Raw genomic sequence first — 57,671 nt, 5'->3', positions numbered from 1 at the left:
GTGGTGGCGCGCCGGTTGGACGCGGAGGCCACGGACAGCGAAGTGTGCCTCGGCTTGCCGCTACCGCCAGACACCGCCGGCGTCAAGGTGCGCATTGCGTTGCGCGTTCACGTCTCGCACATTGCCCGCGCGTCGGATGCGATCCCTCTGCGCTCGGCGCTGCCGGCTTCCGGTGTATGGTGCGATGCGCTGGCCGCCTTGTGCGATGAGGCGCCGGATCTGCGCGTGTTTGGTTCACTGGCGATGCAGACCTTGACTGAGCAGCGCTATGTGTCGCCGTCATCAGATATTGATTTGCTGTTCAAGCCTGCAAACCGCCAGCAGCTGGAAGATGGCATCGTCACGCTTGCCCGCCACGCACAGCATTTGCCGCTGGATGGCGAGATTGTCTTCCCTGGCGGCGCGGCGGTATCGTGGAAAGAGTGGAGGATCGCGATGGCGCATCCGGCAAAAGTGATGGTGAAAGAATTGAGGTCAGTGCACTTGGCCCATACCGCGTCGCTGCTGGCGACGCTGGAGGCTCATTGATGCGCGCGGCCGTCTTCAGCAGCAGCGCCACTGGCCACAGTAGGCCCAGCGTCGCCGCCCTGCCGCGTCCGGGTCACGCTGCGCGCAAGGCGTTTGCGCGTGAGGTTGCGCGGCTGGCGGTGCGCAGCCTGCATGCAGAGCTATGCCTGTATCCCAAACCAGGACTGGTGTCGCCAGTCGACAACGGCAGCCATGACGATATGGATGCCGGCACGTTCATGCGCAGCATGTTCGCGCTGCGCCACTATTTCAGGAAAATCTGTGTGGCAGGATGGAATGACGCGCCGTTTGCGCAGCTCAAAAAACTGGGTATCGCAGCGGAAGCGGCCATGCTGAACGCCACCCAAGGTATCAACACGCATCGCGGCGCGATCTTCAGCCTCGGCATGCTATGCGCCTCCGCCGGCCGCGCCCGCGCGCAAGGCACGCCGCTAGCGCCATCCGGCCTGCGCGCCATCATGCTGATACGCTGGGGCGAGGAACTCGCACAACACGCCGCAAGCGCGGGTGCTACGGGCCCAAGCAATGGCCTCCGTGTGGCGGCGCAATATGCGGTGAGTGGCGCGCGAGAGGAAGGCGCGCTGGGGCTACCGTCTGTATTTGAGATCGGCATTCCCGCGCTGCTGCGCGCGCGGACACGCGGCGCCACCGTCACTGAGGAGCGCGTCGATACGCTGTATGCGCTGATGGCCCACATCAGCGACAGCAACGTCTATCACCGCGCCGGACCGCAAGGTGCGCAGATCGTGCGCGAGCATGCTGAGGGCTTCCTGGCACAAGGCGGCACCGCCAACGCCGGCTGGCGCGAGGCCGCGCTGCATAGCCACCGCGTCTTTATGCTGCACCGCCTTTCACCCGGCGGCGCGGCAGATTTACTGGCGGCTTGCTGCCTGGTGCAATCCCTGTCGGCGCTGGACGGCAAATGAGCCGTGCACACCTGTTGCTGCTATGCCCCGGCCAGGGCGACCAGCATCCCGATATGTTCAACCTGGCCCGCACACACGCCGGCGCCAGCGCCCTCGCCGACCGGCTACTGGCCAGCCAGCCGCACGATGGCGACCTATACGCCAACCGCATCGCCCAGCCGTTGATCGTCACCGCAACGCTCTGCATGTGGGAAGCCATCCGCGATATCGCCCCGCTACCGGCACTGGTGGCCGGCTACAGCATCGGCGAACTGTCAGCCTACGGCGTCGCAGGCGCGATCGCGCCGGAACAGGCGATAACGCTGGCAACACATCGCGCGCAACTGATGGACGACTGCCGGCGCGCAGCACCGGGCCAGGCGCTGCTGACCATCACCGGCCTGATGCTCTCTAGCGCCAGCAAGCTCGCTCAACAGCACGGCTACCACATCAGCATAGAAACCGGCGAAGACACCTGCATCGTTGGCGGAAGCGCCGCGCAAGCCGATTCATTGCAACAGGCGATAGAGGCCGCCGGCGCGCGCAGCCGCCGCCTGCCGGTCGAAGTGGCGTCGCACACGCCCTTCATGCAAGCCGCCGTCGCACCATTTTCCCAGGCGCTCGATGCGACGCCATTCCAGCCGCTGCAAGCGCCAGTCCTGGCCGGCATCGACGCAACAGCTGTACGCGACCAGCCACGCGCTGTCGCAACGCTATCGCGCCAACTGGCGGAGAAAATCCGCTGGCTCGCCTGCATGGACGCCTCAGCCGAAGCCGGCATCACCGTCGCGCTGGAACTGGGTCCGGGCAGCGCCCTATCGCGCATGCTGCAACAGCGCCACCCGCACATCAACACCCGCTCAGTGAGCGACTTCCGCACACTGGAAGGCATCGGCAAATGGCTGGAGCGCGCCGCCGAAGACGATTAACGGTTGTTCTGCGTCGCCCAGGCGATGATATTCTGCGCATCCATCGCGCCCGGCTGGCGCGCCACTTCACGCCCGCCCTTGAACAAGACCAGGGTCGGAATGCTGCGGATCGCATAGCGCGCCGCCAGATCCTGCGCCTGTTCGGTATCCACCTTCACTACGCGGAACTGCGGCTCCAGCCGCTGCGTGGCCTGCGCATAAAATGGCGCCATGGTCCGGCAGGGTCCGCACCACGGCGCCCAGAAGTCCACCAGCACCGGAATATCGCTACGCTCGATATGCTTGAGGAAGCGCGCGCTGCTCAGGTCCACCGGCGCACCGGTAAACAGCGCCTTCTGGCATTTCCCGCACACCGGCTGCGCCGCCAGCCTGGCGGACGGCACGCGATTCACCGCATCGCAATGCGGACAAACAATATGCAGCGACTCAGGCTGCGCGTTGGTTGGATGGTTCATGATTCATCTCCTGCGACAAGCTGAGCATGATAATCCAAGGACAAAAAAAATGCCGCACCATGCGCATTTCGCGCAGGGTGCGGCATCGCTGAATAGCAGTGCTTAGAACTTGTACTCGACCGACAGGCGGTAAGTACGGCCCATCATGTCAGCCATACTGGTGATATAGCCGTTGTAGATGGTGTTGGCGGTAATCGGCGGCCATTCCTGCGTGATATTGTTCACACCCAGCGAAATGGTGGTGTTCTTGATGCCGAGGTAGCGCATGTTCAGGTTGTACTGGCTGTACGAATCAACCTTGGTCATGGTCGAACCGGCGCGTGGCGTCAGATCGGTCAGGCCGGTGTTATAGCGTTGCGACAGGGTCGCGCGCCAGTCGCCGAAACTGTAGTTGACCGACGCCGTGTGCTTCCAGCGCGGGTTAATCTGCGGCATGCCTGCCAGACCGGCGTTAGGACCGGCGCTGCCATAACGGCCATCGTTGGTGATCACGCCGACGTTTTGCAGCCATACGCCATCCTTCTCGCCCTGGAACTCGTTCTTCTGATACCAGGTGCCGTCCAGTTTCACGTCGAAGTTACCGAAGCTGGCGCGTGGGAAGCGGTAAGCAGCCGACACGTCGGCGCCACGGATGCGCGCCTTGCCGCGATTGGACTGGCTGGCGATGATGTGGTCAATGGTGCCATCCGCTTTACGCAGAATGAACGACTCGTACTTGGCCGGATTCTGCTGGATCTCGGCGATCGAGGTCGCGCCCAGCACGTCGTTCAGGCGCAGGCCCCAGTAGTCGACGGTCAGGGTCAGATCCTTGAACGGTTCCAGCGCGAAGCCATACGAGAAGCCGCGCGATTTTTCCGGTTTCAGGAAGCTGTTGTTCGGCGACTTGGTCCAGTAGGCGGTGTTCACATTACACACCTGGTCAAAGGTGTAGCCTGCCCTTGGCGTACCGGTAGCTGGAACGGTCGGCTGCGAGCTCGGGCACAGAACCGGATCGTCCATCATCTGGGTACGTACTTCCGGCGTCGGATTCTGGATGTCCATGATCGACGGTGCGCGGAAACCGGTCGACACCGAGGCGCGCAGTACCAGCGGCTGAGCAGGCTGCCAGCGGGCTGCCAGTTTCGGATTGACGGTGGTGGTTTTCAGATCGTCGTAGCGGTCAGCACGCACTGCGCCGTTCAGCAGGAACTTGTCGGTCAGCGGCGCTTCGACTTCCATCGTCAGCGAAGCGATCTTGCGTTCCAGTTTCTTGGCCACGCCGGAAGGGGTTTCGCCTACCAGGTCGGTCTGCACCACGTTGCCCGAAGCGTCGATGTTGTAGCTGCCGTCAGCTTTCTTCAGCACGTAGTCGAGCGGTACGCCGCCGACCTTGGCTGAGTCCTTGCGCACTTCTGCCGACAGCGCCACCGTCAGGTCGCCGCCGCCCAGTGGCCACAGGCCTTTGGAGACGGTCAGATCGGCGCTCTGGTTGTAGGCTTTGTTCAGGCGGTAGGTATAGTCCAGCGCCTGTGCTTTGCTGAGGTATTCCGCGCCGGCCGCGTCCTGCAGGCCGAACGGATTCAGGATGCCCTGGTCGAAGCCCGCCTGGATTTTCGAGTACAGCACATAGCCGGCGCCGGCGGCGGTGTCACGCTCGGAACGGCCATAGTTGAAGCCCGCGCGATAATCCCAGCCCAGCACCGAGCCTTCAGCCGACAGCACCAGGCGGTCGTTGGTCTGACGGTCGTTACGATACGCAGGGCCCAGCTCCGCAGGTCCCCACTGGAAGTAGATGGTGCGGTTGTTCATGTTCAGATTCGATACGGCGCCCGGAGTCTTGGACGGATCGATGAACATGGTCGGCGTGTTGGCGCCGGTATTGCTGCCCACCACCTGCACTGCCGGTGTGATGCCTTTACCCGGATAGAAGCGGCTGGTCGAAGCCAGCGAATAGGTGGTGAACGGGTTGTTCGCGCCCGGCACCTGCATGCCGCGATACTTCTGCACGGTGAATTCCGAGTGCAGCAGATCCAGGTCGATGCGGTGGCCACCGTCCAGATTCAGGCTGGCGCGGCTCGACATGGTGGTGATGCGGCTACCGTCGGTAATCGCGTTCCAGAACAGCGGATTGCGCGCGCAGCCTGGCGAGTAGACCGGCGTGGCAGCGGTGCTGTTATTGCCCAGCGTCGGCGTGGCGTAAGGTGCGCCGCAACCGGTAGCAAAGGCCGGGTTGTAGTTGGTGTTGGCCGCGCGGGTGAAGCCGAAGTTGGCGAACGGCGAAGCATTGCGCGCGTCAGGCGTGATGCCCAGGCCCAGCTGGCGCAGGGTTTCAGGATCGTGCTGGTCGGGGCGGTCGTTCTGGAACAGCGCGCCCTTTTCCTGGTGGTCGGCGGCGACATAAATATTCCAGCCGTCGGAATTCAGGTTGCCCCAGCCGGCGATCAGGCCAAAGCTCTTGGTGCGGCCGCCGCCGCTCATTTCCGGCGTCGCATATTCGGCCTTGACCGCCGCGCCGCTGTAGTTACGCTTGGTCAGGTAGTTCTGCACACCGCCGATGGCGTCCGCGCCGTAGATCGACGCAGCGCCGCCGCTCAGCGTCTCCACGCGGTCCAGCGCCATGCGCGGAATCACGTTGACGGACACGTATTGATCCTGCAGCGGCTCGTTGGCCAGGCGGCGGCCGTTCAGCAGCGTCAGGGTACGCATCGGGCCAAGGCCGCGCAGGTTGGTCACCGGACCGGCGGCGCCGGAGTTGGTGCCCAGCGACAGCGACTGAGGCTGTTCCAGCACGAAGTCCTTGAGTTCGGTATTGCCGCGCGATTCCAGGTCGGTGGACTTGGTGATGCTCAGCGGGGTAGCGCCCTCGTCGGCGACGCGGCGGATCAGCGAGCCGGTCACCACGATCGATGTGACCGGTTCCGCTGCTGGGGTGGTTTGTGCCTGGGCCTGGGCTTCGGCAGCGATTTGCAACATAGCGCTTGCTACTGCACTGGCCAAGGCGAGCCGCCGCACACGTGTTTGACGTGCTGTATTCATTTCTGTCTCCTGTCGTTTTATGCGACCGATGCTACGATCATCTTTTAAGTGGTAGTACCAAATACAAAGTGGCACAACCAGTACAGTAATTTGGTCAGGCCACTTTTCCTACAAAAATTTTGTAGGCTGTTGCTAAAAAACCATATGGCATTATCGACGGGGAGCTGCGGCGGGAGGAATTACAGAGGGAAAAGCCGCACCACGAGCGTAGTGCGGCTTGCAAAACGATAGTTTTATTTGAACAGGACTGCGGCTTTCTGAACCGTGATAGCGATGCCTAACGCCAACGGAATTCCGACTGCCAGCCAGCCAAAGGCCACTGCGACCGGGCTGGTGACGCTATCCGGCGCATTGCCAGCACCCACCGTGCCACTGGAGGCGGCAACGTCACGCTCGTGCGCCAGCTTCTTCTCGGCAGCCAGTTCGGCGTCGCTCATGAAGTGCTTGTCGGCCACCGGACGCACCAGCAGGTTGCAGATCAGGCCCACCACCAGCAGGCCGGCCAGCACGTACATGGTGATGTCGTAGGCCTGCGCCTTCGGCACGCCGTTGGCGATCTGGTACTCGCGTACATAGTTGACCAGCATCGGGCCAAACACGCCAGCGGCCGCCCAGGCGGTCAGCAGACGGCCGTGGATCGCGCCCACCATCTGCGTGCCGAACAGGTCGGCCAGATAGGCCGGCACAGTGGCAAAGCCGCCGCCGTACATCGACAGGATGATGCAGAAGAAGCCCACGAACAGCGCCAGGTGGCCGCCATGCGCCATGCCTGGAATCGACGCGTACAGCGCCAGGCCCAGCAGGAAGAAAATACCGTAGGTGACCTTGCGGCCCAGGAAGTCCGAGCACGAGGCCCAGACGAAGCGGCCGCCGATGTTGAACAGCGACAGCAGGCCGGTGAAGCCGGCGGCAATCGCGGCGATCTGCGCTTTCTGCGCGGTGTCCAGCTCGTTGAAGGTGGCGGTCACACCCAGCAGCTGGCCGCCGAAGATTTCCTGCAGCAGCGGCGAGGCCATGCCCAGGATGCCGATGCCGGCTGTCACGTTCAGGCACAGCACCCACCATACCAGCCAGAATTGCGGAATGCCCCAGACTTTGCTGGCGTGCACGTGGCGGGTGGTGATCATCGCGTTGGCGTTGGTCGCAGGCGGCGTCCAGCCGGCCGGTTTCCAGCCGCTCGGCGGCACGCGGTAGGACAGCGCGCCGGCCATCATGAACACGAAGTAGATGGCGGCCATGACCAGGAAGGTCTGCCACACGCCCACTGCGTCCGGGGTGGCGAAGTATTTCATCAGCTTGTCGGCCAGTGGCGCGCCGATCATGGCACCACCACCGAAGCCCATGATGGCCATGCCGGTCGCCATGCCGCGGCGGTCCGGGAACCATTTGATCAGCGTGGACACGGGCGAAATATAGCCCAGCCCCAGGCCGATGCCGCCGATCACGCCGGAGCCCAGCCACATCAGCCAGATCTGGTGGTGATACACGCCCAGCGCGGAAATCACCAGGCCACCACACCAGCAGACAGCCGATACCACACCCGCCTTGCGCGGACCGGCGTGTTCCAGCCAGCCGCCGAACAGCCATGCGGCCAGGCCGAGGAAAACGAAGAACATGGTGTACATCCAGCCCAGCATGGAAATCTGCCAGTCGCAGCTGGACGACAGAATGCGCTCCAGGATGCCGATATCAGCCGGGCAAGCCAGCGCTTCCTTGATCCCCAGCGCTTTCGACAGCGGCAGCCAGAACACGGAGAAGCCATAGGCCATACCGATACACAGGTGGATTGCCAGCGCTGCAGGCGGCACCAGCCAACGATTGAAGCCAGCACCAGCGATGGTGCGCTCCTTCTCCAGAAAATCAAACAAAGCCATTCACTTTTTCCCCGGTTAGTGTTTCTTATGAACAATGTGGGGCGCAAGAATAACACATACATAATCCATACAAGCCACTACAACAACGCGCGCGGGGAAATTCGCCTATTTTTTAATCAGTTCGTGCATTCCGCTGCGTGAGGGTGTAAACTGCGGTTAATTGCCCGAGGGAAACCATTATTATGGCCATCGCCGTTCTCAGCTCTGGAGTCACTGGTCTCAACGCCGCCGAGCGCGCGCTGGGCAACAGCGCGCACGCGATCGCCAACATCGGCACCCAGGGTTTCCAGCCGGCGCAGGCCAACTTCGCCGAAAACGCACCTGCCGGTACCGGCGTATCGATTTCCATGCGCGGCCAGCAGCTGTTGCAAGTGGAAGGTCCGAGTGCCACCAACCTCGCCGTCGAAACCACCAACTCGCTGGTCTACAAGGCCCAGTTCGACCTGTCGGCGAAAGTCATCCAGACCGCTGACCAGAATCTCGGCACGCTGATCGACATCAAAGCTTGATCGCCGGTGGCCGTATCGGCCACAATGCGCGTTCATGAATACCGCACACCTACTCGCATCGCTCCCCTCGCGCATTTCCGCCATTCCCCGCCGCTGGGCTGAACAAACGCCAAACGCGCCGGCGCTGCACGACGGCCAGCGGCATTGGAGCTATGCCGAACTGGCGGCCGCCATCGACCAGGCCTGCACACAATTGCGCGCCTTGCAGCTGCGGCCGGGCGACCGGCTGGCCGTCATCGGCGAGAACTGTGTCGGGCAAGTGGTGCTGAGCTTTGCCGCCGCCGAATTGGATGCGTGGATTGTGCACATCAACGGCAGGCTGTCGCCGCGCGAGGTGGCGGTGGTGCTGCAACACAGTGATGCGCGCCTGGCGATCTATCTGGCGCATGCCGCTTCGCCGGAAACCGCCGCCCATGCCGAGCGCGCCGGGGCAAACCTGCGCGAGGGATGGCTGGCCGGTCCACTGAATCAGCACTGTGCGCCGGAGCCGGTGCACGCGGCAGCGCATCAGCAGGTCGCCGCGCTGCTATACACCACCGGGACCACCGGTGCGCCCAAAGGTGTGATGCTCACCCACCGCAATCTGCTGTTCATCGCCGCCGTCTCCAGCACCCTGCGCGGCCTGACACCGGATGACCGCGCCTATGGCGTGCTGCCGATCACCCACGTCTATGGCCTGACCTCGGTCATGCTGGGCACACTGTATGCCGGCGCCTGCCTGTATCTGTGCGCTCGCTTCACGCCGGATGGCCTGCTGACGGCGCTGGAACAGCACCGGCTGACCATCGTGCAGGGCGTGCCCGCCATGTATGCGAGGCTGCTGGAAAAACTTGGCGGCGCAGCCACGCCGCTGCGCACGCATCTGCGCTTTGCCTACGCGGGCGGCTCGCCGCTGGCGCCCTCGCTGAAGGCGCAGGTGGAACAGTTGCTAGGCATGCCGCTGCATAATGGCTACGGTCTGACCGAAAGCGCGCCCACCGTCAGCCAGACCCGCCTCGACCAGCCGCGCGCGGACACTTCGGTCGGCCATGCCATTCCCGGCGTAGAAATCCGCCTGCAAGGCGATCAGGCCGGCGAGCTGTGGGTGCGCGGCCCCAACGTCATGCTCGGCTACTACCGGCAGCCGGAACTGAGCGCCGCCGTGATCGACGCCGAAGGCTGGCTCAACACCGGCGACATGGTGCTCCAGGATGCGGATGGCGCGCTGTTCATCGTCGGCCGCACCAAGGAACTGATTATCCGCGCCGGTTTCAATGTCTATCCGCTGGAAGTGGAGACGCTGTTGAACGCGCATCCAGCGGTGACGCAATCAGCGGTGATTGGCCGTCCTGCCGCCGATGGCGACGAGGAAGTGGTGGCCTTTATCGAAATCGATGCCCGCCACGCCGTCGATACCGCCGAATTGCAGCATTACCTGGCGGCGCAGCTGGCGCCATACAAGCGACCTTCTCAGATCATCGTCATGGCCGCCCTGCCCGCCGCGCCCAGCGGCAAGATACTAAAGCACCAGTTGAAGCAGATGCTTAGCGACGTATAAGCTGCGAGAAGTCTTCCGACTGTCCCGCCGCACGCGCCTTGGCGGTGATGTGGGCCTGGCGCCGCAACGTATCGAAGTCGCCCGGCCCCGCCAGCGCGCCAATGTCATGCAGATAGCGATCCAGGTAACCGGATGCCAGCAAGCGCCAGTCCAGCGGCAGCCCAGGGCTGATGTGCCGCGCCATCGCGTAAACAATCGTGGTGCAGTTGGCGGTCAGCGTATTGTAGAAGCGCGGCGCGCGTTTCAGCTGCTCGCCCTCGTCCAGATACGCCAGGAACAAGGAACGCATCATTGGCGGCGGCATGCGCAGCCGGTACAGCCACATGTCTTCGTCGCGGACATTGGTGCGCACACGCAGGATGTCGCGTTCATCGGCCGCGATCAGCACCGTCTCATAGCGCTTGAAAAAGCCGGCCAGGCCGTCGAAGCTTTCGCCGCGTTCCTTGCGGATCTCAATCGAAAACGTCAGGTAGCGGCCGTCGCTGAAGCCGAACGACACCAGCGTATGCGCAATCGCGGGGCCCATCCAGTACGACAGCGCCACATCGACCGATTGCAGCTGGTTCAAATCATATCGGCGCGGCTCCCAGCGCACCGTGTAGTCGGTATCGCTGCGCCAGTCGAAATTGCGCACCTGATCCAGCGTGACGACGCTGCCATCCACTTTGCCGGCGACCATGCGCGCCACATCGTCGGCCCACAGGCGCTGGTGCGATGGCTGGATGGTGCTCCACCAGGCCATCAGGGCAAGCAGCAAGGCTAGCCAGACCGCCGGCAGCCGGTAGCGCCGCCGCCAGAAGGCGATCAGCGCGGCGACGCAAAATATCGGCCAGGCCGCCAGCGCCAGCTGGCGCGCAAGCACGCCGAAAGGCAGCTGGAACCACAGGGCGCCAGCGCCCCACGCGGAAAAAGCAATCCCTGCGAGTGTGCCGAGCGAGATAACAAGAAGACGTTTGATCATGCCGCGATTATGCGGCTAATCCTCGCGCTCGTCGATGCTGCTGGCGCATCCGATCTGGACGCAGATCAGTTTTACTGCAATACTCAGCACCACGCCGATTACACCAATCAATCCCAACATGGCAGGTTCCGTGAATGAAGAAGAGAGAACTTCACTTTAACGGCCGGCCCGGAATTGATCCAATATCAAAAACGGCGGCCATCTATCTCGAAACGGCATAACGGTGATTTCGCTTAAACAGTTTAAGTATTTTATAGAGATCGTGGACGCCGGCAGCTACTCGCGCGCTGCCGAAAAGCTGTACATCGCGCAGTCGGCGCTGAGCCGGCAAATCAAGGAGCTGGAAGACGAACTGCAAACGCCGCTGCTGACGCGCGACGCCCGCCAGTTCGAGCTGACGCCGGCCGGCCAGCTGTTCTACGAACGCGGCAAGCGCATCCTGGAGGACATCGATGACACGCTGCTGCAGGCGCGCCATGTGGGCAAAGGTGCGCAAGGCGTGATCCGCTTGCAGCATTCCAGCTCGGTGATACTGACGCCGCGCATCAGCAACGCCTTGTCGGCCGCGCTGGACCAGCACCCTGGCGTCACGCTGGAAGTGTCGATGCTGCCATCGGAAAATCAAACGCTGGAAATCGAGGAAGGCCGGATGGATATCGGCTTGCTGCGGCTGCCGACCTTGCGCCGCCATCCGCACATCCAGGTACGCGAAATCGGCAGCGAGCAACTGATGGTGGCGGTGGCCGGCAATTCGCCGCTGGCGGCGCGGGATAATGTCGAACTGGCGGAGCTCAGCGAGCAAGCTTTCATTTCGATTCCGCACAAGGATCGCGGCGGCTTGAGCTATCTGGTCGCCAACCTGTGTCTGGAACAGGGATTTTTTCCCAAGCCGGCGCGCGCCTTGTCGCGCAAATCCTCGCAACTGAATCTGATCGAGGCGGGACTGGGCATCGCCATCGTCCCCGAGTGCATGCGCCTGACGGCGCCGGCCGGTGTGCATTTCATCCCGCTGGCGCGCGGCACCTTGCAAACCAGCGTGGGCCTGGCCACACGGCGTGAGGCAGATCCACTGGTGAGCGCTTTCGCCGATACGCTGGCCAGCCGGCTGGCTTAGTATTTTTTCTTCAAGACGGTGATGCTGCCGTCAGCTTCCAGAAAAATGCAGCGGGCGCAGTCCAACTCCACATCGGCTTCGCGCAGCGCCTGGTACACATCGCTTTCGGCGATGCGGTTACGTTTCAGGATATCGAGGTAACCATGGCAAACTCATATCGAACATGGAGACTCCTGGGTTAAGCCTCCACCGTAGCGCGGCAACACAAAAACGTATGTACGTTTGCTAACAATAGTGATAGCGATAACGGCGGCCTGAGCCGCCGCATCCAGCGCCTACTAGCGGTCTTTTTTATGGCTTTGACGGCCGGCTTCAGCGTGCTGCTCTGGCGTGCCGCCACGGGTGCCGCCGGAGGATCCGCCACCGCTGCTGCGCGAACCACCGCCGCTGCCGCCTTCCTGGCTGCCGCCCTGCTGGTCGCCACCGCTGCGCGAACCGCCCGAAGCGCTGCCGCTCTGCTGATTGCCGTCGTTCTTGTGGCTCATGCTGCCGGCCTGGCGTGCTTCCTCGGACGTGAACTCATGCGCATTGCCCGATGCATGCGCGGCACGGCCGCCTTCCGCAGCAATCTCGCGCTGGCGCTCAGGGTCCATCGAAGCGAAGCCGCGGTTGCTGGTGTCGCTCTGCTGGTTTTTACCGCCCTGGTTGTCTTTGTTAGAGTTGGCCATGATGTTATCTCCTTGATGTAAATGAACTGACACTGGTGCGTCAGGGATAGCCATCGTAAGGCCGGCGGCAATTGCAGCATGAGAGTAGTCAGCTTGTGCTCGCGTAGGACATTCCTTGCTTTAGGAGAGTCATGGTCACCTACTGCCCAGAGAGATAGTGGCTATCATGCGACTGAGGTCCCTCAGATATGGCACACTAGCGCTATCCGAGACACACAGGAACCAGTATGAGCGCCGGACCAGACGATCCAGATCCGCAACAGCCCAATAGCCAGCAACGCCGCGCCAGCGACCACGGCGAACGCCGCAAGCCGGACCAACGCATCCAGCAGGACACCGGCACGCCGCGCTACCTCGATCCGGGCGACACCATCTTCAGCCTGTGGGGCCGCGTCATCATGGCACGCTACCGGCGCATCGCCGCAGCCGCCACGCGCCATGTGATCCAGCGCCCGCTGCACATCGGCGTCTCCGCCCGCATCTTCCATCCCGAACCCGGCGCCACCGGCCTGCGCAGCAAGAACCTGCAATACCTCGAAGAGTCGATTGCACAATGGGTGATGTCACGCGACGTGCTGGTATTCATGATCCCGACGGTGAATACCGACGGCCTGCTGCACCCGTCGAACATCCGCCTGCGCGACTACGCCAAGCACCTGGACGGCCTGGTGCTGCAAGGCGGCGCCGACGTGTCGCCGCAAAGCTATTCGGCAGTGCCGACCCGGCCCGAATGGGGCGGCGACCGGGCGCGCGATATGTACGAGCTGGAGCTGCTGCACGAATTCGTTGAAGCGGGCAAGCCGGTGCTGGGCATCTGCCGCGGCTGCCAGCTGATCAACGTCGCCTTCGGCGGCACGCTGTACCAGGACATCGCCACCGACATGCCGGAATCGCTGGCCCACGTCAACGACGACTACGACCGCAACCGCCACGAAATCGCCTTCCCCGCCGGCTCCTCGCTGGCGCGCATGTTCAAGGGCCAGGCCACCGGCATGGTCAACTCGATCCACCACCAGGCAGTGCGGACGCTGGGACGCGATATGTCGGTCGAAGCGGTGTCGGTGCCGGACAATGTGATTGAAGCGATCCGCTACCGCAAGGCGCCGTTTGTCATGGGCCTGCAATGGCACCCGGAGTTCCACCGTGCCGGCGGCGTCGAGCTGCTCGATTGCACCGGCATCCTCGACAACTTCCTGCGGGTGGCACGCGAAACACGCTTCTGATGCAATTAGTAAATGTTTTTTGATTTTATGGCATCACCCGGTGTAGACTAGCCGCTCCTCAACCGGATGGAATGTCATGAGATGTCCGCGTAGCGCCGCCGTGATCGCCGCAAGCCTGCTGCTTGCCTCGCCTGCATGCCTGGCAGAAGACCTGATCCATGTCACCTACAGCGAGCGTCCGCCGTATATGACGGTGCAGCCGGATGGCGAACCTGGCGGCCTGACCGGCGCACCGGCAGCCGCCGCGTTCAAGCATGCCCGCATCCCCGTGCAATGGCACAAAGTGCCGACCAACCGCCAGCTATTCATGATCAAGGACCAAGCCAGCCTGAGTTGTGCGGTTGGCTGGTTCGCCACGCCAGAGCGCCAGCAATACGCCAAGTTCACCAAGGCCATCTACCGCGACCGCAGCTGGGTGGTGCTGACCAATGCAGCTTTTGCCGCGCGCGGTGTGAGCACCCTTGAAGAGCTGGCGCGGCTGCGTGATGTGCGCGTGCTGATCAAGGACAATTATTCGTACGGCGGACTGGACGCCTTCATGCAGCAATGGCAGCCGGTGGTAGCCCTGTCCGCCGCGCCCACGCTGAAAATGGTGCAATCGGTCAGCAAAGGCGCGGTTGACCTGATGTTCGTGTCGGAAGATGAAGGCCATTACATCATCAAGCATCAGAGCGAGCAGGCGCCCAATCTGCGCCTGCTGCAATTCAAGGACATGCCGCCCGGCCTGGAGCGCCACATCATGTGCAGCAAGGCCGTGCCGGACGAGGTGATCGCACGCCTCAACAAGGCGATCACCTTCAAGTAGATCAACGGCCGCGGAAGCGCCCGATCGCCGCATCCACAACACCTTCCACACTGCCGCTGGCGTCGAACTGCTGGCGCAGATAATGCGCATCACTGCCCTCGTGCGTGACCTGCACCAGATGCTGCAGGCCGGCGGTGGCACCCAGCGTTGCGCCATAAGGCTCCATCTTGCGCAGCGTGGTCAGGATGTCTTCGCGCAGCGACAGGCTCTCGTAGGTTTTCGGATGCACCACCGTGCCGTCCAGGCCAAAGCGGCAAGCCTGGAAGCGGTTGTAGTTGTAGACCAGGTAGTCGTCTTCCGCCGGCGCTTCCTCGCGGCGCTCCAGCAGATAGGCGCACAGCGATTGCAGGTACACCGCCAATGCCGCCGCCCGCTCCACCGTCAGCGGCGTGTCGCACACGCGCAGCTCGATGGTGCCGAATTCCGGCTTGGGACGGATGTCCCAGTAAAAGTCCTTCATGCTCTTGATCACGCCGGTGTGTTCCATCTTGGCGAAATACTCGTGCTCGAAAGTGTGCCAGCTTTGCGTGAACGGCGCGCGGCCGCTCATCGGAAACGCAAACACCGAGTTCAGGCGGGCCGAGTTGAACAGCGTGTCATTACCCTGCACGTAGGGCGACGACGAAGACAGCGCGATGAAGTGCGGCACATAGCGGCTCAGCGCGTGCAGCAGGAACAGCGCATCATCGCCCGAGGCGCAGCCGATATGGACGTGCTGGCCGAAGATGGTGAACTGCTTGGCCAGATAGCCATACAGCTCCGACACTTCCTTGAAGCGCGGCTTGGAGAAAATCCGCCGGTCCGACCATTTCTGGAACGGGTGCGTGCCGCCGCCGCAAATGCCGATGTTAAGCTGCTCGCCGGCCTGCACCAGCGTGTCGCGGATCACCTGTAACTGCGCCACCAGCTCGGTGTGGTTGGTGTGCACGTCGCTGTTAATCTCGATCATGCTTTCGGTGATTTCCGGCGTCACATTGCCGGAGAAAGGCTTGCGGTTCAGCAGGTGCAGCAAGTCCGGGCTGGATGCGGTCAGGTCGAAGTCCGACAGACTGACCAGTTGCAGCTCCAGTTCCACGCCCATGGTGAGCGGTTTTGAAGATTTGAATTCTTCCAATGCCATTTATTTTTCCTCCTGATGGGTTTCTTTGGCCCAGAACAGCGCCCGCTGCGTGATGACCGGACCGACCACTTCCAGCAGCAGCGTCATCGCCGCCAGTGCGGCCAGTTCATCCACCAGCACGATCCCCATGTATTTGGTTTGCTCCAGCAGCAGCGTGACGAACACCGACATCGGCGCCATCGCGATACCGGTCATCACGCCCTTGCGCCACGAGATGCCGCTGACGTGCGCAAGGCCCGCCACGGTGGCCGTCTTGACCAGGAAGCGCGCCAGCAGCAGCACCGCCGCCAGGCCGGCGCCATCCACCACCCGCTCCCATTCCAGCGTTGAGACAGCAAACACGAACAGCAGCACGGTCAGCAGTTCGCCAATGCCGCCAAAATTACGCTCGGTGCGGCTGAACGCCACCCGCTTGTGGCGCGCCACCAGGCCGAAGGTCAGCGTCGCCAGTACCGGCGACACATCGAACGCGCGCGACGCGGCCACCAGCAGGATCACGCCGAGTGCGAAAGCAATCGTGCCATCCTGCGCCAGCGCACCGAGCCGGCGCAGCACGGCCGGCACCAGGAAGCCCATCAGCGCGCCCATCGCCGCAGAACCCAGCAGCTCAATGCCGCTGTGCGACATCGCCTGCGTCAGGCTGCCGGAAGTCTGGAACACCCAGAAGCCCACCACCACCTTGAAGACGAACAGCGCGATCACGCTATTGATCGCCACCAGGTGCAGCACGCGCTCGGTCACCTGGCCGGAGCTGTCTTCCTCATTGATCACCCGCAGCACGCCGGCTGGCGAGGTGGACATGGCCAGCGAGGCCAGCAGCAGAGAGGTCAGCGGCGGCATGCCGGTCAGGTGCGAGATCAGATAGACCACGCCAAAGGTGGCGGCCGATTCGGCCAGGCCGGTGACGGCGATCCAGGGATTAATCCGCAGCCAGTGCAGATTGATGCGGTAGCCGAACTCAAACAGAATCAGCCCGAAGGCCAGGTTGGCCAGGATGGTCACATTGCTCGATGCACCACTGCTGAGCGCTTCAGGGAAGGCCTGGGCCAGCAAAAAACCAATCAAACCGTAAACACTGATACGCGGCAAACGCGTCCAGCGATGCACGAATTCCCCCGACAGCCACGCCACTGCAACCGCCAGTGGCCAGCCCAGATCGGCCAAAATGACCTGAATATCCGGCATGTACTTCTCCTTTTTAACAATACTTGTACAATTCTGCGATATATCTAGCGCCATCACTGTGCGCTAGGGAACTTAAGGAAACATTTAATGCTCGAAATTGTTAGCGAACATGCTTGCTTCGGCGGCGTACAACGCTTCTATCGCCACGAATCGCGCGAGATCGGCTTGCCGATGCGCTTCTCCGTCTTCATTCCACCGCAGGCGGAACACGGCCCGGTGCCTGCCCTGTTTTATCTCGCCGGCCTGACCTGCACCGAAGAGACCTTCATGATCAAGGCTGGTGCGCAGCGCGTCGCTGCGGAACTCGGCCTGATGCTGATCGCTCCCGACACCAGCCCGCGCGGCGCCAATGTGGACGGCGAAAGCGAGAGCTGGGACTTCGGCGTGGGTGCCGGTTTCTATCTTGATGCCACGCAGGCGAAGTGGGCTCAGCACTATCGCATGTACAGCTATATTCATGAGCTGCGTGAGCTGGTGGGGCAGGAACTGCCGGTCGATGCGCAACGCATCGGCGTATTTGGCCACTCGATGGGCGGCCATGGCGCATTAACGATGGCGCTGAAGCGTCCCGACGTCTTCAAGTCGGTGTCCGCGTTTGCGCCGATTGCCGCGCCATCGCAGTGCCCGTGGGGCAAGAAAGCCTTCACCGCTTATCTGGGCGAGGACACGGGCGCGTGGGCGCAGTATGACGCCAGTTCGCTGATGGCGCAAGTCAAGGGCCAGGCGCCCTTCCCGGCCGGCATCCTGATCGACCAGGGCCTGGGCGATAAGTTCCTCGCCGAACAGCTGCACCCGGAAGCCTTCGAAGCCGCCTGTGCAGCAGTGTCGCAGCCGCTGACGCTGCGCCGTCATGCCGGCTACGATCACGGCTACTACTTCATCCAGACTTTCGTCGAAGACCACCTGCGCTTCCACGCGGCGAACCTGGCTAAAGCTTGATCTCCGTGCCCAGCTTCTTCAGGAACTGGGCAATCCACGCGGGATGCGCCGGCCACGCCGGCGCGGTGACGAAGATGCCATCAGTGACCGCCTGATCGACCGGGATGTCGGCATACGTGGCGCCAGCCAGCTTCACTTCCGGCGCGCACGCCGGATAGGCGGAGATGGTCTGGCCGCGTATGACCTCCGCCGCCGCCAGCAACTGCGCGCCGTGGCAGATCGCCGCGATCGGCTTGTTGGCGGCGGCGAACTGCTGCACCAGTTCGATCACGCGCGGATTCAGGCGCAGGTATTCCGGTGCGCGGCCGCCGGCAATCGCCAGCGCATCGTAGTTGCCGACATCGGCATCGGCAAAGTCGGCATTCAGCGCGAAGCGGTGGCCGGGCTTTTCGGTGTAGGTCTGGTCGCCTTCGAAATCATGGATGGCGGTCTTGATGGTATCGCCCGCCTTCTTGTCCGGACACACGGCGTGCACGGTGTGACCAACCGCCAGCAGCGCCTGGAACGGCACCATGGTCTCGTAATCTTCCGCAAAGTCACCCGTCAAAAACAGAATTTTCTTAGCTGCCACGGTAGATCCTTTCGTGAAAGTAAAAAGGGCCACGACGTTGCCGTCGTGGCCCTTCATACTACCTGTTTCTTTACTTACGCGGCGGCAGCAGCCTTGCCCAGCACCGTGCGGATGGTGCCTGCCAGGTCCTCAGCCGAGAACTTGGCCACATACGCATCCGCGCCGACGCCCTTGACGTGGTCTTCGTTGGTCTTGCCAGACAGCGAAGAGTGAATCACCACAGGGATCTTGGCAAAGCGCGGGTCCTGCTTGACCAGGCGGGTCAGCGTGAAGCCGTCCATCTCCGGCATTTCCAGGTCAGTCAGTATCATGGCGACGCGGTCGTTGACGCCCACACCTTCGGCTTTGGCGCCTTCGGCGATGGACTGCAAACGGTCCCATGCTTCCTTGCCCGACTTGGTCATGATGAAGTGCACACCCATCGCTTCCAAACCTTTTTCAATCAGGTTACGCGCAACCACCGAGTCGTCTGCTGCGAGGATGACGGCGCCTTGTTTGAGCGCCACTTTCGGTCCAATGGTTTCGGGATCGACATCCTTGCCTTCCGGCGGCACCAGCTCGCGCAAGATGGTTTCCACGTCCAGCACCTGCGCCAGGCGGGTGTTCTGCACGTCGCCATCCACGCGGGCGATACTGGTGACTTTGCCGCCTGCAGTGCCTTCGGCAGTCAGCACCTGGCTCCAGTCCAGGCGCACGATTTCATCCACTGATTCGACCGCGAACGCTTGCGTGGTGCGCGCGAATTCAGTGACCAGCATAATATTCAGACCAGTTTTTGGGGTCACACCGACGATGCCTGGCAAATCCAGCACCGTGATGATTTGCCCGCGAAGATTCACAACACCCAACATATGTGGCGGGGACCCGGCCACAGCAGTTACTTCAGGCATTGCAACGATTTCGCGGATTTTGAAGACGTTAATACCGAACAACTCAGAATGTTCGCCATTGGCGTCACCGCCGAGACGGAACAGGAGGAGTTCGAATTTGTTGGAGTTGGTTAAGTTACTGCGCTCATCAACTTCCTGTTGAACAGATTTCATGGATTTCGTCTCCTTCGATGGTCCTCACCTAGTATAACGTTTGCAACGGGGAAGATGTTGTATTGGAGAACGATAAACAACAAAAAAGGCAGCCCGCAGGCTGCCTTTTGATTTGCTACTATTTCTAGCACTGAATTCTGGAGCGGGAGAAGAGTCTCGAACTCTCGACCTCAACCTTGGCAAGGTTGCGCTCTACCAACTGAGCTACTCCCGCAGAAGGCATGCATTATGCCAGAAAGATTTTCATTTCGCTAGTGCCTTGCACCAACTTCTTACCGAACTTCCAATAGTGTAAGCTTAGCCTGTTAAGCAAGTTACGCAGGAAAAGGAAGGGAATGGATTCAATCGAAGTTGTACTAATCATGTTGATGGCGGTGGTGGCCAGCGCCTATCTCCGCAAAGTGCTGCCAGGCGCAATACCGCTGCCGCTGGTACAAATCGGACTGGGCGCGCTGATCGCCGCCAAATCCACGCACGGCGTGGACCTGGACCCGGAATTGTTCTTCCTGGTGTTCCTGCCGCCGCTGCTGTTTCTCGATGGCTGGCGCATCCCCAAGAGCGGCCTGCTGCGCGACAAGGGCACCATTCTTGAGCTGGCGTTTGGCCTGGTGGTGTTCACCGTGGTCGGCGCTGGTTTCCTGATTCACTGGATGATCCCCACCATGCCATTGCCGGTCGCGTTCGCGCTGGCGGCCATCGTCTCGCCAACCGATCCAATCGCGGTCAGTTCGATCGCCTCCAGCACGCCGATACCCAAGCGCCTGATGCACATCCTGGAAGGCGAGTCGCTGCTGAATGACGCTTCCGGCCTGGTGTGCTTCCGCTTCGCGGTGGCGGCGGCCATGACTGGCGCCTTCTCGCTGCAAACCGCCGCCCTCACCTTTGTGTGGCTGGTGATCGCCGGCATCGCGGCCGGCGTCGGCGTCACCATGGTGGTCACCTGGGTGCAGCGCTGGCTGACGCGCCATTTTGGCGAACCGCCAGGCTCGCCTATCCTGGTCAACCTGCTGATTCCATTCGGCGCCTACCTGGTGGCCGAACGTCTGCACGCGTCGGGCATCCTGGCGGCGGTGGCGGCCGGCGTCACCATGAGCTATGTCGAGTTGAGCGGCCACGCAATGGCCAACACCCGCATCCAGCGTTCGGCGGTGTGGGACACGGTGCAGTTCTCGCTGAACGGCGTGATGTTCGTGCTGCTGGGCGAACAGCTGCCGGAAATCTTCCGACTGGCCGGCGCCTCGCTGGAGGAAAGCGGTCACGTCAACCGCTGGTGGCTGCTGGCGTATGCGGTGGCGATCACCGCCGGCCTGCTGGCGCTGCGCTTTGTCTGGGTCTGGGCGTCGCTGCGGCTGACCATCTTCAAGCAGAAATACCGCCATCAGCCGCGCCACAAAATCAATCCGCGCCTGCTGCTGGCGACCACGCTGGCCGGCGCGCGCGGCACCATCACGCTGGCTGGCGTGCTGACGCTGCCGCTGGCGCTGCCGGATGGCGCGCCATTCCCGGCGCGCGCGCTGACCATTTTCCTGGCCTGCTCGGTGATCCTGCTGTCGCTGCTGGTGGCCAGCGTTGCGCTGCCTCGCCTGCTGGCCGGCATGACCTTCCCGGCCGAACCGGAAGAGCAGCAGGAAGAAGACCTGGCGCGCCGCGCGGCCGCCAACGCCGCCATCTCGGCCATCGAAAAAACCCAGGTGGAGCTGATGGCGTCCGACGCCTGCATCGATCCGGAAGTGTATCCGCAGGCCGCTGCGCGGGTCATCGCCTTCTATGAGCACAAGCTGAAGGAAGTCGATCCAGAAAGCGAGCAAGGGTGGCGCAAAACCGACTCCGCCGAGAAGGAGCTGCGTCTGGCGGCGCTGGAAGCCGAGCGGCGCACCGTGTTCGATCTGGCGCGGCACGAGCACATCTCCGACGAAATCTCCCGCAAGCTGGTGCGCGAGATCGATCTGATGGAAGCCCGCTACCGCTGATCCCATGCAAAGAACCCGCACCGTCATAGCGATTGCCTGGGTCCTGTTCTGGGTGCTGATGGTCAGCACCTCGGTGCAGGAATACCTGCGTGACCACGACCATGGCGTGTGGAAGCCTATCCTGTGGGAGTCCTCTTCCGCGCTGACCGGCACCTTGCTGCTGCTGGCGCAGCGCCGCCATACCCGCAAGTACGACCATCTGGTGCATGCGCCGCTGCGCTGGTTCGCGCGCCAGCTGGTCTGGCTGCCGGTGTACTGGATCACCTTTGTGCCGATCGCCTTCGGCATCCGGCACGCGGTGTACGCGCTGGCAGGCGAGCGCTACCCGCACGGCGGCTGGGGGGAAATCTATCTGTACGAAGACATCAAGATGACGGTGTTCTTCTTCATCTTCGCCACCATCACCTTCGGCGTGCTGTCCTTCCACGCCATGCTGGAAGAAAAGCTGCGTGTCGAGCGCGCCAACGCATCCCTGCGCGAAGCACAGCTGCTGCGGCTGACCCAGCAAATGCAGCCGCACTTTCTGTTCAACGCGCTGAACACGATATCGTCGCTGATGTACAGCGACGTACAGCGCGCCGACGCCATGCTGGTCCAGCTCTCCGACGTACTGCGCGCCACGCTGGATGTGGGCGAGCGCCATCTGGTGCCGCTGGAAACCGAGTTGCGTATCTTGCGCGGCTACGCGGCGCTGATGGGGGAGCGCTTCTCGGACCGCGTTACCGTGAATTGGACCATCGACGAATCGCTGCTGGATTGCAGCGTGCCGGTAATGAGCATGCAACCACTGCTGGAAAACATCTTCAAGCACACCGTCGAAAAGCAGCGCCGGCCTACCGCCATCAGCATCTCCGCACAGCGCGCCGGCGATGAGCTGGTGCTGCGGCTGGAGGACGACAGCGGCACCCTGCCAGCCAGCGGCACGGCCTGCAGCGGCATCGGCGTACACAACCTGCGCGAGCGATTGCACGCCCTGTACGGCGAGCGCGCCTCGTTCGAGCTGACTGTCCTGTCACCGGCCGGCGTGCGCGCCGAAGTGAGGCTGCCATGCGTATCCTGATCGTTGACGACGAGCGTCCTGCGCGCGACAAGCTGCGCCGCATGCTGTCGGCGGAACCTGGCGTCAGCGCCATCGAAGAAGCCCGCGATGGTGTCGAAGCGCTGGAAATGCTGCCATCCTTCGCACCCGACCTGCTGCTGCTCGACATCCAGATGCCCGAAATCTCCGGCCTCGACGTCGCCGCCTCGCTGCCGGCGCCCGCACCGCTGGTGGTCTTTGTCACCGCCTACGACGAATACGCGGTAAGCGCTTTCGACGCCAACGCCATCGATTACCTGCTCAAGCCTTACGACCAGCCACGCCTTCAACGCGCCCTGCAACGCGCGCGCGAAAGGCTTTCGCCCCTGCGCTCCGCTGAGGCGCCGGCCACGGAGGCCGCGCCGCTGCCGTCCGTCACACAGTTGCTGGTCCCGGAGCGCAACGGCACGCGCATCGTCAGGGTCGAACATATTCAATGGATCGAAACCGCCGACAACTACGTCATCCTGCACACCGCCGACGGCGCGCCGCTGATGCGGCAAACACTGGCCGGCCTGCTGGACAAGCTCGGTCCACGCTTCATCCGCTGCCACCGCCGCGCCGCCGTACAGACCGACTGGATCGCCAGCATCGTCAACCACGACAAGGGCGACGGCGAACTGCTGCTGCGCGGCGGGGCGCGGGTTCCGCTGAGCCGCCAATACCGCGCCGACGTCATAGCGGGAACAGCTGCTCCGCGATGAAGTCCACAAACACGCGGATCTTCGACGGCAGGTGCCGGCTCGACGGCCACAGCACGTAGAACACCAGTTCCTGGGTAACATGCTTGTCCAGCACCGTCACCAGCCGGCCGTCCCGCAATTGCTGGCGTACGGCGATCTCCGGCACGTAGGCCAGCCCCGCCCCCTGCTCAGCCAGGCATACCTGCGGTTCCAGCGTGTTGGCGATGGCGCTGGCCGGCAGCTCTTGCGGCACGCCGTCCCAGGGCCACATATCCAGCTTGCCGGTTTGCGGATAGCGGTACAGGATGCAATCGTGCTTCAGTAAGTCGGCCCGCTTGCGTGGCGTGCCGGCGCGCTTCAAGTAATCCGGCGAAGCGATCACGATCTTGCGGCAAGCGCCGATGCGGCGCGCTGTCAGGCGCGAATCGGCCAGCTGGCCGGTGCGAATGACCGCATCAAAGCCTTCTTCGATCACATCGACAAAACGGTCGGAGCAATCGACATCCATCGCAATCTCCGGATACAGGCGCTTGAAGTGAGCCAGCCGCGACATGAACATCGCTCCCACCGACGGCACGCTGATACGCAATCTGCCGCGCGGCGCACCCTGCGCTTGCAGCAATTCCGCTTCCGCCGACTCCACCTGCGACAAGATGTGACGGCAACGCTCCAGGAACAGCAGTCCTTCCGGCGTCAGGCTCACTGTCCGCGTCGAACGGTGGAACAAGCGCACACCCAGCCGCTCCTCCAGTCGCCCAATCGACTTGCTGACCGCCGACGCACTCACGCCCAGCTGCTTGCCCGCCGCTGTAAAACTGCTCGCTTCGCCTACACGCACGAACACGTTGAGGGAACTGAGGTTATCCACCCTTTAATGACTCCAATGACACAAGTGTTGTGAACTATAGCTTATTTTTCATTGATCGATCTTTCGCCACACTACGCACTTTGCCACTGGAAGATCATATGAACGCTTTACCGATAGGCGCCCTGCTCGCCCTTGCCACCACCGGCTTCCTTGCGCTGCTAACCGAAATTATCCCGGCTGGCACAATCTCCCTGATCAGCGCGGGGATGGGCGTGTCCGAATCGGTCGCCGGCCAATTCATCACGCTGTATGCCGCTGGCGCACTGGTGGCGGCAATTCCGATGACCGCCGCCACCATCACATGGCGCCGCAAGCCGCTGCTGCTTTGCACGCTGGCCATCCTGCTGCTCGCCAATGCACTCACCGCGATCACCGACAATCTATACCTGGTGCTGGCGGTGCGTTTCCTGGCAGGCGTGGCCGGCGCCATGATCTGGGGCATGCTGGCCGGCTATGCGCGCCGCATGGTGCCCGATCATCTCAAGGGCCGCGCGCTGGCCATCGCTGGCGTCGGCACACCATTGGCGCTATCGATCGGCGTTCCGCTGGGCAGCTGGCTGGGCGGCCTTTTCGGTTGGCGCTTCGCCTTCGTCGCGCTGGCGGTGCTGACACTGGTCGCCATCATCTGGATTGCGCTGATGGTGCCGGATTATCCTGGCCAGCAAAGCGGCAGCCGTTCATCCCTCACACGCGTGCTGCGCATCAGCGGCGTGCGCCAGGTGCTGACCGTGCTAGTTGGCTGGGTGCTGGCGCACAGCATCTTGTACACCTTTGTTGTGCCCTTTCTCGCCACGGCTGGCATGGCGGAGCAAAGCGAGACAGTGTTGCTGGCGTTCGGACTGGCATCGCTGGCAGGCATCTGGGTTGCCGGGGCGCTGATCGACGGCCATCTGCGCCGGCTGGTGCTGCTGTCGCTGCTGGGCTTTGCTGTGGCGGCGCTGGTGCTTGGCGTGGCCGCCAATTCCGCACCAGCCGTCTACTGCGCCGTGCTGCTGTGGGGTCTGACTTTCGGCGGCTCGCCAGCCCTGCTGCAAACCGCATCGGCCGATGCTGCGGGCGAACATGCGGACGTGGCGCAGGCGATGCTGGTCACCTGCTGGAATAGCGCCATCGCCATCGGTGGCATCATCGGCGGCGTGCTGCTCGATACGCTGGGCGCGCAATCCTTCCCGTGGGCGCTACTGGTGTTGCTAATCCCCGCCATCTTACTGGCCTGGAGGTCGCAACAGCATGGTTTCCCGCCATCCGGCGTGCTAATCTAGGACTCCACTTTCAGGAGACGAGCATGAAAAGAGTGACTGGCATCGGCGGCATATTCTTCCACGCGCAAGATCCGGTAGCCTTGCGCGCCTGGTATGAGCAACACCTGGGCGTGGACGTGCTGCCGTGGGGCGGCGCCGCGTTCACCGAACCGGGCACCACTATCTGGTCGGTCAGCGACGCCGGCGGCGACCACTTTGCGCCCAGCACCTCGTCCTTCATGATCAACTACCGCGTACACGACCTGGCCGCGCTGCTGCAGGCGCTGCGCGACGAGGGCTGCACGGTGCTGGAGAAAACCGAGGACGGCGAGTACGGAAAATTCGGCTGGGTCATCGATCCCGAGGGGAACAAGGTCGAACTCTGGCAGCCGCCGCCGGGCCAGTAATTTCCGGCTCGCCCCGCGTTGCGCCCATTTCGCCCCACGGCGATGGACGCTCGCGCGGTGCGCACTTAATCTGGCTTCATTCTCAAGGAGCCAGCAATGAATCACCAACGCCTGTATTTTTTCGACTGGATACGCATCTTCGCTTTTTGCCTGTTGATCCTCTATCACACCGGCATGTATTACGTGACCTGGGACTGGCACGTCAAAAGTCCCTACGCCAGCAACGCCATCGAGCCGCTGATGATTTTGTCCTCGCCATGGCGGTTGGCGCTGCTGTTCATGATTTCCGGCGTGGCGACGGCCTTCATGCTGAAGAAATTTCGCATCGGCGCGCTGCTGCGGCAGCGCAGCTGGCGGCTGCTGGTGCCGCTGGTGTTTGGCATGTTTGTCATCGTGCCGCCGCAGGCCTATTTCGAAATCGTCGAGAAGATCGCCTATCAGGGCAGCTATGCCGAATTCATGCAGCGCTACGTGGCCGCCTATCACGGCTTCTGCCGCGGCGATGATTGCCTGCGGCTGCCGACCTGGAATCATCTGTGGTTCGTGGCCTACCTGTGGGCTTACACCATGGTCGGCGGCCTGCTGGTCTGGCTGCTGGGCGCGCGCTTCGACGCCGCCGCCAACGCGCTGGGCCGCTTGCTCAGCGGCTGGCGCGTGATCGTGCTGCCGGTGCTGGTGCTGGCCGCCGTGCGCTATGCACTGGTCGAACGCTTCCCCACCACCCATGCGCTGGTCGATGACTGGTACAGCCATGCGCAGTACTTCTTTCTGTACGCCTTCGGTGCACTGCTGGCGATGCAGAGCACCTTCTGGGAACGCGTGGAAGCGCAGCGCTGGACCAGCCTTGGCCTGTGGCTGTGCAGCTGGGCGTTGGTAGTCAGCTACTGGTCGATTCCTGACGCGCTGGGCGACATGCCCGCCGTCCAGCAATGGAAGCCGGTAATGCGCGCCGTCTACTGCGTCTGCCAATGGACGGCGATATTGACGGTCTGCGGCTTCGGACGGCGCCACCTGAATTTCGACAGCGCCAAGCGCCGCTATTTGACGGAAGCCGTGTTCCCGGTCTACATCCTGCACCAGACGCTGATTGTCACCATGGCCCATTGGCTCAAACCGGTCAAGCTGGCGCCGACTATCGAAGGTGTGTTCCTGGTCGTGCTGACCTTCGGCATCAGCTTCGGCGTATTTGAAGCGGCGCGCCGCATCGCCGTGCTACGCCCACTGTTCGGACTCGGGCCGCTTACTTCACAAACGTCAGCGTATGCTGCGCAGGCCCCGGCAGCAGCGGCGACTCCCGCCCGGTAAGCCAGTCCATGCGGCCATCCAGGAAGTAAGGCGACAGCGGATGGCCGCTCTGCCCACCCGGCATATTGAAGATGCCCTGCTCTTCATGGCCGGGTGATACGGTCAGGCGCTCGGATTGGCCGAACGTCGGACCGGCGACACGCGGCATGTGCTGGTCGCCGGCCAGCATGTCCGGCGCGACCTTCAGGTATTTTCCCAGCAGCGGAACGGCGGAGGCCATCGGATGCGCGCTGGCGGCGGTATTGCGTTGGCCCCAGGTGGCGTTCTTCAACGGCTGGCCGTCCTTGGTCAAGTCCGCAATCACCCGGTCCAGCGCGGCGAGCTGCAAAGCCTGCCAGTCCTTGTATTGCGACGGCAGCCAGCCTTCCGGCTGCTGGTCCAGCACGCGTGCCAGCACCACCGGCCAACGCGCGCTCACCGACGCCATCGACGCCTTCGGATCGACCTTCGCCAGTTCTGCATTGGCGTTTTCATACACAATGTCATACATGGCGTACATGAAGCCACGGGCGATGCGATAAGCAACCGAATCGACACTGGCCCTGCCGCTCCAGCCGTCTTTCAGCAGTGCCAGCGCCTCGGCACGCTGCGCATTGCCGGCGATGGCCTTGGCGTCCAGCGCGGTAACGGCGCGCTCACGCCAGGCGCTCAGGAACAGGGCGCGGTCATCGAGGCCGATGGCGTAGACCTTTTTCACATCGGTCTTTTCGCCCAGCGCCGCCAGGTTGTCGCGCACCTGGTGCGTGCGCGCGCCAAGGTCAAAGCCGCCATCGCCGATCAGCGCAGCGCCGGCGCCGGATAGTTGGCGGCTGTTGGCGGTGGCGATGTGGCCCGTCGCCGGATTCACCACTTTAGGATACTCGGCCGGCGGCAGCCAGCCCTGCCACAGGCCGACCGCATCATAGGGCTTCAGCGGATAGGTCGAGGCGCTGCCAGTGGCGGCGCGGCGCGGCAGCGGACCGGCGATGGTCCAGCCGATATTGCCCTTGTCATCGCCACCGACGAAGTTCTGCGCTGGCATGCCGAAGGTCGGCGCAATCGCCAGCGCCTGTTTCAGTGTATCGGCCGTCTCCAGATGCGCAATATTCAGATTGACCGCGCCCGGCAGGTGCGCGGCCCAATGCACCGCATAGCTGCGGCCTTGCACTTCGCGGATCGGGCCTAGCGAAGTTTCATGCACTGCCAGCCTCACCGGCTGCGCGCCTTTGACCAGAATGGTTTCCTCATGCGTGACCAGCGTCTCCTTGCCGTCAAGCTCAATGAAGTCGAGATAATCGCCATAGCTGTTGGTAAAGCCCCATGCTACATGTCCGTTACTGCCTACCACTACAAACGGTGCGCCTGGCAGCGTGACGCCAACCATGCGGCGCTGGCCGCCCTTCCCGTCAGGGAACTGCAAGACCGCGCGGTACCAGATGGCCGGCAGCTGAATGCCGAGGTGCATATCGTCTGCGATGATCGCGGCGCCGGTGTCGCTGCGGCTGCCCGCCACCGCCCAGTTGTTGCTGCCGACGGTATTCAGGAATTCCGCCTGCGCCACCCTGGCCGGCGCGGGCGCGTCAGCGGCCTTCGGCTTGCCCCACCATGCCGGCGCTGCGGCAGGAATCACCACATCGGCGCTGGCGATGGTCTGCGCATCCAGCGGCGCATCCCAAGGCGTTGACTCCGGCGCCAGGAAGGCACGCTGTTCTTCACTGGCGTTATCGCGGAACCAGCCGCGCGCCAGTTCGCGCGACTCCAAATTTCCTTGCAAATCGAAATACATGGCCCACACCACCAGCAGCGTATCGGCTGGCGTCCATGCGCGCGGCGACTGGCCGATCAACGCATATTCAAAAGGCTTGGCGCGCAGCGCATTCAGGCCGTCGTTGACGCCGGCCACGTAGCGTTCCAGCAGCGCACGGTCGGCTGCCGCCAACGCTTTCACCGCCAGTTCGGCACGGGCGCGGAAGCGATGCATGCGGTGTGACTTGTCGACCTGTAGCGCGCGTTCGCCAAACAATTCGGACAGTTCGCCCGATGGCACGCGGCGCAGCAAATCCATCTGGAAGTAGCGTTCCTGCGCGTGCACGAAGCCGGTGGCGTATGCCACGTCGCCACGACTGCCGCCAGCGATGACCGGCACGCCATGCGCATCGCGCGCAATGCTGGCGGTGGTTTCAAGCCCGGCAGCTTTGCGCTCGCCCTCAAGCTGTGCAAGACTGCCGCGCAAATACAGCCAGGCGGCGGCAATCGCCAGCACCAACAGCACCACTGCGCCAATCAATATCCGCTTCGACCACACCAGCACCCCGCTCTTTTGCATAACATCCCCGCTGTTATTCATATCATGTCGGCCATAGTACCCGATCAGAGATCCAGCTCCCAGGTCTCATTGACCATGCTCTTGTCGAAGGCGTATACCGGCTGTTCCGCTACCAGCCGATAAGCCTTGCTGCGGTAGATGTGGCGCGCGTCCAGTTGCTGGTCGGTGGTCCACAAACGCATTTTGCGGTAGCCGGCGGCGCGCGCGAATTTGTGGCATTCGTCCACCAGCCGTGATCCGAGGCCCAGGCCGCGCGCCTGTTCTTCGACCAGCAGCAGGCGCAGCTTGGCCACACCCTCTTCGCCGCTGCGCGCCAGTGCAATGGAGCCGACCGGCTGGCCATGCATCTCGGCGATCCAGCAATGCTCCAGCGCTGGATCGAAGTCGCGTTCGAAGTCAGCGCAGATCTGGCCGACCAGCGTTTCGAAGCTGCGGTCCCAGCCCTGCTGCGCCGCATACAGGTCGCCGTGGCGGCGCGTGATCCAGTCCATATCGCCTGGACGGTGGGCGCGCAGCACAAACGGCTGGGCGTATTTCAAGCCCGCTTCGGCGTCCAGCAGTTCGCGGATGGTGCGCATCGCGTCCAGCATGCGCAACTGGTCCGCCTCATCAAAGCGAGACAGCATATCGCCCACTTCGTCGCGCGAGCGGCGGTCCAGCGGCTCGTAGACAGCGCGGCCATGCGCGGTCAGATGCAGCAGCTTGGCGCGGCCATCGGTGGCCGATGGCACTTTGCTGACCAGCCCAGCGCTTTCAAACTTGGCGACGATGCGGCTCAGGTAGCCGCGATCCAGGCCGAGGTCGCGGCACAGCGCGGCCGACGGCTGGTCGCCGTGGTGCGCCAGTTCGTACAGCACGCGCATTTCGGTCAGCGTAAATTCGCTGTGCAGCAGGCCTTCGCGCAGCACGCCGATCTGGCGGGTGAAGAATCGGTTGAACGAACGGACCGCCGCAACGCGGTCATCAAACATAGGAACAGCCATGGAGACTCCAACAATCAGCATACGGCGATTTTGCGGCAGATCGCTGACTCAGTCAACAATATGTCGCACCACGGCACGGAAACGCGCCAGCGCTCAAGGTTGATGTTAGAGTAAGCACAACACGACTACGCGGCCGCCGCGCCGCCCCACGCCATGTTAGCTGCGCCGATTCCTCCGTACGACAAAGAACGCCTTGCCGTCCTGCGCGAGATGCTGATCCTGGACACACCGCCCGAAGAACGCTTTGACAAGATCGTGGAATTTGCGGCGCAGGAGTTCGCTGTGCCGATCGCGCTGATCTCGCTGCTCGACGAAAACCGTCAATGGTTCAAGGCGCGGGTGGGCGTAGATGTGTGCGAAACCGCGCGCGATATCTCCTTCTGCGGCCACGTCATCCTGCAACCGGACCTGTTCGTCATCCCCGACGCGCGCGCGGATGAGCGCTTTGCCGACAACCCGCTGGTGACCAATCCGCCGCACGTCATCTTTTATGCCGGTGCGCCGCTACGCATGCCGTCGGGCTTTATCATCGGTACCTTGTGCATCATCGATCACGAGCCGCGCACGCTGGACGCCACCGAGTTGGCGATCCTGACGTCGTTGCGCGACCTGCTGCTGGAAGAATTAGCCAACCGCCCGGAGGCTCCCCATGCATGACGCACCAATGAGGAATCTGAACATGCTGCTGGTGGAAGAGCAGCCACTGCTGCGCAAGACCGTGTCGATGACGGCCCGCTCGCTCGGCCTCGGCACAGTGCACGAGGCGGCCACCGTGCAGGCGGCCGAGCGCATGCTGCGCGAACGCTCCTTCCAGGGCGCGGTGATTTCGATCGACTGCGGCGCGGAAGCCGGCTGCTACTACAATCTGGCCTTGCTCGACAAGGTCCGCAACGGCATGTCCGCCAGCGACGCCGCGATACCAATCGCCGTGATGGTGGACCAGGCCACCACAGACCTGATGCGCGAGCTGCGTGAACGCCACGTCAGCCGTGTCATCCTCAAACCCTTCCGCGCCAAGATCCTGCTGGAGGCGTTCGAGTCGTTCGGCGGCGTGGCACAAAGATAGTCAACGCACAGATCATGGACAAGGCGCCATGGCCGCGCAAGCGGCAGCTCAGTAGATTTCGCGGGCCACTTCGCGCACGGATTTCAGCAGCAGCTCGGCGCCCGGCGACAGGATGTGGCCATTGACAGTGATGATGCCAAAGGCGTCCATGCGGCATGGCAGCTCGATTGGCAGGATGCTCAGCACACCTTGCGATTCGTAATACTTGGCCACCGCAATCGGCATCACGTTGAGCGCATCGGTTTGCTGCAATAGCGGCTTAATCAGCAGCACCGCTGTGGTGTCGACCACGTTGACCGGCACTTCCAGTCCGGCGCGGCGGAACATCAGTTCGCAGCGCGCGCGCAGGATCGAGCCCTGTGGCGGCAAGATCCATGGCTGATTCGAAATATCACGCAGTTGCAGGTTTTTCGACTTCATCAGCGGATGGCCAACGCGCACCACCGCGCACGCCGGCTCGTCGCCCAGTTCCTCGTAGCTCAGCCCCTGCGCGCTTTCACGTTCCGGAATGCGGCCGATCATGAAGTCCAGCCGGCCGCGCTGCAGCTGTTCCAGCAGCACATTCGACAGTTCCATCTCAACGCCGATGCGCAGCTTGGGCGCCAGCTGCTTGGTGCGCGTGATCGCCTGCGGCAGCAGCGCGATCCCCGGCGTCATGATGGTGCCGATGTCCACCTGCCCGGTCAGCCCGGCCTTGATGGCGACGATGTCCTCGTGCGCCAGCGACAGGCTGGTCAAGGCCATGCGGGCGTGGCGTATCATCGTCTCGCCGTAAATGGTCGGCTCCATGCCGCGCGGCAGCCGGTCGAACAGCTGCACGCCCAGCATCTCCTCCAGGTCCTTCAACTGCTTGGACGCGGCTGGCTGCGTCATGTGCAGCTCCTCGGAGGCGCGGTGGATGTTGCGTTGTTCGTCCAGCGCAATCAGCAGCAGCAGCTGGCGCGTTTTCAGGCGCGCGCGCAGGAACCAGTTCGGGTTAGTATCCATACTTTAATGATATCACGATCGATATTGATTATTGGGCAATATCGTGGTTTTCGATATCACTTGCAAGCAGCACTAGGATTGGCCGCCGGGCCTTCCTTGGTCTGCTTGATGAACGGAATGGTGCCGTCGGCGTTGTAGCTGAACTCTTCCACCGCCACCGAACGGCGGTACTCGCCGCCACCCGGCAGTTTGGCGTTGTGGTAGAAGATGTAGTTCTTGCCGTTGAATTCGACGATGGCCTGATGGATGGTTTTCACCTTCTCGTTCTTCGACATGATCACACCCTGGAATTTCCATGGGCCGGTGGCGCTGGGACCGGTGTAGTACGCCGTCTCTTCCGGGAAGTCGCGCGAGTACGACAGGTAGTATGTGCCTTTGTGCTTGTGCAGGTAAGGCGCTTCGGTGAAGCGGTCCATGCCGACGGTATGGATAGGGCCATCGAATTCGATCATATTCGGTTTCAGCTTGGCGTACTTCATGACCGTGTTGCCCCAGTAGAGGTAAGCCTGGCCGTCGTCATCGATGAACACGCCCGGATCGATGTCGTCCCAGGCAATCGGCGCTTCCAGCGTCATGTCGTTGGTGACCAGCGCCGAGCCGCGCGCGTCGACAAACGGGCCTTCCGGCTTGTCCGATACGGCGACGCCGATGGCGCGGCCCGGAATTTTGGCGTGGTCCACAGTGGCGTAGAAGTAGTATTTGCCGTCACGCTTGGTGACGTCGGCCGCCCACGCATCCACTTTGCCGATTGCCCATTTGAAGGCCGATGGCTGGATCGGCGAACCGCGATCGGTCCAGTTCTTCATGTCGCAGCTGGAGTACATGCGCCACTCTTTCATGACGTAGTCCTTGTCTGCCGGCGACGCCTGATCATGGCCAACATACAGATAAACGGTGCCGTTATCCACCAACGCCGCAGGGTCGGCGGTGAACAGTTTAGGGAACAGCGGGTTGGCCGCATGGGCGGCGCAAGCCAGCAGACTCGCCGCAGCGAACATCAGACTTTTTTTCAAGGTACTCTCCAGTGTGTGTCGTTTATTTTTTATTACCGCGCATTGTCATCACGCGTTGTACTACGCAGAAGATGAACAGCAGACCGCCGATGACGATCTTGGTCCACCAGGAACTGAGTGTGCCGTCAAACGCGATCAGCGTCTGAATGGAACCCAGCACCAGCACGCCGGTCAGCGCGCCGGCTACATAGCCGTAGCCGCCGCTGAGCAGCGTGCCGCCGATCACCACGGCGGCGATGGCGTCCAGTTCGGTGCCTTGCGCGTGCAGGCCGTAACCGGACAACATGTAGAACGAGAACAGCACGCCGGCCAGCGCCGCGCAGAAGCCGGAGAAAGCATAGATCAGCACCTTGGTGCGGGCCACGCGCAAGCCCATCATCAGCGCCGATTGCTCGTTGCCACCGATGGCATAGATGGCGCGGCCAAACGGCGTGCAGTGCGCCACGTAGATGGCAACGCCCAGCATGGCGACGGCGATCAGTGCACCCGGCGAAATGAAGCAATCACCAACCGGCAGCTGTGTTTGCGACATAGCGACGAAGAACGGGTCTTCGATGGTGATCGAGTTAATGCTGATCAGGTAGCACAGGCCGCGCGCCAGGAACATGCCTGCCAGCGTGACGATGAACGGTTGCAGCTTGAAGTAGTGAATCAAGGCGCCCATGGCGGCGCCAAACAGCGTGCCAACAGCCAGCGCAATCACAATCACCAGCAGCGGATTCACATGCCATGTTTGCAGCATATAGGCGCAGATCATGGTGGTCAGCGCCAGCACTGAGCCGACCGACAGGTCGATGCCGCCGGACAGGATGACGAAGCTCATGCCGACCGCGATCACCAGCAGGAAGGCGTTATCGATCAGCAGATTGAACATCACCTGCAAGGACAGGAAGCCCGGATAGGCCGCACCGCCCATGCCCAGCAGGACCACCAGCAGGAACACCGTGATCAGCGAGGTAAAGTATGGCGACGAGGTGATCGACGGCGCCGGAAGTTTCAGGGTGCTCATGATGCGTTGCCTCCGCGGGCGGCCGGGAAAGCGCGGCGCCACATGGTTTTAAACTCTGCCGACTGCGATACGCAAATCACGAAGACCACGATCGACTTGACTACCATATTGACCTCCGGCGGCAGGCCGAGCGAGTAGATGGTGTAGGTCAGCGTCTGGATGATCAGCGCGCCGATCACGCTACCGGCCAGGCTGAATTTTCCGCCGGCCAGCGAGGTGCCACCCAGCGTGACGGCCAGGATGGCGTCCAGCTCCAGCAACAGGCCGGCGTTGTTGGCGTCTGCGCTCTTGATGTTGGAGGTGATCATCAGACCGGCAACCCCGGCGCAGGCGCTGCAGAACACATACACGAAGAAGATCAGCACGGCGGTCTTCAGGCCCGCCAGCCGCGCCGCCACCGGGTTGATGCCAACCGACTGGATGAACAGTCCCAGCGCGGTTTTGCGCAGCAGCAGCGCGGTGACAATGAATACGGCGGCCACGATGTACAGCGAGAACGGCAAGCCAAACAGATAGCCGCTGCCGAGGAAGAAGAACGGCTGGTAGTAGACGGTGATGATCTGCCCATCGGTGAACAGCTGCGCCAGGCCGCGCCCCGCCACCATCAGGATCAGTGTGGCGACAATCGGTTGCAGGCCAAGCCCGGCGACCAGCGCGCCGTTCCAGGCGCCGCACAGCAGCGCGGCGCCCATGGCGGCGGCCAAAGCAATCCACATCGGCGTGTTGGCGACATATTCTGGCGTGCCGTTATTCATGACCATGGTGCCGCCGATCAGCATCGCGGCGACCGTGCCGCTGATGGCAACGGTCGCGCCGACCGAGATGTCGATGCCGCGCGTGGCGATCACCAGCGTCATGCCGATGGCCGCCAGGATCAGCGGCGCGGCGCGGTTGGCGATGTCGATCAGGCTGCCGTACAGGTGGCCGTCCTTGATCTCCAGGTGGAAGAAGCCGGGAATCATGACCAAATCAATCAGCAGCAGGATCGCCAGCGCGGCCAGCGGCCGGAACAAAGGGTGGTGCAACAGCTTATGCATTAACATCTCCAGCGGCAATCACATGCAGCACGGTGGTTTCGTCCAGCGTACCGCGTGGATACTCGCCGCCTTGTTTGCGGTCGCGCATGACAACAATCCGATCGCTGACGCGCAGTACCTCCGGCAGTTCGGACGAGATAAACAGAATGGACATACCCTTCTTGCACAGTGCCGACACGTAGCCCATGATCTCCTGCTTGGCGCGCACGTCGATGCCGCGCGTCGGTTCGTCCAGGATCAACAGCTTGGGATCGGTGACCAGCCAGCGCGCCAGCAGCACTTTCTGCTGGTTGCCCCCGGAGAGCGAACCGATAGGCGTTTCGATGCTGGCGGTCTTGATGCCCAGCGCCTTGACGTATTCTTCCGCCAGCTGCTGCTGGCGTTTCAAGGGGATGGCGCGCATGATGCCCAGGCGGGCTTGCAACGCCAGGATCAGGTTTTCACGGACCGACAAGTCGAGGATCGCGCCCTCGTGCTTGCGGTCTTCAGAACAGAAACCAATGCCGGCGGCGATAGCGTCGCGCGGCGAGGTGAAATTGCGTTCCTTGCCTTCGATGCTGATCGTGCCGCCATCGGCCTTGTCCGCGCCAAACAGCAGGCGCGCAGCCTCGGTGCGGCCGGAGCCCAGCAGGCCGGCAAGGCCCAGCAATTCACCTTGGCGGATATCCAGGTCCATCGGCTGCAAGGCCCCCTTGCGGCTCAGGCCAACCGCACGCAGGAAAGACTGAAAGCGCGATGGCTCCGCACCTTTGCCCGCCGCTGTCGCGCTGGCGGGCGCGCTGCCAGCAGCCACCTCGGTGGCGACAGCCGCGCCCACCATCTTGTTGACCAGTTCAACGCGCGACAGGTCCGCAGCCAGGTACTCCCCTTCCCGCTCGCCATTGCGCATGACGGTAATGCGGTCTGAAATCGCATAAGTCTGATCCAGGAAGTGCGTCACAAACAGAATCGCCATGCCTTGCTCGCGCAAGCCACGCAAAACGCTGAACAGCAGATCGACTTCTTTTTCATCCAGCGAGGAAGTCGGCTCATCAAGGATGAGTACCTTGGCCGATACCAGCAGCGATCGGGAAATCGCCACCATCTGCTGAATCGCCAGCGGATAGTGCGCCAGCGGCAGCGTCACATCGATACCAATCTGCATCCGCTCCAGCAGCGCGCTCGCCTGCGCGGTCATGCCGGCCCAGTCGATGCGGCCAAACTTGCGCGGATACCGTCCGATAAAGATGTTCTCCGCCACCGACAGATTCGGGCACAGATTCACTTCCTGGTAGACGGTGCTGATGCCATGGTTCTGCGCATCCAGCGTGGACTGCGGCTGTATCGGCTGGCCCGCCAGCAGGATCTGGCCATGGTCCGGCGTATAGACACCGGTCAGCACCTTGATCAGCGTCGACTTGCCGGCGCCGTTCTGGCCCATCAGCGTATGCACCTCGCCCGGATACAGATTGAGCGACACGCCATTCAAAGCCTGCACACCGGTGAAGGCTTTGCTGATGCCGCGCAGCTCCAGCACCGGATTCGCGGGTGCGGAAGAATTCATCGTCATCGGTATCAGTATTTACGGTTCGGGAATTCCTTGGCCGCGACTTCGGCCGGGAATACGCCTTCCTGCGTTACAACGCGCTTAGGTACGGGCTTTTTGGCCACCACGTCCTTGGCGATCTGCATCAGCTGAGGGCCGAGCAGCGGATTGCACTCGACCGTCACGTTCAGCTTACCGGCGATCATGGCTTCAAATGCGCCTTTCACACCATCGATCGAAATCACCAGGATGTCCTTGCCCGGCTTCAGGCCGGCTTCCTCAATCGCCTGAATCGCGCCGATGGCCATGTCGTCATTGTGCGCGTACAGCACATTGATCTTCTTGCCCTCGGCTTTCAGGAAGGCTTCCATCACTTCCTTGCCCTTGGCGCGGGTAAAGTCGCCGGTCTGCGAGCGGATAACTTTCAGTTTTGCGTTGCCGGCGATGATTTCTTCAAAGCCCTTCTTGCGGTCCAGCGCCGGCGCGGAGCCCACTGTACCTTGCAGCTCAACGATATTCAAAGCGACATCAGGCGTCTTCTTTTGGCGCTCCACCAGCCAGCGGCCGGCGCGGCGTCCCTCTTCCACGAAGTCCGAGCCGAGGAAACTGACGTACAGCGAAGGATCGCTGACGTTCACCGCACGGTCGGTCAGGATCACAGGGATGTTGGCGCGCTTGGCTTCGCGCAGCACGGTATCCCAGCCCGACTCCACCACCGGCGAGAACGCAATCACGTCAACGCGCTGGGCGATGAAGGAACGGATCGCCTTGACCTGGTTTTCCTGTTTTTGCTGGGCGTCGGCGAATTTAAGGGTGATGCCCTCTTTTTTTGCTGCGTCCTTGATCGATACGGTATTGGCGGTGCGCCATTCGCTTTCAGCGCCAACCTGGGAGAAGCCGATCACCAGCGGCTTGGCGGCGAAAGCACTCGGCACGCTCAGGGTGATAACGGCGGCCAGTGCGGCGGACAGTACGGTTCTGCGATTACTTATCATGGCAAGTCTCCTGATGTAAGTTTTCTTATCGTGTTATTTGGATCAATACTATGAGAAACATAAATATCTATCCAATGATATTTTCACACTCTGCAATATCTTTTTTGGTATGTCAGCGTAGCAGACGCAGCCCATACAGCCCTCCAGCTACCGAGCCCTGCCGCGCCACAAACCTGACTACCAGCTTGCCAGCGGCTGCCACGCCGGCCGGTATGACGTAATCTTGGGTGTACAGCTCCAGCGGCGCGCTGGCATCCAGCCGCACTTCGGCCAGCAGCTTGTCATTGATTAGGATATCGAAGCGGCGGCCGGCGTCGAGTTTTGAATATGTCAAGCGCAGCACGCGTGCTTCGCCTTTCTTATCCGTCAGCTCGTAGCTGAACCAGCCGGTGGCATGGCGCCAGTGCTTGCCTTTATTGACCCCGGCGTCCGCGCCCTCCGCCTTGAAAAAGTGGTCGGACTCAGGCTGCTGCTCGCCTGGCGCCACCTGGTCGATGGTCTGGGCGTCCAGCGCCAGGCGTTCCTTCTCGTCCTGTGCCGCCTGCGCGCGGCGCCTGGCCAGGCCGTCCGCCGTGGAATACGGCCAATAGACGACGTAGCGGGCATCATGCACGCGGAAGAACGGCACAAAGGTAGTCGGGCCGGCGATGGTAGCCTGTACCAGTCCGGGCGCGGTGAACGTCAGCGGACGGCCGGGCACCGGGCGGAAGCGGCTGGCGAAAGCGGTGCTGTCGCTGACCAGCACCGGCGCCTGCTCCAGCGGCACGACCGGCCCGCTGGCAATGTGGCCCATGCGGCTGTCGTCGGCCAGATAGCTGAGCCGCTCACCGGGGAAGGGATTGGTTTTCGCCGCCAGCACCACGGGGCCATGCAGCACCGCGTAGTAGGCTGACTTGTCGGGCATCTGCTCCAGCCGCGTTGTCATCGGCAGGTGGATCTCGATTTTGTCGCCATCGCGCCATGCGCGGCGCACATTGACATAGCGGTCGGCGCCGATGGCGGCCGCGACCTGCTTGCCATTGACAGTGATGCGCAAGGCGCCCTGTTCGACCCATTCCGGGTAACGGACTTTCAACGTGAAGGTCTTGCTGCCCTTGACCGTGATGGTGCTGCGGTCCTCATCCGGGAAGCGGTTGGCCTGGCGGATTTGCACGCCTTGCTCGCGCCAGTCCAGCGTCGACGGGATGAACAGGTTGACATACAGCTGGTCGCCGCGATGCGCGTAGATGAATTCACCGTACTTTGCGTGGCTTTCGATGCCGGAGCCGACGCAGCACCACATCGCCTTCTGCGGTTGCGAATAAACGCGGTAATGGTTAGGCCGCATCGGCGTGAAATAGACAAAGCCACCGCTATTGGGGTGCTGCGACGACAGGATATGGTTGTACAGCGCGCGCTCGTAGTAATCCGCGTAGCTGCCCTGGGCATCACCCTGGAACAGCAATTCGGTGAGCTTTAGCATATTGTAGGTGTTGCAGGTTTCCGGGCCTTCCACCTCATCGATCATCGAGGAGAAATCGCGGTCGTCATGGAAGTGCTCCTTGACGCTGTTGCCGCCAATGGCGACCGTACGGTGATCGTGGACGGTCTGCCAGAAGAAGGCTGCTGCCTTTTGCCAGTCCTTGCGGCTGGTGATGTCGCCGATGCGCTTGAAGCCGATGACTTTCGGGATTTGCGTGTTGGCGTGCAGGCCGGTAAGCTGGTCCTTGCCCTGTTCCAGCGGCTTCAGGATCGCCTGGTGCGAGAAGCGGATTGCCAGGTCCATGTATTTCTGCTGGCCCGTCATCTGCGCCACATCGGCCAGCACTTCGTTCATGCCGCCATGTTCCGCCCGCAGCATGGACTGCATTTGTTCTTCACTGAGGTGATCCGCCAGACCGATGGTCCAGTCGCACAGCGCGATCAGCATGGCGCGTGCGTCTTCATTGCCCGTATAGGTATAGGTGTCACGCAGGCCGGCATAGGTTTTGTGGAGGTTGTACCACGGGACCCATTTGCCGTTGACCGAGAAATTGTCGGCCTGGAGTTTTCCGTTGGCGATGTCCCGCCATGCGGAAGCGCCACCGGGAATGCCGCCGAGGTAGCCATTGCCATTGGCTTGCTGGCAGCGCTTCAGTTCCGCCACGGCATAGTTCAGGCGCTTGTGGATTTCGCTGTCGCCAGTCGCGGCGTACATCAGGGCCAGCGCCGACAGGTAGTGGCCGCCCATGTGGCCATCAAGACCAGTGGACTCCCAGTTGCCATACGTGGGCTGCTTGAGCGGCAGACCAGCTTCGCGCAGGAACGGCGCAAGCAGGCGGTCCGCGTCCAGCGACAGAATGTAGCGCATATCGGTCTGCTGCGCTTCCAGGAACGGGCTTGGACCAAGTCGCACGGCGCTCAGCGGAAACAGCACCACTGCGCCGCTCGCGCCTTCTGCCGATACCGGCGCTGCGGCGGAAGGCGCTACGGCGTCCGCGCCAACAGCAAACGCGCGGTGCGACGCTACCGTTGCGGCAGCGCCGGCGGTAAGCTTCAGAGCGCGGCGGCGCGAAGACATGCGTGGCGCTGCCATTACTTCGCGGACAGCTGATTGCTGCGGTATTGGTTCAGGTCAGCCTGATTGACCAACGGCCAGCCAGCGGCGTCAAACTTCATCTCCATGATCTTCAGCTTCTGGAGATAATTGTCCGCCGTCTCATAGGCGTGCAGCACCAGGTAATCCTTGCCGTCAAAGGTGTAAGCGCTGTTGTGGCCCAAGCCCTTCCAGTCCTTGTCGCCAGCAATAACCAGCGAACCGCCGCCTTTCATCATATCGGCGCCGTTCTTGTCCAGATAAGGCCCGGTCACCGCCTTCGAGCGTCCGACCATCACATGGTAGGTGCTGTCCGCCTTCTTGCAGCACAAGCCGAATGACACGAACTGATAGTAATAGTCGCCCTTCTTGAAAATATAAGGCGCCTCAATCTCGCCCACGCCCGCTTTTTCGCCGGAGCCGGAAGCACCGTTGGTGCGGCTGGCAATCGCATGCCACTCCTGCGGCTCCGCCAAACCAGTCCACTCCTTGTTCAGCTTGACGATTTTCAGCCCGCTCCAAAAGGAGCCGAACGACATCCATGCATCGCCCTTCTCATCCTGAATCACATTCGGATCGATGGCGTTCCAGTCGTCGCGGTTGGGCACCGACTGCAGCACCATCCCCTGATCCTCCCATTTGTAATCGGGAGAACGAGGGTTCAGCGTTTTATTGACGGTGACGCCGATGCCGGAGGTATTCTTGCCAAAGCCAGAAACGGAATAGTACAGATAGTATTTCCCGTTATGGAATTGGACATCCGGCGCCCAGATATGATCATCGAACGTGGGCGCAGCCTTCTTCGCCCACACTGGCTGGCCCTTGAAAACGCGGCCTTCCGGTGTCCAGTTCTTCATATCCTTCGAGCTGTAGAAAGTGATGCCTGGCCCGGTGCTGAATACGTAGTAGGTGTCGCCCTCCTTCGCCATCACCGGATCATGCACGCTCACTTCCTTGGCCATACAACCTGCTGCGGCCAGCGCAAACGCCACCGTCGATAAAACATACTTCATTTCAAAACTCCTATCACCACCGTCATTCCCGAGTACGTGGAATGACGGATTTAATTACCAGTACGCGCGCCCCAGATGGACACGCCGTCCACCGATTGCGCCGTCCACGTCACCACAAACGCGCTGGCGTTGCTATTCCATTGACGCGACAACACGCCAACAAAAGTACCGGCCGTGCCCAGCGTCAGGGTGATCTTGTTACTGCCGTCATGCTTCCACGTACCCGTCGCCGCACCGGTCACAGCACCATCCGCCGACAGCACGACATTCGAAGACGTCTTGATCGTCGTCGAGATATCCTTGCCGTGATTGATCATCTTGTACGTGCCCGCCGCATCGGCCGCAGCCACCACCGCCGACAGTGCCGTCGCGCTCTTGCTCAGCGGCGCATAGCGGAACGGCGCCACCACCGGCCAGCCATCCGCATTGATGAACATCTCATGCACACGGATCTGATGCAGCTCGCCGGAGTTCGGGAAGCGTGTGTGGAAGATCAGGAAGTACTGACCGGTCGACGCCTCGTAATAGGCCGAGTTGTGGCCCGGCGACACATAACCTAGCGGCACACCGGTTTCGCCGGTCGCCAGCGAGAACTGGTGATTGCCCATGATCTTTTGCCCGAATGGCGCGATGGTCGCGTCATCAAACAGCGGCAGCGCAGGATTCGACTTGACCTTCGCCATGTCGTTGCCTTTCGCATCCAGATAAGGACCATCCGGATTCACCGAACGCGCGACACGCATATTGTAAGCACCGCTGGCATCCAGTCCGCCGAAGGACGTGAACATGTAATAGAACTTCGACTGCGGACTGTACATCACATACGCGCCTTCGATGCGGCTGTGATTGCCGCCAATCAGATGCTTGCCATAGCCTTGGCCTGGCTTCTGCAATCCGGTGGCCGTGTCCATTTCCAGAATGAAGATGCCGCCCGAGTAGGAGCCATAAATCATCCACAGCTTGCCGTTCTGGTCGAAGAAGGTGTTAGGGTCCACCACGTTCGGCATGGTCAGTGCATCGTAGATGGTGACGCCGTCTTCGCCCGGCAGGCCCCACATGCCGGACTTCAGCAGGATCTGCTTATTGACGTAGGGGCCTTCGACCTTGTCTGCCACGGCCAGGCCGAGCGCCGAGCGTGGGGAGTCGCCTTTGCAAGCGCAGTAGTAGTGATAGAACTTGCCGTCGGCAAGGCGCACCACGTCCGGCGCCCAGGTGTCTGTGACCTGCGCCCAGGAGAAGGTGTCTGCCAGCGCCGTCACCACGTTGGTGAACAGCGGATTGGCATTGTTGACGCCATCGGCGATCTTGGTCCAGTTCATCAAGTCGGTCGACTTGGCGGCTGCCAGGTGGGAGCCGAACACGTAGAACGTGCCGTCCACTTTAATCACGGATGGATCGTGGACCGAAGCTTCGGCGAACGTGATGCTCGTTGGTGTTGGCGTAGGCGTAGGCGTCGGAGTTGGCGTAGGCGTTGGAGCCGGCGCAGGCGTCGGAGTTGGCGTGGCGCTGCCGCCACCTCCCCCACCGCCGCAGCCGGCCAACACCAAGGCCACACCGCCCGCAGTAATTACCTTGCGGCGGGTGAGCTTGATGTCATCCATATACTTACTCCACCGCGACCACGATCACGGCCTTGGCCGGGACCTTGACAGTCAGCTTGCCATCAGCACCAGCGGCAGCGCTAAAGGCAGCAGGCTTGATCGCTTGCGGCGCGGTGAAGGTGTTGTGCGCATCCATCGTGGCGGCAGTCAGCACACGGCCCTTGACCGACTTGACCGCCTGGCCCGGCACGTTCACTGCCACGTCCACTGCCTTGTTTGGATTGGTGTTCACCAGCGCCAGATACACCTTGCCATCCTTGGCGCGCGCTGCGGATGCGCTGATTTCAGGTACTTTGAAGCCGCCAGCCGAGTAATCAGGATTATCCTTCAATGCGATTGGCAGCGAGGTCGCGCCCTGGAAAGGCACATACATCTGATACGCGTAATAGGTTGGCGTCAGCAGCATCTTGTCCTTGTCGGTAATGATCATCGCCTGCAGCACGTTGACCATCTGCGCGATATTCGTCATGCGCACGCGCTCTGCGTGAGCGTGGAAGATGTTGAAGTTCAGTGCCGCAACCACTGCGTCACGCAAGGTGTTCTGCTGGAACAGGAAGCCAGGATTGGTGCCCTTCTCCACGTCGTACCAGGTGCCCCATTCGTCGACCAACAGGCCAAGCTTCTTCTCCGGATCATGCTTGTCCATGACCGCACTATTCTTCTGGATATGGGTTTCCATGCGCAGCGTGTTAGACAGCGTGGAGATCCACTCATTTTCCTGGAAGCCGGTCGACGCGCCCTTGCCTTCCCACTTACCGGTCGGGATGGTGTAGTAGTGGAAGCTGATGCCTTCGGTTTTGTTCTTCAGCTCCTTGCTCAGCACATCGGACCAGGCCAGGTCGTTATCGTTACCGCCGCTGGCGATAATCTTCGGACGGTATTGCTTCGGCGCGCGCAGGAAGGTTTCAACCTGCTTATACAGATCCGTGTAGTACTGCGGGCTCATATTGCCACCGCAGCCCCAGGCTTCATTGCCGACGGCGAAGTAAGCCACCTTGAATGGCTTGTCGCGGCCATTCTTGCGGCGCATATTGGCCAGCGTCGATTTGCTGTCGGAGGTCATGTACTCGACCCACTCCGACATTTCCTGCGCACTGCCGGTGCCCAGGTTGCCATTGACGTAGGCGTCGGCGCCCAGCAGGTCAACCAGGTCAAAGAATTCGTGCGTACCGACTGCGTTGGATTCATCCACGCCACCCCAATTGGTGTTGACCTTGACCGGACGCTTCTCGCGCGGGCCGATGCCGTCGCGCCAGTGATATTCATCGGCAAAGCAGCCGCCCGGCCAGCGCACCAGCGGCACCTGAATGTCTTTCAGCGCGCCGACCACGTCGTTGCGCCAGCCCTTGGTGTTCGGGATTTTCGATTTAGGACCAACCCAGATGCCTTCGTAGATGCCAGTACCCAGGTGTTCCGCAAACTGGCCGTACACATCCTTGTTGATGACTGCGCCTGGCTTGGCGGTGTCGATGGTGATCTCGGCAGCCATGACGCCGCCCGAGGCCAGCATGCACAGGGCAAGTACGCCGCGCTTGATTGGATTCATTTCTCAGTCTCCTGTTTTATAGTTGGATGACAAAGCCGCCATGCGGCTTGACGGTGACGACCACTTTTTTGCCGGCGGCGATGGCGCGCTGGCTGAAACTACGGGCTTCGCTGCCGTCGGTGATAACGACGCCCTGCTTGTTGCCGACGAAGGACAAGTCCAGCGTCAGCGTTTTTTCTTTGTCGCCGCCATTGATGCCGGCGATGTACCAGGTGTTCCCTGAGCGGCGCGCGATCACCGCATATTTGCCTGGATAGCCATCCACCAGGCGGCTGTCGTCCCAGCTACGCGGCACGTCCTGCATAAATTTCTTCACGTAGTCCGGCGCGGTGGCCATGCCTTCCGGTGTGTCGGCAAAGTGCTGGATGCCGGACAGGTAGAGCACCGAGGTGGCCAGCTCAAAGCCATTGGTGCTGGCGCGCTTGATGTTGGGGATATCGCCGAAGACCACCGGCGTGAAGTCCATCGGATCGAACAGGTTGCGGGTGAACGGCAGCATGGCCGCGTGGCTCGGCATCGCGTCCTGGTCCTTCTGCTCAAAGGTGGTGAACTCGAAGCCCTTGATGGCTTCCATCGTCATCAGGTTCGGCCAGGTGCGCTGCCAGCCGCGCGGCAGTGTGGAGCCATGGAAGTTCACCAGCAGGCCGGCCGCCGCCGCATCGCGCAGGATGTCGTTGTAATAGGCGATCATCGACTGGCCATCGCCGGCGAAGAAGTCGATTTTCAAGCCCTTGATACCGATATCGCTGAGACGCTTGAATTCCTTGACGCGCTGTTCATGGGTGAGCAGCTGTCCTTTTGGCGTGTATTCGGTTTTATTCCATGGGCCGGACGAGTTGTACCATAGGATCAGGCCGACGTTTTTTTTCGCGCCGTAGTCAGCCAGCTCCTTGATCTTGTCGTAGCCGATGTTGCGGTCCCAGTTGACGTCGATGAGGGTGTACTCCCACTTCATATCGGCGGCGTAGTCGATGAATTTCTTCTGCACGCCGTAGACGATGGAGTCGTCTTTCAGAATCGCCCAGCTCCAGGAAGCGCGGCCTGGCTTGATGCGTGATGCGTCAAAGTCGACGGCCGGTTTGGCAAGGTCGGTGCCCAAGGTTGAGTTGGTGATGGTCGCCAGCGCGCCGAGCGCGATGATGCGCCATGGAGAAGTCAGCATACCCTCCACTTCCGCCATCAGGCCACCGTTGGTGTAGACCTCGGCCGCCATCGGATTGCCGATGCTGTATTTGCCGCCCGTGGCGTCTTGCGCCAGGCGCGATGCCTGCCAGGTGCCATCCATATCGGCTTCGGAGATGGCCAGCCAATTCGCGCCAGTGCGGAACAGCGCCGGGAATACCCATCCAGCTTCGGTAGGCGACTTGGTGCCGGCCGGGATCTCCATCTTGTAATGCTCTTCGTAGGATGGATTGGTATTGCTCCAGCCGGTCTGCGCGACCGACATCGGTTGCAGCCACGCTTTGGCGCCCTCCGGCAGCGCGAACGTAGTGCGTTCCTGCACCAGCTTCTTCAGCGGCAGCGACGGCTCGGCGACGATGTAGCGGAACGCCACGCCGTCATTCGAGACACGGAACACGATATCCATCTTTTGCTGGCGCGCGTTTTGCAACGAGTATGTTTGCTCGTTGGCGCGGTAAGTGATGTCCTTGCGCTTGCCGACCGCCATCTGGTAGTGGTCTTCGATTACGCGCGGCGTGGACGCCGAAACCAGCGACAGGTCGCTGGCCAGATCCGCACCGGCCAGTTGCAGGCCCAGATCGGAAGCCAGCAGGACTGGCTTGCCATCGCGCGCAACCGTATACCTCAGTTTTCCATCGTCTGTGCGTACGGTGACGGCGATGTGCTGGTCCGGGCTGCGCAGCACGGTTTGGGCGGCGGCCGGGACGGCCGCGAGGATGGCAGCGGCACAGGACAGTGCCGTGACTACGTTTGTATTCACCATGTTCCTACCATTTATCTATGGTTGAGATACCCCGCCGCATCGTGTGTGCGGTTGTCTCCGGGGGCGAACAGTGCTACTGCAAGCGGTTTATACCCAGCCTGCGTCGACGATAAATTCCTGCGCGGTGCACATGGCGCCGTCATCGGCAGCCAGGAACAGCACCATCGATGCCACATGCTGCGGCATCAGCTTATTCTGCAAGCACTGATTGCGCTTGATGTCGTCTTCACCTGCGTCGTCCAGCCACAGGTCGATCTGCCGCTGGGTCATCACCCAGCCTGGCGTGACGGTATTGACGCGGATACCGTGGGCGCCGAATTCGCGCGCCAGTCCACGGGTCAGGCCGTGCGTGGCGGCCTTGGTGGTGGCATAGGCTGGATAGCCGGCATTCTTGACGTGCCAGGAGATCGAGCCGATGTTGATGATGGAGCCTGCGCCTTTTTTCTTCATGCCTTCCAGGACGGCCTGACAGGTGAAGAACATGGGACGCTGGTTGACGGCGATGCACTTGTCCCAGAAGTCTGGCGTGACTTCGGCGGTTTCGTGGCGCTGGTCGTTGGCGGCGTTGTTGACCAGGATGTCGAAGTCGCCAACCAGGCCAGTCAATTCGGTGATGGTGGCTTGTAATGCGGGGATGTCGGTGATGTCACATTGGCGGAACAACGGCTCGGGATAGCCGGCTTCTTTCACGCGGCGCACCAGCGCCAGGCTAGGGTCGCGGGCGATGTCGACGAAGGCGACTTGTGCGCCTTGCTCTGCGAAGGAAATCACCATCGCTTCGCCGATGCCGGTACCGCCGCCGGTAATGAATACGCGCTTGCCGCGCAGGCTGCCGAACTTGGCCAGTTGTGTCATACAGTCTCCATTGTTATCGTCACCCCGGCGAAGGCCGGGGGCCATGCTGAGCAAGTGTTCTATGGGCCCCGGCTTTCGCCGGGGCGACGGCTATTAGTTACGGGTCAACTCACCTTCGCGGCGTAGCCAGGTAGCCGAACCGTTGTCGCGCAGGACTTCTGGCAGCAGCGCCTGAGACAGGTTCTGATAGCACACCGGGCGCAGGAAGCGCGTGATCGCGCCCGTTCCGACCGAGGTGGTGCGGCCGTCCGAAGTCGATGGGAACGGACCACCGTGCACCATCGCGCTGCATACTTCCACGCCGGTCGGATAGCCATTGGCCAGGATGCGACCCACTTTGCGCTCCAGCACTGGCAGCAGCGCCTGCGCCGCTTCCAGATCACCTTCATCCATTTGCAGCGTGGCGGTCAGTTGGCCTTCCAGCTTCTCCGTGACCTGGCGCAGTTCCACCACATCCTTACAGGCGATGACCAGCGACGCCGGGCCAAAGATTTCCTCTTGCAGCGCGTGCTGCGACAGGAAAGCCGATGCGGTCGATACGAACAGCGCAGGAGCGCCCTTGCCTTCCGCTTGCGGCGCCAGGGCCAGGGTCGTCACGTCCGCATGTTCCGCCAGCTGATTTACGCCGCGTGCGAAGTTGCCAGCGATACCCGGTGACAGCATGGAGCATGCCGCACCGCCCACCAGCGCCTGCGAAGCAGCAGCGGTGAAGCGTTGCAGATCAGGACCATCAATCGCCAGCACCAGGCCAGGATTGGTGCACATCTGGCCCACGCCCAGCGTCAGCGAGGCGGCGAAGCCGGCAGCGATATCTTCGGCGCGGTTCTTCAGCGCGTTCGGCAGCAGGAATACCGGATTGATCGAGCTCATTTCGGCATATACCGGAATCGGCACAGGACGTGCGGCAGCGGCGACCATCAGCGCCATACCACCACCACGCGAGCCGGTGAAGCCAACCGCCTTGATGGCCGGGTGACGCACCAGTGCTATGCCCAGCTCATTGCCCACGCCGGCCAGCAGCGAGAACACACCGGCCGGCAGGCCACAGATCTCAACGGCTTTGACCACAGCGCGGCCGACCAGCTCCGAGGTACCAGGATGCGCGAAGTGCGCCTTCAGCACCACCGGGCAACCGGCGGCCAATGCCGATGCGGTATCGCCACCGGCGACAGAAAAGGCCAACGGGAAGTTACTGGCGGCGAAAACAGCCACAGGGCCAAGGCCGATCATGCGCATGCGCAGGTCGGGACGCGGCGGCGTCCGATCCGGCAGAGCTTTGTCAAAGCGCACATCGTGCCACGAGCCTTCGCGCAGCAGGTTGGCAAACAGTTTCAGCTGGCCGACAGTGCGGCCACGCTCACCTTCCACGCGAGGGCGCGGCAGGCTGGTTTCTTCCATCACGCGTTCGACCAGCACATCGCCCAGCGCCATGATCTGGTCGGCGATGGTGTCGAGGAAGATGGCGCGCTTCTCGTCGCTCAGCGAGCGGAAGCTGTCGAATGCTTCGTCGGCCAGGCGGCAAGCCTGGTCGATCTGCGACGCGTCCACGGTGCGGAACTCAGGTTCAATGGCCTGGCCCAGCGCAGGGTTGAAGGCGCGGACGCCCGCGCCGGTACCCGTGACGGCTTTGCCGCCGATCAGTGCATCGCCGGTAATGATCATAAGGTCTTCACTTTCGCGACTTCGGTTGTGAACACGGACAGCTTGTTACGCAGCGCCGGGCCAAATTGCGGCGAGTCGATTTCAAACGTTTCGCCAGGCTGCACCACGATGTTGTCGGCCACGCTCAGGGTGGCGGTGCCGAAGAAGTGCACATGCACGTCGCCAGGACGCTTGAACAGCGGGTACTTGAAGTGGTGGTGCTCCAGGTTGGCGATGGTGTGCGACATATTCTGCTCGCCGCTGAAGAAGGCCTTCTCCCAGCGTACCTTGCCTTCCTTGTCGTAGATGCGCGAGGTGCCTTCGATGCTGGCAGGCGCTTCGCCAACCAGCAGCGCCGGGCCCAGGCCGCAGACGCGCAGCTTGGAGTGGGCCAGGTACAGGTAGTTCTGGCGCTCGGTCACGTGGTCCGAGAATTCGTTGCCGATGGCGAAGCCAACGCGGTACGGCTGGCCGTCATCGCCGATGACGTACAGGCCGGCGACTTCCGGTTCTTCGCCGCCGTCCAGCGCGAAGTCTGGCATGGCCAGGTCCTGGCCGCTGGCGGCCACGATCGAGCCGTCGCCCTTGTAGAACCATTCCGGCTGCACGCCAGCGCTGCCGGCGGCGGGCTTGCCGCCTTCCACGCCCATGCGGAACATCTTCATGGAGTCGCTCAGCGATTCAACGTCGCCGCCGATTTTCTTGTGCATGGCGTCGCGGGTGTCGGCGGAGCCCAGGTGGGTCAGGCCGGTGCCGGTGACGTAGGTGTGCGCGTCGTCAGTGTGATCCAGTGGCGACAGCAGGCGGCCGGCGGCGGCAATAGCGTCGAAGGCGGCGGATTGCGCGCCGACCGATTTTTCTACCAGCGCGGCCAGGCCGACCGACTTGCGGATCGCATCCTGGGCCAGCGCGTAGGTGGTGCTGTAGCCGTCGATAATGCGGATGGTGTTCTGTTCCAGCACGCCGACCTGGCGCGCGCCTTGTTCATTTTTGAATTGTACGAGTAGCATGGGAGTCCCCTTGGAATCGCGCCCTCCGTAGAGGGCGCAACGAGATGATGATTAGTGCGAGTGACGAGGTACAGCGGAGCCGCGGTTACCGACCAGGAAGTCGAAGTCGCAGCCTTCGTCCGCCTGCAGCACGTGCTCAATGTACAGCTGCTGGTAACCGGTCTTCGGACCTGGCGCACGGCCTGCCACACGGGCAGCCTGGCGCGCGGCGATTTCTTCGTCCGACACTTCCAGGTTCAACAAGCCGCCAGCGCAATCCAGCGTAATCCAGTCGCCATCCTTGACGATGCCCAGCGGGCCGCCAGCCATGGCTTCCGGCGCCACGTGCAGCACCACGGTGCCGTAAGCGGTGCCCGACATGCGCGCATCCGAGATCCGCACCATGTCCTTGACGCCAGCTGCCAGCAGCTTGGGCGGCAGGCCCATATTGCCCACTTCCGCCATGCCTGGATAACCTTTCGGGCCGCAGTTCTTCATCACCAGCACGGAATCCTTGGTAACTTCCAGGTCCGGGTCCATGATGCGCGATTTGTAGTGTTCAAAGTCTTCGAACACCACGGCCTGGCCGCGATGCTGCATCAGCTCAGGCGTCGCTGCCGACGGTTTCAGCACGGCGCCGCGCGGCGCCAGGTTGCCACGCAAGATGCAGATGCCGCCATCCTTGCGTATCGGGTTATCCAGCGTGCGGATCACCTCTTCGTCGTAGATCGGCGCGTCGTTGCAGTTTTCCCAGATAGTCTTGCCGTTGACGGTCAGCGCGTTCGGGTGCGGCAGGATATTGCCGTCGCCCATACGGCGGATCACGCCTGGCAGGCCGCCTGCGTAGTAGAACTCTTCCATCAGGAAGCGGCCCGAAGGCAGCAAGTCGACGATGGTTGGCGTGCCACGGCCAACGCGGGTCCAGTCTTCCAGCTCCAGATCGACACCGATACGGCCAGCGATGGCTTTCAGGTGGATCACGGCATTGGTCGAACCGCCGATGGCGGCGTTGACGCGGATCGCGTTTTCAAAATTCTCTTTGGTCAGAATCTTCGACAGCTTCAGATCCTGCTTGACCATCTCGACGATGCGGATGCCCGACATATGCGCCAGCACATAGCGGCGCGCATCAACCGCAGGGATGGCGGCGTTGTGCGGCAGCGAAGTGCCCAGCGATTCAGCCATGCAGGCCATGGTCGATGCGGTACCCATGGTGTTGCAGGTGCCGGCCGAACGGGAGTGGCCCGCTTCCGCGCCGATAAACTCGTGCATCGAGATTTCGCCAGCTTTAACTTGCTCGTGTAACTGCCAGACGGCGGTGCCGGAGCCGATGTTCTTGCCGTTCAGCTTACCGTTCAGCATAGGGCCGCCGGTAACCACGATGGTCGGGATATCGACCGATGCTGCGCCCATCAGCAGCGCCGGAGTGGTTTTGTCGCAGCCCACCAGCAGCACCACGCCATCCATCGGGTTACCACGGATCGACTCTTCCACGTCCATCGACGCCAGGTTACGGGTCAGCATCGCAGTTGGACGCAGATTCGATTCGCCGTTGGAGAAGACTGGGAATTCAACCGGGAAGCCGCCGGCTTCAAAGATACCGCGCTTGACGTGTTCCGCCAGTTTGCGGAAGTGGGCGTTGCATGGGGTCAGTTCAGACCAGGTGTTGCAGATGCCGATGATCGGCTTACCTTCGAATTCGTGATCAGGGATGCCTTGATTCTTCATCCAGCTGCGGTACATGAAGCCGTTTTTATCTTGGGTGCCAAACCATTCGGCGGAGCGCAGCTTCACCTTTTTGTCATTCTCAGACATGCAATTCTCCTCAGTATTTTCCTTGTGCGGAGACGTGAATGTCATGCCTCCGCATCGATAAGGCATACTAAGTGGTACTGAGATAACTTTCCAATAAATTGTTTATCATCTTCGATATCAAAATCGGTATAGCTCAGATGATACTGAATTTATAGGCCATGACAGAAGAGTACTCTTCATTCGGGCGCAGGATCGTCGATGGGAAATCGGCTCGGTTCGGCGAATCCGGGAAGTGCTGCGGTTCCAGGCAGAAGCCGCTGCGATAGCCGTAGATACGCCCTTTTCCGCTCACGCCGTCGTGCAGGAAATTCCCGCTGTAGAACTGGATACCTGGTTCCTGCGACAGCACCTCCAGCACCCGCCCGGAGGATGGCTCGACCACGCGCGCCGCCACCTGCATGGCGCCCTGCTCCTTGCTCAGCACAAAATTGTGATCGTAGCCGGCGCCAAAGCCCAATTGCTCATCTTTTTGATCGATACGTTCGCCGATTTTGTGCGGCGTGCGGAAATCAAACGGCGTACCTTCCACTTTTACCGGTCCGCCGGCCGGAATCAGACCACTGTCCACCGGCGTGTAGGCGTCGCCGAAAATAGTCAGCTCGTGGCCGAGGATATCGCCCTTGCCGGCCAGGTTGAAATAAGCGTGGTTGGTCAGGTTCATCGGCGTCGCCTTGTCGGCGATGGCGTGGAAGGCGATGCGCAGCTCATTGTCGTTGCGCAGTTCATAGATGACCGTGACTTCGGCATTGCCAGGATAGCCTTGCTCGCCGTCCGGGCTTGCATAGGTCAGGATCAGGCCCACCGATTTTGGCGTATTGAAGGTTTCGGCTTGCCACAGGCGGCGGTGAAAACCATCCATGCCGCCGTGCAGGTGGTTGACGCCATTGTTGACGTCCAGCTGGTACTCAACGCCATCCAGCGTGAAACGGCCGTTGGCGATGCGATTGCCGTAGCGGCCGATCAGCGCGCCGAAATAATGCGAGTCGCCCAGGTAAGGCGTGACGTTGTCGAAGCCGTGGCAGACATCGGCCAGCACGCCGTCGCGGTCCGGCACGTGCAACTCGGCGATGACGCCGCCGAGGTCACTGATCTTGGCGATCATGCCGTTGGCGTTGGTCAGTGTGTAGAGGGTGGCTTCGCGGCCGTCCGGCAGCGTGCCGAAGGAGGATTCAGTAATCGATGGTTGCATATTGACTCTCTAATGGCAAGGCGGCCGAGAGGTTCCCCTGCTCGGCCGCCGAAATATGGTGCGCTCGTGCGTTTACACTCAGGCGACCGATGGCTTGCCGAACACCGGCATGCCCTGCTCGTCCCACTTGAGCGGCTTCACGAAGGTGTGACGGTCCGGATTCCACAGCGGGTCGCCGATAATTTCGGTATAGGTGCGAGCATGATAAACCAACATCACGGTTTCGCCATCATCCGCCACGGTGAAACTGTTATGGCCTGGGCCGTAGACTTTATGCTCAAAGCAGGTCTGCAATACCGGCTCCTGGGCCTTGGTCCACGACGCAGGGTCCATGACATCGGCGTTTTCATCGGCCCACAGCAGGCCCATGGCGTAGTTCTCATCGGTGGCGCTGGCCGAGTAGCTGATGAAGATCTTGCCGTTTTTTTTCAGGATGGACGGACCTTCGTTGACCCAGAAGCCGCGGATCTCCCAGTCGAACTCCGGCTTGCTCAGCATGACCGGCGCGCCGCCCAGTTGCCACGGTGTTTTCATTGGCGCGATATAGATGTTGGAGTTGCCTTCGATGGCGTTGTCCTTTTGCGCCCACACATAGTACAGCTGGCCCTTGTGGGTGAAGGTGGTCGCATCCAGACAGAAGGTATCGATGCCGGTGTCGATCTGGCCCATGAACTCCCACTCGCCTTCCAGCGGATTGGCGTTGGTATTGCGGATGGCGTACATGCGGTGCTGGAACAGCTTGTACTTGATTTCGCGGCTAGGCGCAGCGGCGAAATAAACATACCAGGCGCCGTCATTGTAGTGCAGCTCCGGCGCCCAAATCAGTTCGCTGTAAGCGCCGGTGTCCGGCTTGTGCCAGACATCGACCTTCTCGGCATCCACCAGGCCGGCGATGGTTGTCGCGCGGCGCAGCTCAATGCGGTCGTACTGCGGCACCGACGCGGTGAAGTAGTAATAGCCGTCGGTGTGACGATAGATATGTGGATCGGCGCGCTGCTCGATCAGCGGAGTGAGTACGTTTTCCATTTCATCTTCCAAAAAATTAGACTGCCACATGAGCCTTGGCTCCCATCTGCTCCTTGACCTCGCCGTAGTATTTATCGTTGATACGATATTTGAACATCAGCAGGCCCATCACGGTATGGAAGAAACCAGGTATCAGTGTCAGCATCAATACGATACCGTGCATGGCGAACGCCGTCTGCTCCTGATTCGGATGGTATTCGAAATACGTCAGCAACAGCCCCACCAGCGCGCCGGCGATGCCCATGCCGGCCTTCTGGCATACGGAGATGCCGCCGAAGGCGAAGCCGGAAACGCGCTTGCCGGTCTTCAGCGTGCCGTAGTCGATGGTCTCGGCGATGGCCGACCAGAACACCGGCGCGTGCAGGTCCACCACGAAGGACAGCACAAAATACAGCACGAAGGCCAGCGCCACATCGCCCGGCTTGACCAGGAAGTACATCGCCGCGCTGATCACGCCGACGGCGATCTGCGTCCAGCGGAACAGCTTGACCTTGCAATAGAACTTGGTGATCCAGGTCGAAGCGACCATGGACAGGATGGCCGCCACCACGCCGGTCGACAGGAAGGCCGATACCGTTTCAGTATTCGCGCCCAGGTAATACTTGGCATAGTAGATTGCCACAGAGCCGCGCACCACATAGCCGATAGTGCCGACCACGCACACGGCGCACAGGATCAGCCACTGGTCGTTCTGTGCCAGCACCTTGATCTGTTCGGTCAGCGACTGGCGCTGAACCTTATGGACCACGCGCTCCTTGGTAGTAAGGAAGCAGAACAGGAACAGTGCCACACCCATGGCCGCCATCACGCCCATCGCAGCCTGGTAGCCGACGGCCGCGTTGCCGCCGCCCCAGCGCTCGGACAGCAGCGGCACCACCACCGTCACCATGAAGGCGCCGACCTTGGCCAGGAACAGGCGGTAGCCATTGGCCGACAGTACCTGCTGCGGGTCGTTCGACAGGGTACTCGGCAGGGAAATGTAGGAAACGCCAACACCGGAGGTCATCAGCGTCATGATGATGTAGGTCGAGTAGGCCCAGATCAGCTTTGCGCTGTAGCCCCAGTCGGGCGTGGAGAAAACGAGGAAGACGCTCAAGCCATACGGCACGGCGAGGAACAGCAGCCACGGACGGTAACGCCCCCAGCGCGTCATGACGCGGTCAGTGATCTGGCCCATCACCAGATCGCTGGCGGCACCGATCACCTTCACCAGCACAAACAGCAGCGCCAGGTCGGTGGTGGCCAGGCCATACACGTCTGTGTAGAAGAAGGTGATCATCAACATCATCGACGAGATCACCACATTCAGCGCCATGTCTCCCGCACCGAATCCGATCTTTTCCAGCACCGGCATTTTTTGATTTGACATCTTAGTCCCCTTAAATGACGTCATTCCCGCGCAGGCGGGAACCCATGGAACGCAGGATTGCACGTTCAGCATGGATTCCCGCTTGCGCGGGAATGACGGAGTGCTGCTTTAAATCTTCCAGTTCAGGAACAAGCCAACCGAGCGATCATAACGACGAGTGTCGCGCGGGTACAGCGATTTATTACTCCAGTAGTCGGTGTACTTGAAGTTCAACAGGTTGGTGCCGGTCAGCGTGATCGACGTATTCTCGTTGATCTTGTAGCCCAGCGAGCCATCCAGCGACGACATCGGCGATGCGATCAGGTCCAGGCCAGGGCCGCCGTCATCGTAAACCTGGGTGAACTTGGAACGCCAGTTGTAAGCCAGGCGGCCGGAGACACCAAACTTCTCATACAACGCCACCACGTTGTACGACCATTTCGACATGCCGGCAAACTGCTTGCCATTGGCAACGCTGTCCTCAACCGCCGAAGTGGTGGTCTTGCCCTGGGTGTAGGTGGCATTCGCCTCCACGCCGAAGCCGCCCCACCAGCCAGGCAGCTTGTCGAAGAACTGGCGGTACGATACTTCAGCGCCTTGCAGATAACCGTCGTCGGTGTTGTACGGACGGGTGGTATCGTAGCTCACGCCATTGAAGGTTTCCTTGGTCTTCTTGGTCATGATGTAGCCCTTGAACTCATGACGGAACAAGGCGACGCTGGCCATGCCGGTCGACGAGAAGTACCACTCCAGCGAGCCATCGTAATTGCGGGCGGTGAATGGCTTCAGGTCCGGATTGCCGCCCGACGCAGTCGGATCAGTCAGGGTCGGGCTGGAGTTCACATACGCGGTGCCGGGATTCAGCTGGGCGAAGTCTGGACGGGTCAGCGTCTTGGTCACCGAGAAGCGGCCCACCACGTCATCGCGCAGTTGCAGCTTGAAGTTGGCGCTCGGCAGATAGGTGGTATCGCTGCCGCTCTTGCCGGTGTCGACGTAGTAAGTATCCTGGCCGGGATTGCTGATGGCCAGCTTGCCGCGCAGCGTGGAATCGGTTTTGGTGATGCGCATGCCGATCACGCCGTCCACCGGGATGCCGGCCATTTCCCAGCCCACGTGGGCCTTGCCGTACAGCGCGTAGTTCTTCTCTTCGTCGGCGAAGTACGATCCTGGGTCCAGCGCTTTCGCCGCGCTCGACCCCGTAACGGCTTTACGCACGTCAGCGGTGTTGGAGATCAGGTAGTTGGCGCAAGGCGTGTACCACGAGGTCGTGCCCCAGTTGTTCGACATGTCGGCGGTGCAGTTCAGACCTGGCAGCGTGCTGGCGCTGACGCCGGGCAGCGCGGCAGTCGAGCCCTCGAAGGACTTGATCGATTCGGCTTTACGCTTGGCCGCGCGAACGCCGAAACCGAAGTCCTTGAAGAAGCCGTCATCCTGCATGCTGTAGCTACCGTCGGCGCGCCAATCGGTCGACGAGCCGGTGTCCCGGCCATAGCGGTCAAACAGCGCGTTGAATACATAGTTCTTCGAATCGTTCAGGTCCATGCCGCCATAGGCGACATTGGCCGAACCATTCAGGTTGGTGTTCACACTGGCGTTCGGCACCACGGTCAGCGTATCCAGTATAGGATTCTGCCAGTCGAAGCGCGACAGCGTGCGGGCGATCTCGGTGCTAAGACGCAGGCCTGGCGCGGCGTTCCAGCGGGCGCCAACAGCGTGCTGCTGGGTCACGTTGTTCTGCCGGTTGGCCTGGGTCGACATGATGGTGTTGGCGTCTTTCGAGGTCAGCGTCTGCAGCTGATCGGTCCCCGGAATCTTGGTGCCGGAGATGCCGGCGCCAGGCGCCCACCACGGCATGGCGACCAGATAATCGGTCTCGAAATTATTCAGGTAGTGGGTGCCCAGGCCTTCTGCGTAGACTTCCAGATCGCGGTTAGGCTTCCATTGCAAGGCATAGTTGGCAGCAGCACGTCGACGGTCGCCGCCGATATTTTGCAGACCGAGCAAGTCCGGACCAGTCAGATTAGGCAGCAGCCATTTTTTGTCGACCGGCTTGGTGTTGAAGGCGCGTTCTTCCGCGTAGTGATTGCGCAGGTAAGAAACGCCAAACAGCGCGCCGAATTCGCCGATATCGGTCTTCCAGCGGTTCGAGATCATCCCGCTCAGGTTAGGGTCGGTGCGGTCGGCCAGCGAGTTGTTGGTGGCGCCGCCATTGACCACGGCGGTAAAGCCCTTGAAGTCGAACGGACGGTTGGTGCGCACATCGATCACGCCGGCGATACCGCCATCGATCAGGTCC

At 61.7% G+C, this 57,671-nt stretch carries 48 protein-coding genes and 1 tRNA gene (2 of these 49 cut by a window edge); 17 read left to right on the top strand and 32 right to left on the bottom strand.

The window, feature by feature from the left end; all coding sequences use genetic code 11:
- The 3 genes in view from mdcG to KW842_RS18340 are tightly spaced (each overlapping or abutting the next) and all read left to right on the top strand, a layout consistent with a single transcriptional unit that may run on beyond the window.
- On the top strand, positions 1-528 hold the 3' portion of the coding sequence (gene mdcG, locus KW842_RS18350; protein ID WP_218305542.1) for a malonate decarboxylase holo-[acyl-carrier-protein] synthase. 123 nt of this gene lie to the left of the window's left edge; the window shows 528 of its 651 coding nt (coding positions 124-651); its start codon lies beyond the left edge, outside the window; it ends in the stop codon at positions 526-528.
- Positions 528-1,454 (top strand): triphosphoribosyl-dephospho-CoA synthase MdcB, encoded by a 927-nt coding sequence (gene mdcB, locus KW842_RS18345; protein WP_218305541.1) that lies wholly within the window; start codon positions 528-530, stop codon positions 1,452-1,454. Before mdcG ends, mdcB begins: the two co-directional genes overlap by 1 nt.
- On the top strand, positions 1,451-2,362 hold the full coding sequence (locus KW842_RS18340) for an acyltransferase domain-containing protein (RefSeq protein ID WP_218305540.1): 912 nt from the start codon (positions 1,451-1,453) through the stop codon (positions 2,360-2,362). The genes mdcB and KW842_RS18340 overlap by 4 nt, the downstream gene beginning before the upstream one ends.
- Here the strand turns inward: KW842_RS18340 and trxC are convergent.
- The 3 genes from trxC to KW842_RS18325 all read right to left on the bottom strand — a co-directional run bounded on the left by trxC (position 2,359) and on the right by KW842_RS18325 (position 7,706).
- Positions 2,359-2,817: a thioredoxin TrxC gene (trxC, locus tag KW842_RS18335; RefSeq protein ID WP_218305539.1), complete on the bottom strand. Its 459-nt coding sequence runs from the start codon at positions 2,815-2,817 to the stop codon at positions 2,359-2,361. The genes KW842_RS18340 and trxC overlap by 4 nt on opposite strands.
- Positions 2,818-2,919: 102 nt before the next feature.
- Entirely contained in the window at positions 2,920-5,769 is a 2,850-nt protein-coding gene (locus tag KW842_RS18330) for a TonB-dependent receptor domain-containing protein (RefSeq protein ID WP_218305538.1), read from the bottom strand.
- 296 nt (positions 5,770-6,065) lie between these two features.
- Positions 6,066-7,706, bottom strand: a complete 1,641-nt coding sequence (locus tag KW842_RS18325; protein WP_218305537.1) for an OFA family MFS transporter — start codon at positions 7,704-7,706, stop codon at positions 6,066-6,068.
- Positions 7,707-7,888: 182 nt separating this feature from the next.
- Here KW842_RS18325 and KW842_RS18320 point away from each other — a divergent pair, with 182 nt between their 5' ends.
- Positions 7,889-8,215, top strand: coding sequence for a flagellar basal body rod C-terminal domain-containing protein (locus KW842_RS18320; RefSeq protein WP_218305536.1), 327 nt, complete (start codon positions 7,889-7,891; stop codon positions 8,213-8,215).
- Positions 8,216-8,249: 34 nt separating this feature from the next.
- Positions 8,250-9,752: a class I adenylate-forming enzyme family protein gene (locus tag KW842_RS18315; protein ID WP_218305535.1), complete on the top strand. Its 1,503-nt coding sequence runs from the start codon at positions 8,250-8,252 to the stop codon at positions 9,750-9,752.
- Here the strand turns inward: KW842_RS18315 and KW842_RS18310 are convergent.
- Entirely contained in the window at positions 9,739-10,713 is a 975-nt protein-coding gene (locus KW842_RS18310) for a DUF4105 domain-containing protein (RefSeq protein ID WP_218305534.1), read from the bottom strand. The genes KW842_RS18315 and KW842_RS18310 overlap by 14 nt on opposite strands.
- A gap of 223 nt (positions 10,714-10,936) precedes the next feature.
- Between KW842_RS18310 and KW842_RS18305 the strand changes: the two genes are divergently transcribed.
- Positions 10,937-11,827 (top strand): LysR family transcriptional regulator, encoded by an 891-nt coding sequence (locus KW842_RS18305; RefSeq protein WP_218305533.1) that lies wholly within the window; start codon positions 10,937-10,939, stop codon positions 11,825-11,827.
- A 278-nt stretch (positions 11,828-12,105) separates the two neighbouring features.
- On the opposite strand, the gene KW842_RS18300 is transcribed toward KW842_RS18305, so the two are convergent.
- Positions 12,106-12,495 carry a KGG domain-containing protein gene (locus KW842_RS18300; protein ID WP_218305532.1) on the bottom strand — a complete coding sequence of 130 codons (390 nt, stop codon included), beginning with the start codon at positions 12,493-12,495 and terminating at the stop codon, positions 12,106-12,108.
- Between the two features lie 227 nt (positions 12,496-12,722).
- On the opposite strand from KW842_RS18300, the gene KW842_RS18295 reads away from it, so the two are divergent.
- Positions 12,723-13,718 (top strand): gamma-glutamyl-gamma-aminobutyrate hydrolase family protein, encoded by a 996-nt coding sequence (locus KW842_RS18295; RefSeq protein ID WP_218305531.1) that lies wholly within the window; start codon positions 12,723-12,725, stop codon positions 13,716-13,718.
- A 76-nt stretch (positions 13,719-13,794) separates the two neighbouring features.
- Complete coding sequence (locus KW842_RS18290; protein ID WP_218305530.1) at positions 13,795-14,523, top strand: ABC transporter substrate-binding protein; 729 nt, start codon at positions 13,795-13,797, stop codon at positions 14,521-14,523.
- Between the two features lies 1 nt (position 14,524).
- Here KW842_RS18290 and KW842_RS18285 read toward each other — a convergent pair whose 3' ends face one another.
- Both KW842_RS18285 and KW842_RS18280 read right to left on the bottom strand, forming a co-directional pair.
- Positions 14,525-15,643 (bottom strand): YbdK family carboxylate-amine ligase, encoded by a 1,119-nt coding sequence (locus KW842_RS18285; protein ID WP_218305529.1) that lies wholly within the window; start codon positions 15,641-15,643, stop codon positions 14,525-14,527.
- Positions 15,644-16,828 carry a cation:proton antiporter gene (locus tag KW842_RS18280; protein WP_218305528.1) on the bottom strand — a complete coding sequence of 395 codons (1,185 nt, stop codon included), beginning with the start codon at positions 16,826-16,828 and terminating at the stop codon, positions 15,644-15,646.
- An 87-nt stretch (positions 16,829-16,915) separates the two neighbouring features.
- Between KW842_RS18280 and fghA the strand changes: the two genes are divergently transcribed.
- A complete protein-coding gene (gene fghA / locus KW842_RS18275; protein ID WP_218305527.1) occupies positions 16,916-17,767 on the top strand; it encodes an S-formylglutathione hydrolase in 852 nt (283 codons plus the stop codon).
- Here fghA and KW842_RS18270 read toward each other — a convergent pair.
- The 3 genes from KW842_RS18270 to KW842_RS18260 all read right to left on the bottom strand — a co-directional run bounded on the left by KW842_RS18270 (position 17,757) and on the right by KW842_RS18260 (position 19,595).
- Positions 17,757-18,338 carry a DJ-1/PfpI family protein gene (locus KW842_RS18270; RefSeq protein ID WP_218305526.1) on the bottom strand — a complete coding sequence of 194 codons (582 nt, stop codon included), beginning with the start codon at positions 18,336-18,338 and terminating at the stop codon, positions 17,757-17,759. The genes fghA and KW842_RS18270 overlap by 11 nt on opposite strands.
- Before the next feature lie 74 nt (positions 18,339-18,412).
- A complete protein-coding gene (locus tag KW842_RS18265; protein ID WP_218305525.1) occupies positions 18,413-19,381 on the bottom strand; it encodes a chemotaxis protein in 969 nt (322 codons plus the stop codon).
- 138 nt (positions 19,382-19,519) lie between these two features.
- Positions 19,520-19,595: transfer RNA gene (locus KW842_RS18260), tRNA-Gly, on the bottom strand.
- A gap of 121 nt (positions 19,596-19,716) precedes the next feature.
- Between KW842_RS18260 and KW842_RS18255 the strand changes: the two genes are divergently transcribed.
- From KW842_RS18255 to KW842_RS18245, 3 genes are read left to right on the top strand one after another with little or no spacing between them, the layout of a single operon-like run.
- Positions 19,717-21,351 (top strand): Na+/H+ antiporter, encoded by a 1,635-nt coding sequence (locus KW842_RS18255; protein WP_218305524.1) that lies wholly within the window; start codon positions 19,717-19,719, stop codon positions 21,349-21,351.
- 4 nt (positions 21,352-21,355) lie between these two features.
- Positions 21,356-22,411, top strand: a complete 1,056-nt coding sequence (locus KW842_RS18250; protein ID WP_218305523.1) for a sensor histidine kinase — start codon at positions 21,356-21,358, stop codon at positions 22,409-22,411.
- On the top strand, positions 22,399-23,133 hold the full coding sequence (locus KW842_RS18245) for a LytTR family DNA-binding domain-containing protein (RefSeq protein ID WP_218305522.1): 735 nt from the start codon (positions 22,399-22,401) through the stop codon (positions 23,131-23,133). The genes KW842_RS18250 and KW842_RS18245 overlap by 13 nt, the downstream gene beginning before the upstream one ends.
- Here KW842_RS18245 and KW842_RS27905 read toward each other — a convergent pair.
- Positions 23,105-23,980, bottom strand: a complete 876-nt coding sequence (locus KW842_RS27905; RefSeq protein WP_218305521.1) for a LysR family transcriptional regulator — start codon at positions 23,978-23,980, stop codon at positions 23,105-23,107. The two genes, KW842_RS18245 and KW842_RS27905, sit on opposite strands and share 29 nt — an antisense overlap.
- Before the next feature lie 98 nt (positions 23,981-24,078).
- Between KW842_RS27905 and KW842_RS18235 the strand changes: the two genes are divergently transcribed.
- The 3 genes from KW842_RS18235 (at position 24,079) to KW842_RS18225 (ending at position 26,933) form a co-directional block, all read left to right on the top strand.
- Positions 24,079-25,242: an MFS transporter gene (locus tag KW842_RS18235; protein WP_218305520.1), complete on the top strand. Its 1,164-nt coding sequence runs from the start codon at positions 24,079-24,081 to the stop codon at positions 25,240-25,242.
- A 23-nt stretch (positions 25,243-25,265) separates the two neighbouring features.
- Positions 25,266-25,628 carry a VOC family protein gene (locus KW842_RS18230; RefSeq protein WP_218305519.1) on the top strand — a complete coding sequence of 121 codons (363 nt, stop codon included), beginning with the start codon at positions 25,266-25,268 and terminating at the stop codon, positions 25,626-25,628.
- Between the two features lie 96 nt (positions 25,629-25,724).
- Positions 25,725-26,933, top strand: a complete 1,209-nt coding sequence (locus KW842_RS18225; protein ID WP_218305518.1) for an acyltransferase family protein — start codon at positions 25,725-25,727, stop codon at positions 26,931-26,933.
- Here KW842_RS18225 and KW842_RS18220 read toward each other — a convergent pair.
- A complete protein-coding gene (locus KW842_RS18220) occupies positions 26,869-29,238 on the bottom strand; it encodes a penicillin acylase family protein (protein ID WP_218305517.1) in 2,370 nt (789 codons plus the stop codon). The genes KW842_RS18225 and KW842_RS18220 overlap by 65 nt on opposite strands.
- 44 nt (positions 29,239-29,282) lie before the next feature.
- Positions 29,283-30,221 (bottom strand): bifunctional helix-turn-helix transcriptional regulator/GNAT family N-acetyltransferase, encoded by a 939-nt coding sequence (locus tag KW842_RS18215; RefSeq protein WP_218305516.1) that lies wholly within the window; start codon positions 30,219-30,221, stop codon positions 29,283-29,285.
- A gap of 153 nt (positions 30,222-30,374) precedes the next feature.
- Between KW842_RS18215 and KW842_RS18210 the strand changes: the two genes are divergently transcribed.
- Both KW842_RS18210 and KW842_RS18205 read left to right on the top strand, forming a co-directional pair.
- Positions 30,375-30,878, top strand: coding sequence for a GAF domain-containing protein (locus KW842_RS18210; RefSeq protein ID WP_218305515.1), 504 nt, complete (start codon positions 30,375-30,377; stop codon positions 30,876-30,878).
- Positions 30,871-31,287 (top strand): response regulator, encoded by a 417-nt coding sequence (locus KW842_RS18205; protein ID WP_218305514.1) that lies wholly within the window; start codon positions 30,871-30,873, stop codon positions 31,285-31,287. The genes KW842_RS18210 and KW842_RS18205 overlap by 8 nt, the downstream gene beginning before the upstream one ends.
- A gap of 48 nt (positions 31,288-31,335) precedes the next feature.
- On the opposite strand, the gene KW842_RS18200 is transcribed toward KW842_RS18205, so the two are convergent.
- The 19 genes from KW842_RS18200 to KW842_RS18110 all read right to left on the bottom strand — a co-directional run.
- Positions 31,336-32,274: a LysR family transcriptional regulator gene (locus KW842_RS18200; protein WP_218305513.1), complete on the bottom strand. Its 939-nt coding sequence runs from the start codon at positions 32,272-32,274 to the stop codon at positions 31,336-31,338.
- A gap of 56 nt (positions 32,275-32,330) precedes the next feature.
- The gene (locus KW842_RS18195; RefSeq protein ID WP_218305590.1) at positions 32,331-33,272 is read right to left on the bottom strand and encodes a glycoside hydrolase family 43 protein; all 942 of its coding nucleotides are present in this window, start codon (positions 33,270-33,272) and stop codon (positions 32,331-32,333) included.
- Between the two features lie 37 nt (positions 33,273-33,309).
- Positions 33,310-34,296 (bottom strand): galactofuranose ABC transporter, permease protein YjfF, encoded by a 987-nt coding sequence (gene yjfF / locus KW842_RS18190; protein ID WP_218305512.1) that lies wholly within the window; start codon positions 34,294-34,296, stop codon positions 33,310-33,312.
- The gene (locus tag KW842_RS18185) at positions 34,293-35,333 is read right to left on the bottom strand and encodes an ABC transporter permease (RefSeq protein ID WP_373925206.1); all 1,041 of its coding nucleotides are present in this window, start codon (positions 35,331-35,333) and stop codon (positions 34,293-34,295) included. Before KW842_RS18185 ends, yjfF begins: the two co-directional genes overlap by 4 nt.
- On the bottom strand, positions 35,326-36,882 hold the full coding sequence (locus tag KW842_RS18180; protein ID WP_218305510.1) for a sugar ABC transporter ATP-binding protein: 1,557 nt from the start codon (positions 36,880-36,882) through the stop codon (positions 35,326-35,328). The genes KW842_RS18185 and KW842_RS18180 overlap by 8 nt, the downstream gene beginning before the upstream one ends.
- A gap of 5 nt (positions 36,883-36,887) precedes the next feature.
- A complete protein-coding gene (locus tag KW842_RS18175) occupies positions 36,888-37,853 on the bottom strand; it encodes an ABC transporter substrate-binding protein (protein WP_218305509.1) in 966 nt (321 codons plus the stop codon).
- Between the two features lie 112 nt (positions 37,854-37,965).
- Entirely contained in the window at positions 37,966-40,392 is a 2,427-nt protein-coding gene (locus tag KW842_RS18170) for a glycoside hydrolase family 127 protein (protein ID WP_218305508.1), read from the bottom strand.
- Positions 40,393-40,406: 14 nt separating this feature from the next.
- Positions 40,407-41,420 carry an arabinan endo-1,5-alpha-L-arabinosidase gene (locus tag KW842_RS18165; RefSeq protein ID WP_218305507.1) on the bottom strand — a complete coding sequence of 338 codons (1,014 nt, stop codon included), beginning with the start codon at positions 41,418-41,420 and terminating at the stop codon, positions 40,407-40,409.
- 50 nt (positions 41,421-41,470) lie between these two features.
- Positions 41,471-43,021 (bottom strand): glycoside hydrolase family 43 protein, encoded by a 1,551-nt coding sequence (locus KW842_RS18160; RefSeq protein ID WP_218305506.1) that lies wholly within the window; start codon positions 43,019-43,021, stop codon positions 41,471-41,473.
- A 4-nt stretch (positions 43,022-43,025) separates the two neighbouring features.
- A complete protein-coding gene (locus tag KW842_RS18155; protein ID WP_218305505.1) occupies positions 43,026-44,567 on the bottom strand; it encodes an alpha-N-arabinofuranosidase in 1,542 nt (513 codons plus the stop codon).
- Between the two features lie 16 nt (positions 44,568-44,583).
- Positions 44,584-46,512 (bottom strand): glycoside hydrolase family 97 protein, encoded by a 1,929-nt coding sequence (locus tag KW842_RS18150; protein WP_218305504.1) that lies wholly within the window; start codon positions 46,510-46,512, stop codon positions 44,584-44,586.
- A gap of 87 nt (positions 46,513-46,599) precedes the next feature.
- Complete coding sequence (locus KW842_RS18145) at positions 46,600-47,367, bottom strand: SDR family NAD(P)-dependent oxidoreductase (protein ID WP_218305503.1); 768 nt, start codon at positions 47,365-47,367, stop codon at positions 46,600-46,602.
- 93 nt (positions 47,368-47,460) lie between these two features.
- Positions 47,461-49,029, bottom strand: a complete 1,569-nt coding sequence (locus tag KW842_RS18140) for an aldehyde dehydrogenase (NADP(+)) (RefSeq protein WP_218305502.1) — start codon at positions 49,027-49,029, stop codon at positions 47,461-47,463.
- Positions 49,026-50,018 carry an AraD1 family protein gene (araD1, locus tag KW842_RS18135; protein WP_218305501.1) on the bottom strand — a complete coding sequence of 331 codons (993 nt, stop codon included), beginning with the start codon at positions 50,016-50,018 and terminating at the stop codon, positions 49,026-49,028. The genes KW842_RS18140 and araD1 overlap by 4 nt, the downstream gene beginning before the upstream one ends.
- A 51-nt stretch (positions 50,019-50,069) precedes the next feature.
- Positions 50,070-51,812 (bottom strand): IlvD/Edd family dehydratase, encoded by a 1,743-nt coding sequence (locus KW842_RS18130; protein WP_218305500.1) that lies wholly within the window; start codon positions 51,810-51,812, stop codon positions 50,070-50,072.
- Between the two features lie 133 nt (positions 51,813-51,945).
- Positions 51,946-53,001 carry an aldose epimerase family protein gene (locus tag KW842_RS18125; RefSeq protein WP_218305499.1) on the bottom strand — a complete coding sequence of 352 codons (1,056 nt, stop codon included), beginning with the start codon at positions 52,999-53,001 and terminating at the stop codon, positions 51,946-51,948.
- Positions 53,002-53,079: 78 nt separating this feature from the next.
- The gene (locus KW842_RS18120; protein ID WP_218305498.1) at positions 53,080-54,027 is read right to left on the bottom strand and encodes a family 43 glycosylhydrolase; all 948 of its coding nucleotides are present in this window, start codon (positions 54,025-54,027) and stop codon (positions 53,080-53,082) included.
- A 16-nt stretch (positions 54,028-54,043) separates the two neighbouring features.
- Positions 54,044-55,396 (bottom strand): MFS transporter, encoded by a 1,353-nt coding sequence (locus tag KW842_RS18115; protein WP_218305497.1) that lies wholly within the window; start codon positions 55,394-55,396, stop codon positions 54,044-54,046.
- A 108-nt stretch (positions 55,397-55,504) separates the two neighbouring features.
- Positions 55,505-57,671 carry the 3' portion of a TonB-dependent receptor gene (locus KW842_RS18110; RefSeq protein WP_218305496.1) on the bottom strand. 497 nt of this gene lie beyond the right edge of the window, so the window shows 2,167 of its 2,664 coding nt (coding positions 498-2,664); the start codon falls outside the window, past its right edge; it ends in the stop codon at positions 55,505-55,507.

This window comes from Duganella sp. sic0402 (assembly GCF_019219065.1).
In the GTDB taxonomy this organism is placed as follows: domain Bacteria; phylum Pseudomonadota; class Gammaproteobacteria; order Burkholderiales; family Burkholderiaceae_D; genus Rugamonas.
The sequence above is the reverse complement of the archived record's forward strand: the minus strand, read 5'-3'. Positions and strand labels throughout refer to the sequence as shown.

What these genes read in the sequence shown, in the direction of transcription:
- KW842_RS18220 (WP_218305517.1), bottom strand. Translation starts at nt 29,238, where the DNA reads ATGCAAAAGAGCGGGGTGCTGGTGTGGTCGAAGCGGATATTGATTGGC.
- KW842_RS18235 (WP_218305520.1), top strand. Translation starts at nt 24,079, where the DNA reads ATGAACGCTTTACCGATAGGCGCCCTGCTCGCCCTTGCCACCACCGGC.
- KW842_RS18140 (WP_218305502.1), bottom strand. Translation starts at nt 49,029, where the DNA reads ATGATCATTACCGGCGATGCACTGATCGGCGGCAAAGCCGTCACGGGT.
- KW842_RS18265 (WP_218305525.1), bottom strand. Translation starts at nt 19,381, where the DNA reads ATGAAATCTGTTCAACAGGAAGTTGATGAGCGCAGTAACTTAACCAAC.
- KW842_RS18185 (WP_373925206.1), bottom strand. Translation starts at nt 35,333, where the DNA reads ATGCATAAGCTGTTGCACCACCCTTTGTTCCGGCCGCTGGCCGCGCTG.
- KW842_RS18310 (WP_218305534.1), bottom strand. Translation starts at nt 10,713, where the DNA reads ATGATCAAACGTCTTCTTGTTATCTCGCTCGGCACACTCGCAGGGATT.
- araD1 (WP_218305501.1), bottom strand. Translation starts at nt 50,018, where the DNA reads ATGCTACTCGTACAATTCAAAAATGAACAAGGCGCGCGCCAGGTCGGC.
- yjfF (WP_218305512.1), bottom strand. Translation starts at nt 34,296, where the DNA reads ATGAGCACCCTGAAACTTCCGGCGCCGTCGATCACCTCGTCGCCATAC.
- KW842_RS18250 (WP_218305523.1), top strand. Translation starts at nt 21,356, where the DNA reads ATGCAAAGAACCCGCACCGTCATAGCGATTGCCTGGGTCCTGTTCTGG.
- KW842_RS18255 (WP_218305524.1), top strand. Translation starts at nt 19,717, where the DNA reads ATGGATTCAATCGAAGTTGTACTAATCATGTTGATGGCGGTGGTGGCC.
- KW842_RS18295 (WP_218305531.1), top strand. Translation starts at nt 12,723, where the DNA reads ATGAGCGCCGGACCAGACGATCCAGATCCGCAACAGCCCAATAGCCAG.
- KW842_RS18170 (WP_218305508.1), bottom strand. Translation starts at nt 40,392, where the DNA reads ATGTCTTCGCGCCGCCGCGCTCTGAAGCTTACCGCCGGCGCTGCCGCA.
- KW842_RS18125 (WP_218305499.1), bottom strand. Translation starts at nt 53,001, where the DNA reads ATGCAACCATCGATTACTGAATCCTCCTTCGGCACGCTGCCGGACGGC.
- KW842_RS18325 (WP_218305537.1), bottom strand. Translation starts at nt 7,706, where the DNA reads ATGGCTTTGTTTGATTTTCTGGAGAAGGAGCGCACCATCGCTGGTGCT.
- KW842_RS18225 (WP_218305518.1), top strand. Translation starts at nt 25,725, where the DNA reads ATGAATCACCAACGCCTGTATTTTTTCGACTGGATACGCATCTTCGCT.
- KW842_RS18150 (WP_218305504.1), bottom strand. Translation starts at nt 46,512, where the DNA reads ATGGTGAATACAAACGTAGTCACGGCACTGTCCTGTGCCGCTGCCATC.
- KW842_RS18200 (WP_218305513.1), bottom strand. Translation starts at nt 32,274, where the DNA reads ATGGATACTAACCCGAACTGGTTCCTGCGCGCGCGCCTGAAAACGCGC.
- KW842_RS18130 (WP_218305500.1), bottom strand. Translation starts at nt 51,812, where the DNA reads ATGTCTGAGAATGACAAAAAGGTGAAGCTGCGCTCCGCCGAATGGTTT.
- KW842_RS18245 (WP_218305522.1), top strand. Translation starts at nt 22,399, where the DNA reads ATGCGTATCCTGATCGTTGACGACGAGCGTCCTGCGCGCGACAAGCTG.
- KW842_RS18330 (WP_218305538.1), bottom strand. Translation starts at nt 5,769, where the DNA reads ATGTTGCAAATCGCTGCCGAAGCCCAGGCCCAGGCACAAACCACCCCA.
- KW842_RS18210 (WP_218305515.1), top strand. Translation starts at nt 30,375, where the DNA reads ATGTTAGCTGCGCCGATTCCTCCGTACGACAAAGAACGCCTTGCCGTC.
- KW842_RS18315 (WP_218305535.1), top strand. Translation starts at nt 8,250, where the DNA reads ATGAATACCGCACACCTACTCGCATCGCTCCCCTCGCGCATTTCCGCC.
- KW842_RS18300 (WP_218305532.1), bottom strand. Translation starts at nt 12,495, where the DNA reads ATGGCCAACTCTAACAAAGACAACCAGGGCGGTAAAAACCAGCAGAGC.
- KW842_RS18340 (WP_218305540.1), top strand. Translation starts at nt 1,451, where the DNA reads ATGAGCCGTGCACACCTGTTGCTGCTATGCCCCGGCCAGGGCGACCAG.
- KW842_RS18205 (WP_218305514.1), top strand. Translation starts at nt 30,871, where the DNA reads ATGCATGACGCACCAATGAGGAATCTGAACATGCTGCTGGTGGAAGAG.
- KW842_RS18115 (WP_218305497.1), bottom strand. Translation starts at nt 55,396, where the DNA reads ATGTCAAATCAAAAAATGCCGGTGCTGGAAAAGATCGGATTCGGTGCG.
- KW842_RS18175 (WP_218305509.1), bottom strand. Translation starts at nt 37,853, where the DNA reads ATGATAAGTAATCGCAGAACCGTACTGTCCGCCGCACTGGCCGCCGTT.
- KW842_RS18195 (WP_218305590.1), bottom strand. Translation starts at nt 33,272, where the DNA reads ATGTTCGCTGCGGCGAGTCTGCTGGCTTGCGCCGCCCATGCGGCCAAC.
- KW842_RS18180 (WP_218305510.1), bottom strand. Translation starts at nt 36,882, where the DNA reads ATGACGATGAATTCTTCCGCACCCGCGAATCCGGTGCTGGAGCTGCGC.
- KW842_RS18290 (WP_218305530.1), top strand. Translation starts at nt 13,795, where the DNA reads ATGAGATGTCCGCGTAGCGCCGCCGTGATCGCCGCAAGCCTGCTGCTT.
- KW842_RS18320 (WP_218305536.1), top strand. Translation starts at nt 7,889, where the DNA reads ATGGCCATCGCCGTTCTCAGCTCTGGAGTCACTGGTCTCAACGCCGCC.
- trxC (WP_218305539.1), bottom strand. Translation starts at nt 2,817, where the DNA reads ATGAACCATCCAACCAACGCGCAGCCTGAGTCGCTGCATATTGTTTGT.
- KW842_RS18215 (WP_218305516.1), bottom strand. Translation starts at nt 30,221, where the DNA reads ATGGCTGTTCCTATGTTTGATGACCGCGTTGCGGCGGTCCGTTCGTTC.
- KW842_RS18155 (WP_218305505.1), bottom strand. Translation starts at nt 44,567, where the DNA reads ATGAATCCAATCAAGCGCGGCGTACTTGCCCTGTGCATGCTGGCCTCG.
- KW842_RS18280 (WP_218305528.1), bottom strand. Translation starts at nt 16,828, where the DNA reads ATGCCGGATATTCAGGTCATTTTGGCCGATCTGGGCTGGCCACTGGCG.
- KW842_RS18165 (WP_218305507.1), bottom strand. Translation starts at nt 41,420, where the DNA reads ATGAAGTATGTTTTATCGACGGTGGCGTTTGCGCTGGCCGCAGCAGGT.
- mdcB (WP_218305541.1), top strand. Translation starts at nt 528, where the DNA reads ATGCGCGCGGCCGTCTTCAGCAGCAGCGCCACTGGCCACAGTAGGCCC.
- fghA (WP_218305527.1), top strand. Translation starts at nt 16,916, where the DNA reads ATGCTCGAAATTGTTAGCGAACATGCTTGCTTCGGCGGCGTACAACGC.
- KW842_RS18120 (WP_218305498.1), bottom strand. Translation starts at nt 54,027, where the DNA reads ATGGAAAACGTACTCACTCCGCTGATCGAGCAGCGCGCCGATCCACAT.
- KW842_RS18230 (WP_218305519.1), top strand. Translation starts at nt 25,266, where the DNA reads ATGAAAAGAGTGACTGGCATCGGCGGCATATTCTTCCACGCGCAAGAT.
- KW842_RS18285 (WP_218305529.1), bottom strand. Translation starts at nt 15,643, where the DNA reads ATGGCATTGGAAGAATTCAAATCTTCAAAACCGCTCACCATGGGCGTG.
- KW842_RS18145 (WP_218305503.1), bottom strand. Translation starts at nt 47,367, where the DNA reads ATGACACAACTGGCCAAGTTCGGCAGCCTGCGCGGCAAGCGCGTATTC.
- KW842_RS18160 (WP_218305506.1), bottom strand. Translation starts at nt 43,021, where the DNA reads ATGGATGACATCAAGCTCACCCGCCGCAAGGTAATTACTGCGGGCGGT.